General features: G+C 39.5%; 58 protein-coding genes (1 of these 58 only partly in view). 15 read left to right on the top strand and 43 right to left on the bottom strand.

All coding sequences use genetic code 11. The features are described 5' to 3' along the window. The 9 genes from H0185_RS17920 to H0185_RS17880 form a co-directional block, all read right to left on the bottom strand. Positions 1-287, bottom strand: partial view of a histidinol-phosphatase gene (locus tag H0185_RS17920; protein WP_221874856.1) — the start only. The gene continues 538 nt to the left of window position 1, outside the view; only the first 287 of its 825 coding nucleotides appear in the window; its start codon is at positions 285-287; its stop codon lies off the left edge, out of view. Between the two features lie 98 nt (positions 288-385). After that, positions 386-2,056 carry a formate--tetrahydrofolate ligase gene (locus tag H0185_RS17915; RefSeq protein WP_221874855.1) on the bottom strand — a complete coding sequence of 557 codons (1,671 nt, stop codon included), beginning with the start codon at positions 2,054-2,056 and terminating at the stop codon, positions 386-388. Positions 2,057-2,318: 262 nt separating this feature from the next. Continuing rightward, positions 2,319-4,004 (bottom strand): glycoside hydrolase family 13 protein, encoded by a 1,686-nt coding sequence (locus H0185_RS17910; RefSeq protein ID WP_221874854.1) that lies wholly within the window; start codon positions 4,002-4,004, stop codon positions 2,319-2,321. A gap of 105 nt (positions 4,005-4,109) precedes the next feature. Next, positions 4,110-5,516, bottom strand: coding sequence for a PTS system trehalose-specific EIIBC component (gene treP / locus H0185_RS17905; RefSeq protein WP_221874853.1), 1,407 nt, complete (start codon positions 5,514-5,516; stop codon positions 4,110-4,112). 306 nt (positions 5,517-5,822) lie between these two features. Beyond that, positions 5,823-7,478, bottom strand: a complete 1,656-nt coding sequence (locus H0185_RS17900) for an FAD-binding dehydrogenase (RefSeq protein ID WP_221874852.1) — start codon at positions 7,476-7,478, stop codon at positions 5,823-5,825. Between the two features lie 214 nt (positions 7,479-7,692). Next, positions 7,693-8,007 carry a DUF3892 domain-containing protein gene (locus tag H0185_RS17895; RefSeq protein WP_221874851.1) on the bottom strand — a complete coding sequence of 105 codons (315 nt, stop codon included), beginning with the start codon at positions 8,005-8,007 and terminating at the stop codon, positions 7,693-7,695. 76 nt (positions 8,008-8,083) lie between these two features. After that, on the bottom strand, positions 8,084-8,896 hold the full coding sequence (locus tag H0185_RS17890; protein WP_221874850.1) for an HNH endonuclease: 813 nt from the start codon (positions 8,894-8,896) through the stop codon (positions 8,084-8,086). 204 nt (positions 8,897-9,100) lie between these two features. After that, positions 9,101-10,009 (bottom strand): superoxide dismutase, encoded by a 909-nt coding sequence (locus H0185_RS17885; RefSeq protein WP_246629269.1) that lies wholly within the window; start codon positions 10,007-10,009, stop codon positions 9,101-9,103. Between the two features lie 135 nt (positions 10,010-10,144). Then, complete coding sequence (locus tag H0185_RS17880) at positions 10,145-10,981, bottom strand: formate/nitrite transporter family protein (protein ID WP_221874849.1); 837 nt, start codon at positions 10,979-10,981, stop codon at positions 10,145-10,147. 274 nt (positions 10,982-11,255) lie between these two features. Between H0185_RS17880 and H0185_RS17875 the strand changes: the two genes are divergently transcribed. Together H0185_RS17875 and pabB are read left to right on the top strand one after the other, a co-directional pair. Next, on the top strand, positions 11,256-11,876 hold the full coding sequence (locus H0185_RS17875) for an anthranilate synthase component II (protein ID WP_221874848.1): 621 nt from the start codon (positions 11,256-11,258) through the stop codon (positions 11,874-11,876). Next, positions 11,845-13,587, top strand: a complete 1,743-nt coding sequence (gene pabB / locus H0185_RS17870; protein WP_221874847.1) for an aminodeoxychorismate synthase component I — start codon at positions 11,845-11,847, stop codon at positions 13,585-13,587. Before H0185_RS17875 ends, pabB begins: the two co-directional genes overlap by 32 nt. Before the next feature lie 62 nt (positions 13,588-13,649). On the opposite strand, the gene H0185_RS17865 is transcribed toward pabB, so the two are convergent. The 6 genes from H0185_RS17865 to H0185_RS17840 form a co-directional block, all read right to left on the bottom strand. Further along, positions 13,650-13,907, bottom strand: coding sequence for an alpha/beta hydrolase (locus tag H0185_RS17865; protein ID WP_221874846.1), 258 nt, complete (start codon positions 13,905-13,907; stop codon positions 13,650-13,652). 179 nt (positions 13,908-14,086) lie between these two features. Next, positions 14,087-15,061, bottom strand: coding sequence for a carbohydrate kinase family protein (locus H0185_RS17860; protein ID WP_221874845.1), 975 nt, complete (start codon positions 15,059-15,061; stop codon positions 14,087-14,089). A gap of 12 nt (positions 15,062-15,073) precedes the next feature. After that, positions 15,074-16,561 carry a glycoside hydrolase family 32 protein gene (locus H0185_RS17855; RefSeq protein WP_221874844.1) on the bottom strand — a complete coding sequence of 496 codons (1,488 nt, stop codon included), beginning with the start codon at positions 16,559-16,561 and terminating at the stop codon, positions 15,074-15,076. A gap of 214 nt (positions 16,562-16,775) precedes the next feature. Further along, positions 16,776-18,227, bottom strand: coding sequence for a sucrose-specific PTS transporter subunit IIBC (locus H0185_RS17850; protein ID WP_221874843.1), 1,452 nt, complete (start codon positions 18,225-18,227; stop codon positions 16,776-16,778). 181 nt (positions 18,228-18,408) lie between these two features. Next, a complete protein-coding gene (locus tag H0185_RS17845) occupies positions 18,409-19,407 on the bottom strand; it encodes a LacI family DNA-binding transcriptional regulator (RefSeq protein WP_221874842.1) in 999 nt (332 codons plus the stop codon). A 107-nt stretch (positions 19,408-19,514) separates the two neighbouring features. After that, on the bottom strand, positions 19,515-20,405 hold the full coding sequence (locus H0185_RS17840; protein WP_221874841.1) for an alpha/beta hydrolase: 891 nt from the start codon (positions 20,403-20,405) through the stop codon (positions 19,515-19,517). Positions 20,406-20,562: 157 nt separating this feature from the next. Here H0185_RS17840 and H0185_RS17835 point away from each other — a divergent pair, with 157 nt between their 5' ends. Then, a complete protein-coding gene (locus tag H0185_RS17835) occupies positions 20,563-20,964 on the top strand; it encodes a cbb3-type cytochrome c oxidase subunit I (protein WP_246629268.1) in 402 nt (133 codons plus the stop codon). A gap of 53 nt (positions 20,965-21,017) precedes the next feature. On the opposite strand, the gene H0185_RS17830 is transcribed toward H0185_RS17835, so the two are convergent. The 4 genes from H0185_RS17830 to H0185_RS17815 form a co-directional block, all read right to left on the bottom strand. Beyond that, entirely contained in the window at positions 21,018-23,792 is a 2,775-nt protein-coding gene (locus tag H0185_RS17830; protein ID WP_221874840.1) for a bifunctional diguanylate cyclase/phosphodiesterase, read from the bottom strand. A gap of 256 nt (positions 23,793-24,048) precedes the next feature. Further along, positions 24,049-24,771, bottom strand: coding sequence for an amino acid ABC transporter ATP-binding protein (locus H0185_RS17825; RefSeq protein WP_221874839.1), 723 nt, complete (start codon positions 24,769-24,771; stop codon positions 24,049-24,051). Continuing rightward, positions 24,771-25,427: an amino acid ABC transporter permease gene (locus H0185_RS17820; protein ID WP_221874838.1), complete on the bottom strand. Its 657-nt coding sequence runs from the start codon at positions 25,425-25,427 to the stop codon at positions 24,771-24,773. The genes H0185_RS17825 and H0185_RS17820 overlap by 1 nt, the downstream gene beginning before the upstream one ends. 90 nt (positions 25,428-25,517) lie before the next feature. Beyond that, the gene (locus H0185_RS17815; RefSeq protein ID WP_221874837.1) at positions 25,518-26,333 is read right to left on the bottom strand and encodes a glutamine ABC transporter substrate-binding protein; all 816 of its coding nucleotides are present in this window, start codon (positions 26,331-26,333) and stop codon (positions 25,518-25,520) included. Between the two features lie 290 nt (positions 26,334-26,623). Between H0185_RS17815 and H0185_RS17810 the strand changes: the two genes are divergently transcribed. After that, the gene (locus H0185_RS17810) at positions 26,624-27,292 is read left to right on the top strand and encodes an SIMPL domain-containing protein (protein ID WP_221874836.1); all 669 of its coding nucleotides are present in this window, start codon (positions 26,624-26,626) and stop codon (positions 27,290-27,292) included. Positions 27,293-27,360: 68 nt separating this feature from the next. On the opposite strand, the gene H0185_RS17805 is transcribed toward H0185_RS17810, so the two are convergent. Continuing rightward, complete coding sequence (locus tag H0185_RS17805; protein ID WP_221874868.1) at positions 27,361-27,783, bottom strand: DUF1801 domain-containing protein; 423 nt, start codon at positions 27,781-27,783, stop codon at positions 27,361-27,363. A 72-nt stretch (positions 27,784-27,855) separates the two neighbouring features. Next, positions 27,856-28,563 (bottom strand): HAD family hydrolase, encoded by a 708-nt coding sequence (locus tag H0185_RS17800; RefSeq protein WP_221874835.1) that lies wholly within the window; start codon positions 28,561-28,563, stop codon positions 27,856-27,858. Between the two features lie 244 nt (positions 28,564-28,807). Here H0185_RS17800 and H0185_RS17795 point away from each other — a divergent pair, with 244 nt between their 5' ends. Then, positions 28,808-29,092: an ArsR/SmtB family transcription factor gene (locus H0185_RS17795; protein WP_221874867.1), complete on the top strand. Its 285-nt coding sequence runs from the start codon at positions 28,808-28,810 to the stop codon at positions 29,090-29,092. A 27-nt stretch (positions 29,093-29,119) separates the two neighbouring features. Here H0185_RS17795 and H0185_RS17790 read toward each other — a convergent pair whose 3' ends face one another. Both H0185_RS17790 and H0185_RS17785 read right to left on the bottom strand, forming a co-directional pair. Then, a complete protein-coding gene (locus H0185_RS17790; RefSeq protein ID WP_221874834.1) occupies positions 29,120-30,067 on the bottom strand; it encodes a cation diffusion facilitator family transporter in 948 nt (315 codons plus the stop codon). A 158-nt stretch (positions 30,068-30,225) separates the two neighbouring features. Next, entirely contained in the window at positions 30,226-30,450 is a 225-nt protein-coding gene (locus tag H0185_RS17785) for a YdbC family protein (protein WP_221874833.1), read from the bottom strand. A 260-nt stretch (positions 30,451-30,710) separates the two neighbouring features. Between H0185_RS17785 and H0185_RS17780 the strand changes: the two genes are divergently transcribed. After that, positions 30,711-31,478, top strand: coding sequence for a DUF3891 family protein (locus H0185_RS17780; protein ID WP_221874832.1), 768 nt, complete (start codon positions 30,711-30,713; stop codon positions 31,476-31,478). A gap of 66 nt (positions 31,479-31,544) precedes the next feature. Here the strand turns inward: H0185_RS17780 and H0185_RS17775 are convergent, their stop codons facing one another. The 4 genes from H0185_RS17775 to H0185_RS17760 form a co-directional block, all read right to left on the bottom strand. Further along, complete coding sequence (locus H0185_RS17775; RefSeq protein WP_221874831.1) at positions 31,545-32,468, bottom strand: LysM peptidoglycan-binding domain-containing protein; 924 nt, start codon at positions 32,466-32,468, stop codon at positions 31,545-31,547. 213 nt (positions 32,469-32,681) lie between these two features. Next, a complete protein-coding gene (locus H0185_RS17770) occupies positions 32,682-32,903 on the bottom strand; it encodes a hypothetical protein (protein WP_221874830.1) in 222 nt (73 codons plus the stop codon). Between the two features lie 169 nt (positions 32,904-33,072). Beyond that, positions 33,073-34,851, bottom strand: a complete 1,779-nt coding sequence (locus tag H0185_RS17765) for an acyl-CoA dehydrogenase family protein (RefSeq protein WP_221874829.1) — start codon at positions 34,849-34,851, stop codon at positions 33,073-33,075. Positions 34,852-35,339: 488 nt separating this feature from the next. After that, the gene (locus H0185_RS17760; protein WP_221874828.1) at positions 35,340-35,531 is read right to left on the bottom strand and encodes a DUF2281 domain-containing protein; all 192 of its coding nucleotides are present in this window, start codon (positions 35,529-35,531) and stop codon (positions 35,340-35,342) included. 296 nt (positions 35,532-35,827) lie between these two features. Here H0185_RS17760 and H0185_RS17755 point away from each other — a divergent pair, with 296 nt between their 5' ends. Further along, positions 35,828-36,631 (top strand): alpha/beta fold hydrolase, encoded by an 804-nt coding sequence (locus H0185_RS17755; RefSeq protein ID WP_221874827.1) that lies wholly within the window; start codon positions 35,828-35,830, stop codon positions 36,629-36,631. A gap of 475 nt (positions 36,632-37,106) precedes the next feature. After that, positions 37,107-37,697: a guanylate kinase gene (locus H0185_RS17750; RefSeq protein WP_221874826.1), complete on the top strand. Its 591-nt coding sequence runs from the start codon at positions 37,107-37,109 to the stop codon at positions 37,695-37,697. A gap of 136 nt (positions 37,698-37,833) precedes the next feature. Here the strand turns inward: H0185_RS17750 and H0185_RS17745 are convergent, their stop codons facing one another. From H0185_RS17745 to H0185_RS17735, 3 genes are all read right to left on the bottom strand, one after another. Further along, positions 37,834-39,102, bottom strand: coding sequence for a cytosine deaminase (locus H0185_RS17745; protein WP_221874825.1), 1,269 nt, complete (start codon positions 39,100-39,102; stop codon positions 37,834-37,836). Further along, complete coding sequence (gene codB, locus H0185_RS17740) at positions 39,103-40,371, bottom strand: cytosine permease (RefSeq protein ID WP_221874824.1); 1,269 nt, start codon at positions 40,369-40,371, stop codon at positions 39,103-39,105. A gap of 435 nt (positions 40,372-40,806) precedes the next feature. Then, a complete protein-coding gene (locus H0185_RS17735; protein ID WP_221874823.1) occupies positions 40,807-42,591 on the bottom strand; it encodes a bifunctional metallophosphatase/5'-nucleotidase in 1,785 nt (594 codons plus the stop codon). 417 nt (positions 42,592-43,008) lie between these two features. On the opposite strand from H0185_RS17735, the gene H0185_RS17730 reads away from it, so the two are divergent. Then, positions 43,009-43,146 (top strand): FbpB family small basic protein, encoded by a 138-nt coding sequence (locus tag H0185_RS17730; protein ID WP_221874822.1) that lies wholly within the window; start codon positions 43,009-43,011, stop codon positions 43,144-43,146. Between the two features lie 49 nt (positions 43,147-43,195). Here the strand turns inward: H0185_RS17730 and H0185_RS17725 are convergent, their stop codons facing one another. The 3 genes from H0185_RS17725 to H0185_RS17715 form a co-directional block, all read right to left on the bottom strand. After that, complete coding sequence (locus tag H0185_RS17725; RefSeq protein WP_221874821.1) at positions 43,196-44,392, bottom strand: MFS transporter; 1,197 nt, start codon at positions 44,390-44,392, stop codon at positions 43,196-43,198. Between the two features lie 179 nt (positions 44,393-44,571). Further along, a complete protein-coding gene (locus H0185_RS17720) occupies positions 44,572-45,084 on the bottom strand; it encodes an endolytic transglycosylase MltG (RefSeq protein WP_221874820.1) in 513 nt (170 codons plus the stop codon). After that, entirely contained in the window at positions 45,074-45,457 is a 384-nt protein-coding gene (locus H0185_RS17715) for a hypothetical protein (protein ID WP_221874819.1), read from the bottom strand. The genes H0185_RS17720 and H0185_RS17715 overlap by 11 nt, the downstream gene beginning before the upstream one ends. Positions 45,458-45,737: 280 nt before the next feature. Between H0185_RS17715 and H0185_RS17710 the strand changes: the two genes are divergently transcribed. The 3 genes from H0185_RS17710 (at position 45,738) to H0185_RS17700 (ending at position 46,487) form a co-directional block, all read left to right on the top strand. Next, positions 45,738-45,974 carry a hypothetical protein gene (locus H0185_RS17710; protein WP_221874818.1) on the top strand — a complete coding sequence of 79 codons (237 nt, stop codon included), beginning with the start codon at positions 45,738-45,740 and terminating at the stop codon, positions 45,972-45,974. Positions 45,975-46,083: 109 nt separating this feature from the next. Continuing rightward, on the top strand, positions 46,084-46,287 hold the full coding sequence (locus H0185_RS17705) for a hypothetical protein (RefSeq protein WP_221874817.1): 204 nt from the start codon (positions 46,084-46,086) through the stop codon (positions 46,285-46,287). A gap of 2 nt (positions 46,288-46,289) precedes the next feature. Beyond that, positions 46,290-46,487, top strand: a complete 198-nt coding sequence (locus H0185_RS17700; RefSeq protein ID WP_221874816.1) for a YwbE family protein — start codon at positions 46,290-46,292, stop codon at positions 46,485-46,487. Positions 46,488-46,559: 72 nt separating this feature from the next. On the opposite strand, the gene H0185_RS17695 is transcribed toward H0185_RS17700, so the two are convergent. Then, positions 46,560-47,156, bottom strand: coding sequence for a hypothetical protein (locus tag H0185_RS17695; RefSeq protein WP_221874815.1), 597 nt, complete (start codon positions 47,154-47,156; stop codon positions 46,560-46,562). Further along, the gene (locus H0185_RS17690; protein ID WP_221874814.1) at positions 47,156-48,103 is read right to left on the bottom strand and encodes a hypothetical protein; all 948 of its coding nucleotides are present in this window, start codon (positions 48,101-48,103) and stop codon (positions 47,156-47,158) included. Before H0185_RS17690 ends, H0185_RS17695 begins: the two co-directional genes overlap by 1 nt. Before the next feature lie 207 nt (positions 48,104-48,310). On the opposite strand from H0185_RS17690, the gene H0185_RS17685 reads away from it, so the two are divergent. Then, positions 48,311-48,715 (top strand): SET domain-containing protein, encoded by a 405-nt coding sequence (locus H0185_RS17685; protein ID WP_221874813.1) that lies wholly within the window; start codon positions 48,311-48,313, stop codon positions 48,713-48,715. A gap of 94 nt (positions 48,716-48,809) precedes the next feature. On the opposite strand, the gene H0185_RS17680 is transcribed toward H0185_RS17685, so the two are convergent. After that, positions 48,810-49,469 (bottom strand): hypothetical protein, encoded by a 660-nt coding sequence (locus H0185_RS17680; RefSeq protein WP_221874812.1) that lies wholly within the window; start codon positions 49,467-49,469, stop codon positions 48,810-48,812. Positions 49,470-49,507: 38 nt separating this feature from the next. Beyond that, entirely contained in the window at positions 49,508-50,074 is a 567-nt protein-coding gene (locus H0185_RS17675; RefSeq protein WP_221874811.1) for a class I SAM-dependent methyltransferase, read from the bottom strand. Between the two features lie 299 nt (positions 50,075-50,373). Here H0185_RS17675 and H0185_RS17670 point away from each other — a divergent pair, with 299 nt between their 5' ends. After that, on the top strand, positions 50,374-50,709 hold the full coding sequence (locus H0185_RS17670; protein WP_221874810.1) for a hypothetical protein: 336 nt from the start codon (positions 50,374-50,376) through the stop codon (positions 50,707-50,709). A gap of 136 nt (positions 50,710-50,845) precedes the next feature. Here the strand turns inward: H0185_RS17670 and H0185_RS17665 are convergent, their stop codons facing one another. The 5 genes from H0185_RS17665 to H0185_RS17645 form a co-directional block, all read right to left on the bottom strand. Then, on the bottom strand, positions 50,846-51,142 hold the full coding sequence (locus H0185_RS17665) for a ferredoxin family protein (protein WP_221874809.1): 297 nt from the start codon (positions 51,140-51,142) through the stop codon (positions 50,846-50,848). Then, a complete protein-coding gene (locus H0185_RS17660) occupies positions 51,142-52,437 on the bottom strand; it encodes an FAD-dependent oxidoreductase (RefSeq protein WP_221874808.1) in 1,296 nt (431 codons plus the stop codon). Before H0185_RS17660 ends, H0185_RS17665 begins: the two co-directional genes overlap by 1 nt. Further along, positions 52,421-53,455, bottom strand: coding sequence for an electron transfer flavoprotein subunit alpha/FixB family protein (locus H0185_RS17655; protein ID WP_221874807.1), 1,035 nt, complete (start codon positions 53,453-53,455; stop codon positions 52,421-52,423). Before H0185_RS17655 ends, H0185_RS17660 begins: the two co-directional genes overlap by 17 nt. After that, positions 53,455-54,282 (bottom strand): electron transfer flavoprotein subunit beta/FixA family protein, encoded by an 828-nt coding sequence (locus tag H0185_RS17650; protein ID WP_221874806.1) that lies wholly within the window; start codon positions 54,280-54,282, stop codon positions 53,455-53,457. Before H0185_RS17650 ends, H0185_RS17655 begins: the two co-directional genes overlap by 1 nt. Before the next feature lie 470 nt (positions 54,283-54,752). After that, complete coding sequence (locus tag H0185_RS17645) at positions 54,753-55,799, bottom strand: M14 family zinc carboxypeptidase (protein ID WP_221874866.1); 1,047 nt, start codon at positions 55,797-55,799, stop codon at positions 54,753-54,755. A gap of 439 nt (positions 55,800-56,238) precedes the next feature. Here H0185_RS17645 and H0185_RS17640 point away from each other — a divergent pair, with 439 nt between their 5' ends. Next, positions 56,239-57,288, top strand: a complete 1,050-nt coding sequence (locus tag H0185_RS17640) for a M42 family metallopeptidase (protein ID WP_221874805.1) — start codon at positions 56,239-56,241, stop codon at positions 57,286-57,288. A gap of 118 nt (positions 57,289-57,406) precedes the next feature. Here H0185_RS17640 and H0185_RS17635 read toward each other — a convergent pair. Then, the coding region (locus H0185_RS17635; RefSeq protein ID WP_221874804.1) for a hypothetical protein at positions 57,407-57,671 on the bottom strand (265 nt) is incomplete at its 5' end.

Below are 57,671 nucleotides of genomic sequence, written 5' to 3'. Positions count from 1 at the left end.
AAGAAGTCTGCTTCAATCCCAAGCAGAACTTCTATTTTTCCTTCGTATTCTTGCTTTAAGGCTTGTACTTCTTTTACATACCTAGGAAATTCACTTACGGCCATCGCAATCTTTGGAAAGGCCTGGTCCTCTTTGTAGGAGAAAAACGGCGAATGATCCGCAATTCCGATGACGTGCAAGCCCCTTTCGATGGCTGCTTCAATATAATCCCTAATTTCTCCCCTCGCATGGCCACAGCGCACATGATGCGTATGCAAATCAAATTTAGAACTATCTTGATGTGTCATCACACACCTCCAATTGGTCTATCGTCCCTCTAAGATTATTTCCTTCGTTCCTTGGTTACATTCACAATAGGAAAAAACTGGATGGTGCCTGTCACCTGTTAAGAAAGCCCAATTATTTCACCGGTTTCTGTTATGTCCATTCCATTTGCGGCGGGTACTTTTGGTAAGCCCGGCATGGTCATGATATCGCCGGTTAGGGCTACGATAAATCCTGCTCCTGCAGATACCTTCACTTCTCTCACTGTGAGCGTGAATCCAGTTGGGGCTCCAAGCAACGTTGGGTTATCGGAAAAGGAATATTGTGTTTTCGCCATGCAGATAGCGAGGTTTTCAAAGCCTAGAGAAGATAGCTGTGAGATTTGCTTTTGAGCTGCTGAGGTAAACTCTACTCTTTCAGCACGGTAAATTTCTGTTGCTATCTTCGTGATTTTCTCTTCAATACTTCCATCCATCTCATATAACGGAGCATAATTAGATGGAGTTGTTTCACAAATCTCCACAACCTTGTTCGCAAGTTTTATGGCCCCTTCTCCACCTTTTGTAAACACCTCAGCAACCACAACCTCTACGCCTTTAGCGGCACATTTTTCTTTTAATAACGCAATTTCTGCCTCGGTATCGGTTGGGAACTTGTTAATGGCTACCACACTTGGGACACCAAATTTATGAATATTCTCGATATGTCTTTCAAGGTTTACAATCCCAGCTTCTAGTGCAGATAGATTTTCATTGCCTAGATCACTTTTCGCAACCCCGCCATTCATTTTCAGGGCACGGATGGTCGCAACAATCACAGCAGCGTCTGGCTTAAGTTCAGCGTCTCGACACTTAATATTAAAAAACTTTTCGGCACCAAGATCGGCACCAAAGCCTGCTTCTGTCACAACATAATCCGCTAATTTAAGAGATATTTTTGTTGCCATAACAGAGTTGCATCCATGGGCAATATTTGCAAACGGTCCCCCATGGATAAATGCCGGAGTATTTTCAACCGTTTGAACTAAGTTTGGCATAATCGCGTCTTTCAGTAACAAAGCCATCGCACCAGTTGCTTCTAGATCCCCCGCGGTAACAGCTTGTCCTGCTTGATCATAAGCAATGACCATTCTTGAAAGGCGCATTTTCAAATCTGAAAGGCTAGTTGCTAGGCATAAGATAGCCATTATTTCTGAAGCAACTGTAATATCGAAGCCGCTTTGGCGAACAAACCCATCCATTCTGCCACCTAGCCCGATGATTACATTTCTTAAAGCTCGGTCATTGGTATCAAGGACTCTTTTCCAAACAATTCTTTTAGGATCAATTTGAAGCTTATTTCCTTGATGAATATGGTTATCTAGCATTGCAGCTAGCAGATTATGTGCAGAAGTGATGGCATGGAAATCCCCTGTAAAATGAAGATTAATATCTTCCATTGGAACAACTTGAGCGTATCCACCTCCAGCCGCGCCACCCTTAATTCCAAATACTGGTCCCAATGAAGGCTCCCGTAATGCCGTGACTGTTTTCTTGCCAATTCTATTTAAGCCCATTGAGAGACCAACATTGACGGTCGTTTTTCCCTCTCCTGCAGGAGTTGGGTTGATTGCCGTTACAAGAATGAGTTTCCCGTCCGGCCTTTCTTCAAGTCGTTCAAGAACGTCTAATGAAACTTTTGCTTTATAGCGACCATATGACTCTAATTCATGTTCGGCTATTCCAAGATAATCCGCAATCTCAGTAATTGGAACCATTTTTGCTTCTTGTGCAATTTGAACATCTGTTTTCATCTGGACCTCTCCCCGTATGTATACTCTATTTCCATATAAATTCTACCAGTTTATACGGATTTAAGGGATGAAATTTCCCTAAAAGGCTTATTTTTAACCTGTTTGTTGATAAAATCTTACCGCCAATGATATTAACAAAACGCTGCTAAAATTTAAATCAAAGTTTTGGAGCCTTCTAACAGCTGCTGGAACAGCCTGTTCAAAGGTTGATATTGTCTGATGCTTTGTAATTAGAAGTTTCATTTCGTACAGAAAGGACAAGTTAAGCTCCAGTTAACAAGTAAACCCGTGCTTCATAGGGTTTCAATTTTAGTTGTTCTCCTAGAGAACCATCGCTTTGTTGATAATTACTAATCAATACATGTGCTGACTTGTATAGAATCGTGGCTGGCAATGTAAAGACAGGCTCATTTGCGTAGAAATTACAAATCACAAGCAACGTTTGGTTGTGCAACGTGCGCTTGTAAGAGAATATTTCCGGATGGTCTTCATCCACTAAATCGTATCCACCGTTCACAATGATTTCATGGTTTTTCCTAAGTTGAATAAGCGCACGATAATAATGGTAAATCGAGTCTGGATTGGACACCTCTTTCTCAGCATTTATTTCTGTATAATTCGGATTTACTTTTATCCAAGGTGTTCCGGTTGAAAACCCAGCGTTATTTGTCGAATTCCACTGCATTGGCGTTCTAGAGTTGTCTCGTCCTTTTACATAGATACTTTTCATTATTTTTTCTTGCGAGATTCCTTCTTCTTTTTGCTCATGATAAAAATTGTGGATTTCGATATCACGGTAATCGTCTATCGACTCAAATTGTATATTGGTCATGCCTATTTCTTCGCCTTGATAAACATAAGGGGTTCCCTTCATCATATGAAGGAGGGTCGCAAGCATTTTTGCCGATTCAACACGATATTCCTTATCATTGCCAAAGCGTGACACAGACCGGGGTTGATCATGATTATTAAAATACAGACTGTTCCACCCTATCTCTTCAAGCGCTTTTTGCCACTTTGTTAGGTTCTGTTTAAATTCAACTAAATTTAGCGGCTTTAAATCCCACTTTCCATACGGACCATTGTCTAACCCCATATGTTCAAACTGGAACACCATATTCAGTTCTTTCCGTGATTCTTCTGTATAAAGACGGGCGAGCTCTGGAGTGACACCTGGCATTTCCCCTACCGTCATAACATCATAAGCAGAGAGAACTTGTTGATTCATTTCGTGTAAATAATCGTGAATGTGTGGACCATTTCGATAAAACTTACTTCCTGACGCATACTTCTTGCCTGGTTTAGGATCGCCTTCAGGAAAGATTTCAGGTTTGGAAATAAAATTAATCACGTCCATTCTAAATCCATCAACCCCCTTATCTAACCACCATTTCATCATGTTGTACACTTCTTCGCGAAGCTTTGCGTTTCTCCAGTTTAAATCAGGCTGTTTCTTAGAAAATAAATGCAAATAATATTCATCTGTTGTTTCATCATATTCCCATGCAGATCCTCCGAAGTTCGAGTACCAATTTGTTGGTTCTCGCCCATCCTTCCCGGGCCTCCAAATATAATAATCTCGATAAGGATTATCCTTCGATTTCCTTGCCTCCACAAACCATGGATGTTCATCAGAGCTATGATTTACAACCAAATCCATGATCAATTTCATTCCGCGTTCGTGAACATTTGCAAGTAACTCTTCCCAATCTTTCATCGTTCCAAATTCATCCATAATATCCTGATAATCACTAATATCGTATCCATTATCATCATTGGGAGATTTGTATACCGGTGACAACCAAATAACATCAATCCCTAAGTTTTTTATGTAATCAAGTTTTGAGATGATTCCTTGTAAGTCACCGATTCCATCTCCATTGCTGTCCATAAAACTTCTAGGGTATATTTGATAGACCACACTTTGTTTCCACCATGCTAGATTCATCCAACATTCAACTCCTAATTTCCGAAGTAGTTCAATGATTGAAGCACATTTCACCTAACCTATTTTATGTAAAAAGAGCCTGCCCTAATCAGGCAGACTCCATATTCAGCTTGCTTGAGTCTTACGAGTTTTCCCAAGCAAGAGAGTCAAAATGAATGGGACAATAATGGCTATCGCCATCCCGATAAAGAAAGACCCCCAGTTTTTTGGAAAAATGGATAAAAAGGCAGGGAGGCCACCAACCCCAATCGATGGAGCCTGTACGCTAGCCATTGCGATAAAGGCGCCAGCCAGTGCAGATCCTATTATCGCTGAGATAAAAGCAAATCGGAATCGCAAGTTGACCCCAAACATGGCTGGCTCGGTTATCCCTAGATAAGCTGAAACAGCTGAGGTGGCGCTTAAACTTTTTAACTTTTCATCTTTAAGGACAAAGAACATTGCTAATGCAGCTGTTCCTTGTGCAATATTGGAAAGAGCAACCATAGGCCATAAGAAGGTCCCGCCCGTACTTCCGATTAGTTGGAGGTCAACAGCTAAGAATGTATGGTGCATTCCCGTAATAACAAGGGGTGCATAAAGTCCACCATAAATTAATCCGCCTAATAACGGTGCAACATCAAATATCCCTACAACTGCATTGGTAATTGCATTCCCAATTGCAAAGGTAATTGGTCCAATGGCAATAAAGGAGATGAATCCAGTTACCAAGAGGGCAATAGGTGCCACAAGTAATAGTTGAAAAGCATCTGGAATTTTATTACGTAGCCCTGTCTCCAGTTTAGCTAACACATAAGACGCGAGTAAGACAGGCAAAACTTGTCCTTGGTAGCCCACTTTTTGGATTTCTAATCCAAAAAGATTCCAAGTGGGAATTTCGTCGGTCGCTCCATAGCCCCATGCATTTAATAGATCCGGGTGAACAAGCATTAAACCAAGAACAATCCCTAGTAATGGGCTCCCACCGAAACGGTTCACCGCGGACCAACCAATCAATCCAGGCAAGAAAGTAAAAGCCGTGTTCGCAATAAGATTGATGATGCTTGCAACATCAGCCCATTGTGGGTAAACATCCACGATTGCTTCGTCAAAGAAAATTCCAGGGCCAGTGAGGATATTGTTAATCCCCATCAATAATCCGGCTGTTACAATCGCAGGTAGGATTGGGATGAAAATATCAGCTAGTGTTTTAATCGCACGCTGCAATGGATTTAAATTTTTTGCAGCCTCATCCTTTATCTGTTGCTTAGATGACTCACCGATTCCTGTCATTGCCACCATTTCTTTATATACCTTATCAACGGTCCCTTGTCCAATCACGACTTGGAACTGTCCATTGGTTGAAAAAGACCCTTTTACTAAATCCACATTTTCCAACGCTTCTTTATCAACTTTGCCTTCATCCTTTAATGCAAAACGTAGGCGTGTAACGCAGTGGGTGGCTGCTGAAATATTTTCTTTCCCACCTACCGCTTGGACGATTTTCTCAACTGATTCTTTATTCACACTCATGGTCTATCCTCCTATTGCCGACTTTAAAAGCATCAAAACTTTAAGGATTCTAAGATGTCTCTTTTACCTTTTGTTTACAACTCAATTATTATTCTTCCTCTTTTATCGGCTTCGGGCACCTATCGTGTTGCGATTTTAGCGGCTAAGCACATGAAAAAACCACGCCTTTTTTATCGGTGTGGTTGTTTTGATTGAGTAATTAAACTTTTATTACCTTTAGGTGATTCTAAAGTGAGGCGGTATAACTTTTTTTCTCAGATATTCGAAAAATCCGCTCGTGCCGTCGGCTCCGAATACCCAAATAAACTAACTCAATTCTTTCGCCACTGCGCGTCCTGCTTCTCTTCCAGAAAAAAGGCATCCCCCTAGAAACGTACCTTCTAATGCACGGTAGCCGTGTACCCCGCCACCACCAAAACCTGAGACTTCCCCTGCTGCATAAAGACCAGGAATTGCATCTCCAGAAGTATTTAGAACTCGTCCAGACAAATCTGTTTGCAGTCCTCCTAAAGTTTTGCGACTTACGAGATTCAAGCGAACTGCAATCAGTGGTCCGTTTTTCGGATCTAGTAGTTTATGGGGTGGTGCAACTCTAATTAATTTGTCTCCAATATACTGCCTTGCCCCACGTAGTGCCGTTATCTGTAAATCCTTCGTAAACTTATTGTCTATTTCCCGATCTCTGGCTTTTATTTGTCTCTCAATGTCTGCTAGATCCAACAAATTGTCACCTGTTAACTTGTTCATCCTTGATACGAGCTCAGGTAATTGTGTGGCGACTACAAAGTCTTCTCCTTGTTCCATAAAGGCTTTTACTGGCCTAGGAGCACCAGGCAAGGCTCTGGACAATACTTGTACAATGCTTTTCCCTGTTAAATCTGGATTTTGTTCGGACCCTGACAGGGCAAATTCTTTTTCAATGATTTTTTGAGTTAAGATAAACCAAGAATAGTCATAACCAGTCTTTTGAATGGCTTCTAGCGTACCTAATGTATCGAACCCAGGAAAATTAGGCGCTGGAAATCTTCGCCCATGGGCATCTAGCCAAAGAGAGGACGGACCTGGAAGAATGCGGATTCCGTGATTGCTCCAAATTGGGTTATAATTTTTTATTCCTTCCGTGTAGTGCCACATGCGATCACGATTTACAATGCGCCCGCCAGCGCTTTCAGTAATAGTTAACATTCTTCCATCAACATGGGCAGGCACGCCAGAGATCATTTTCTTTGGTGGCGTACCTAGTCGGGAAGGCCAATTCTTTTGGATTGCTTCAAGGTTTCCACCAATTCCCCCACTAGAAACCAAAACAGCCTGAGCTTGGTATGTAAAGTCCCCAATTACGTTTCTCGAACTATCCTCCCCACGAAGAACAGAACTGTGTTCAAGAACTGACCCTTCCACGCCAACAATTCCCCCATTTTGTTGAATTAGCTTATCAACTCGATGGCGAGGCTGGTACACAACCAACCCATTATTCATATGCTCTCTGACTCTTCGTTCAAAAGGGGCGACAATTCCAGGGCCTGTTCCCCATACAATATGAAATCTAGGAACTGAGTTCCCATGTCCCTCAGCAAGGTACCCCCCTCGCTCGGCCCAGCCAACGACGGGAAAGAATCGAACACCCATTTCATATAACCAAGACCGTTTTTCTCCTGCAGCAAAGTCCACATACGCCTCAGCCCATTTCCGACCCCAGCTATCTTCATCTTCCATTCTGTCAAATCCAGCTGATCCTAACCAATCTTGCCATGCTAACTCTTTTGAATCCTTAATCCCTAATCGGCGCTGTTCGGGTAAATCAACTAGAAACAATCCACCAAAGGACCACCAAGCTTGTCCCCCCAAAGAGGCCTCGGATTCTTGATCTAAAAGCAACACTTTCCTTCCTGCATCTGCTATTTCTGCTGTTGCCACCAAGCCCGCTAGCCCAGCGCCCACTACGATAACATCATAACCCATCCCCCTCATCCCCCTCCTAAACTACCACTCTATCTTATCTACATATTAGCTACTGTATTCAGAATTATCAAATATATATTGAGAATTTTGATCCTTGGATCTTGCGATTTTTAGTGATGCAAATATCTTACAGACCAATAAAAAAAGGGTTATTAGCTCAAATTGAGTAATAACGCTTTTTTTGAGGTCTAGTATAGAAAAAATGCCATCTACTCTAGAAAGATGGGAGTTGATCCAAGTTGTTTTCTTTAATGCCGTCCGGCTCACTGCGGATAATATCTCTTCCATACTTATGAAAGACGTCAACATGAGCCAGCATTCCTGCTTTTGCTTGGTCAAGTGCAGTAAGATAATCCAATTCTTGCCCACTCTCAGTTTTAAAGGCAATGATATCTCCGTCTTCATTTTTCCGAACAGCGACAATTTTTTCTTTTCCAGGATTGCTGTCTGTTCCTGATTCCGCAGATGCTTGTTGTTCCCCTTGTTGTTTATACTCGTTGAAAATTTGGTTAAAGTCTTTTGATTCCATAAAAACACCTCCCGAACATATGTTTAATTTGTGCATCGAGAGGTTTATTATGTATAGTCTCAGTTTATTATTATTTCTATCTGTTCTCAAATCCTCCTCCCCATAACTCTCTTCCACCGGTATGACCATTGTGTTGATGAAAATCCTTATCTACTAATTGCAACTTCCCTGCTTCTTCATGATGGTGCCACGCATAACCATCCGGGGTTTTCCCTTTTACTAGTTCCTCGATATCCTTTGCATCTAAGCCCAATTCATGGATAAGGTCTGGATTGGATTTAATGGCATGGAATAACTCAACATTCGCATAAGAAAAATGAACCAGATCGGATTGAAGATATAACGCTTCAGGGAGCTGTACTTCGAACCCCACAACAAATACGGGAAAAGTGCCCGTTACTTCTCCGATTGGCAATTCAATTTTCTTTTCCACAAAAGGAACTTTATTATTACTTAGTTGTTCCGCTTTGGTTGACTTTTTTTCCACATCAATTTCCTTAAAAGGATTAATGCCGCCAACCGCCATAACAGCTACAAAGCCTTCTGCCAATTTCTCATTATCCCCTTTTTGCCCACCATAAGCAGCACCTACAGTTTTAATGGAATACGAACCAGGATTTTCTCCCCCGGTAAGGGCATTAAAAGCTAAACCCTTTAAATCGTCCTTACCATCTACCTTGACTGTCTCGTTCTTTGAAAAAACTTCATATGGACCTTTAACCACTCCGTCGATAATTTGGCCTAGTGTGCCAATAGGCCTGTTTGATTCTTTCGTTGTCCCGGCAATTAAAACCGACTTAACTGTTCTACCTGCTAGCTTTACACTCCCTCTAATAAGAGAGCCCGCTACCTTCCCCACACCTTTACCGATTATTCGAAAGAAAGCCATCATTACCTCCTATATTTATGGACTAAAATTTATTAAAATAAATTGTCTAATGAATGTACAATATTATTCATGATAGCCAACTTACAAAAATCCATAATGAAGAAAGCATAAAAAAACAGCATAGGATGTAACGGACTAGTAATAGCTCCTATTAATAAATCCCCAAAGAATTTCCTTTGGGGACGTGTTCGACGCGGAAAAATCCTAATAAGGTGTCCAAGTTAGAGTTCTTGCTTTATTATATCGATCTTCTACCTCTCTCCAATTGACAACCTTCCACCAATTTTCCACATACTTAGCTCGCTCGTTTTTGTATTGAAGATAGTAAGCATGCTCCCATACATCTAGTACGAGCAAAGGAATCGTATCCCATTGAGTTAAATTTTGATGCTTCTCCGCAGTTAAAATCTCTAATCGATGTGATCGTGGTGCCCAGACTAGTATCGCCCAGCCAACTGCTTCAACATTTTTGGCTGCTTCTGAAAAATGTTTTTTAAACTGATTGAAACTACCAAACGTGGCGTTGATAGCTGTCATTAGTTCACCAGTAGGTTTGCCACCACCCTTAGGGCTCATAACATTCCAAAAAATGGTGTGTAAATAATGTCCTGATCCGTTAAAAGCTGCCTCACGTTCCCAATGCTTAATTAAACTAAAGTCCCCTTTTTCGCGAGCCTTTTTCATTTCCTTTTCAGCTTTATTCAGTCCATCTACATAGCTTTGATGATGCTTTGTATGATGCAACCTCATAATCTCCTCAGCAATGACCGGTTCAAGTGCATTATATGCATATGGGAGCGGAGGTAATTTATGACCTCCTAGTGGAACAGACGTTATAGCGTCTGCTTCCTGTCTATCCCGTTCCGTTTCCGATCTTTGAAGCAAAGATTGAAGCTCTTCATGTATACTCATTGCTTGTTTATATAATGTCTCTTCATCTATGAGACTTTCTTCTGTATTCACTTCATTAATTAAGGATGCTAGTTTGTTTTCCCATTCCTCTAATACAGGTTCATCAATTCGCTCTGTTAGCTGTTCGAAAGATGCAGTAAAAGTCTCTTCAATTTCTTCACACCAATTAGCCAATCTCTCCCTATACGGCTGTTCTATCAATGGCTTCGCCTCCCTAGGTTAAACATCTTTAACAAAATATGAGATGAAACCGGAAAAGGTTACCAACCAACGAGTATGCGGTAGCTAAATGGTAAAGCAACAACCTCTTCTTTTTTCGAGGAGTACGAAGATTTTTTATTGTTCCCCAGTTTTTGCTAGCGGCTGAGGGTAGCTAGTGGCAGACTGTTTCTTTTTAAGGTGAATGTCGTTTTTCTTATATGCATGCCAATAAGCTCCTGCGATAAATACTGATCCCCCCACAGCGTTTCCTAGGAGGACTGGGAAAAAGTTTCCGATATACTCGATCCAAGTAAAGTGCCCAGCGAAAATAGCTGCTGGAATCACGAACATATTAGCGACAACGTGCTGGAATCCTAGGGCGACAAACGCCATCGTTGGAAACCAAATTCCAACCATCTTTCCAATCAAGTCATCTGAGGAATAGCAAAGCCAAACTGCTGCCGCAACCAGCCAGTTGCATCCTATCCCTGAGATGAATGCCTGTAAAAACGTCGCTTCTAATTTATGCTCGGCAATCGAAACTGTTTCAGCCATATAAGGAGCAGTTTCTGTTAAACCAACAATATGTCCAAAAAAATAGGCGATAAAAATGGCGCCCATAAAGTTACTCATCGCTACCAATGCCCAGTTTGAAAAAACCTTTCGGAGTTGAACCCTGTGGGCAAGACGTGCAAACGGTACAGCCATCATATTTCCGGTTAGCAGTTCCCCTCCAACCAGTAAGGTGAGAATAAGTCCAATTGGAAATACAGAAGCCCCAACTAAACTACTTAATCCTGTTAAGCTTTCGGGTAATACCGCCGTCATTCGAATCGAGAGTAAATATCCTAAAGCGATAAATGCACCTGCCTGAAAACCAAGTATTAAGATTTTTAAAAAGGGGTAAGTGGTCTTGTAAACACCCGTTTCTACAATTTTCTCGATGTTTTTTTCTGAATTCCTGTAAGCCATAACGATAGCGCCTCTTTTTCTAAATATTTTTATTTATTGTGAAAAATTTCACATAAATGGATGTGAGTGAAATCCCATTCCATTCTCTTATCTCTCCCTCATTTTACTCCTTTCTATGGGTTAAACTCGCTTTAAATATTACAATTTAATAGAAATTACTAAAAATAAGGGTAAATGCAAAATCTTTTATGCTAGAATTCTTGTAAGCGCTTGGGTAGTAATTCGATATGACTCTTTATGCTAGAAGAATTTTGTAGAGGAGCAAGTGTTGATTATGATCCTTTTAATAGACAACTATGATTCCTTCACATTCAATTTGGTCCAATACCTTCGTGAACTAGGTGAACAAGTTATTGTGAAACGGAATAATCAAATTTCATTAGTAGAGATAGAAAACATGCAGCCGTCTCATATTCTTCTTTCCCCAGGACCTGGAAATCCTGATGCTGCAGGAATTTGTTTAGATATTGTAAAAACATTTCACCCCCGTATTCCAATACTCGGGGTTTGTCTTGGACAACAAATCATTGCGCAGGCTTTTGGAGGAAATGTCAAGAAGGCATTCCAGCCAATGCATGGAAAAACGGCCATGATTGATCATGACCAAAAAGGACTATTTAAAGACCTCCCAATTCCATTACAGGTAGCAAGGTATCATTCCCTGATTGTTGATGAAGAATCATTCCCAAGTTGCCTCGAAGTTAGCGCGAGAACGAAGGATGGAGAAATAATGGGTATACGCCACCGGGAATTACAAGTAGAAGGAGTTCAGTTCCACCCCGAAGCCATTCTTACGGAAAAAGGGTTGGAGATGTTAGCAAACTTCTTTTTAACACAACAAAAAACACAAAAGGAAGAATCTAATGAAACAACGAGACCCACTCTTATCCTTTGAGTTTGCTACCTCAGAAGGAACAATAAAGCCCCTTACGTTCAAAAACCCAATAAAAATTTATAAAGCGGATAAAATTAGTGATGTACTCCCCAGTTTAGAACTTGTACAAGCTGAAATTCAAAATGGATTCTATGCAGCTGGATTTTTATCATACGAAAGTGCCCCTGCCTTCGACCCTGCTTTTAAAGTCAGAACTGGGGGAACCATGCCACTTCTATGGTTTGGGATTTTTACAGAGCCTCTGGAAGAATCCATTTCTAGCACTGGCGCATACCACCTGTCAGAATGGATTCCTTCGATTGATCGATTACAATTTGATTCTGCCATTCAATCAATCAAACACTCTATTGAAAAGGGCGATACTTATCAGACAAATTATACCCTGCGGATGAATTCTCAATTTGGTGGCGATGAGATCGCTTATTTTGAAACATTAAAAAGAGCTCAATCCTCTAATTATTGTGCTTATGTTCAAACGGGAGAGCATAGCATTATATCTGCTTCGCCTGAATTGTTTTTTCGACTAGAAGGAACAGAACTGACAACAAGACCGATGAAGGGTACCATTAAAAGAGGAAACAGTTTGGCTGAGGATCAGGAAAATGCGAGTTGGCTCTATCATTCTGAAAAAGACCGCGCAGAAAATGTGATGATTGTCGACTTGCTTCGAAATGATTTAGGAATCATTGCAGAAACTGGATCTGTTAGAGTTGATAAACTGTTTGAGATAGAACAATACCCAACCGTTCACCAAATGACTTCAACTATTAAAGCAAAAGTACCGGAGACCACCCAACTCAGCGATATTTTCAAAGCTCTATTTCCTTGTGGGTCGATTACAGGAGCACCAAAGATAAGCACAATGGAGATTATTGCCGATATAGAAACAATGCCGCGAGAAGTTTACTGTGGCGCAATCGGCTATATGACTCCAAATAAAGAGGCTGTTTTTAATGTCCCCATTCGAACAGTTTTGATTGAACACGAAACCGGGAAAGCGACTTATGGTGTCGGCGGAGGTGTCACATGGGATTCAACCAGTGAGGGAGAATATCATGAGGTCCTCGCAAAGGCAAGCCTACTAAAAGCAACCAATCTTAAGTTTCAGTTGCTTGAGAGCCTTTTATTAAATGAGGGGCACTACTTTTTACTTGATGAACATCTGCAGCGACTCGAAAATACAGCGAACTACTTTGGTTATCCTTTTAGTCGCGAAAAAATAGAGAGACAGCTCAAAAAACTTGCGTGTTCCACTCCCAATGATAAAGTAAAGGTTCGCCTCTTAATTGCTCTGGATGGAAAAATCACGTTCGATACTCAACTTCTTTCACCATTAGAAGAATCGCCAACGATAATCCTGGCTGATGAACCAATTGATAAAAATAATCCCTTCCTGTACCACAAGACAACAAACCGAGAAATTTATTCCTTTTTTCAAAGCAAGAAACCTTCTGGAGTTTTTGATGTCCTTCTATGGAACAAAGAAGGCGAATTGACAGAGTTTACAAACGGGAATGTTGTTTTGGAGATGGATGATGGCAAATGGACTCCTCCCATTGACAGTGGGTTACTAGCTGGTACCTATCGTGAGAGACTGATAAAAAATGGAGATATTCAGGAGCGAACAATAACACGTGCAGACTTGTATAAGAGCAAAAGGATTTGGTTTATTAATAGTGTTCGAAAGTGGATTGAAGTGAAACTTACTTAATTAAGCAGGAGCATTCTCCTAATGGAGGCTCCTGTTTATTTATATTTATAGAATTCTATAGCCTACATTGTAAGGAATGATATCACTTTAGGGATGCGCTTTTTAAAGGTATTATAGGTATGCTCGCCTCCATTAATTTTGTGAAACTTTGTTTCTGTCACTTTATCTTTTACGATTTTATGGACAGCTTGATTCGATGTTAAAAACAACTCACTGACTTTTGCACCCTCTCCTGCTTCATTTGTCCCACAATCTAGATAAACTCGATAAAGCCTTGACAAGCCAGTGTTTTTTATAGACTCGAATTTTTCTCTCTTCATTGAATAAGGGCACTTTAAACGTTTCTAGCATGACAAGTCTCCCTTTTTCGCAATCTGTGTTCTTTTGATAATTATTACACATCCGATCCTGTTTTTCCTTCTAATTAGGAAGAACGCAAAAAGAGCATAAGGCCTTTTTCTAAAAGGGGGCTTATGCTCTAATCTCCGGGCTTGTCTATTTATTTATTCTGAGCAATCAACAATTCAATCTCTTCTTTTGTTGGGAGAGCCGATATGGCACCCTTTTCGGTTGTGGTCAAAGCTCCACTAGCATTTGCAAAGCGAAGGATCTCTGCCTGATGGTGTTGTAATATTCCCTCAACTTTCTCGGGGGTTGCTTGTAATTCAAGTAGATTGTATAAAAATCCCCCAATAAAAGCATCCCCAGCACCAGTTGTGTCTTTTACCTCAACTGAATAGCCGCTTGATGTATAATGGTTTCCAGGTAAAATCAGAGAAGCTCCTGAGGCACCCTTCGTGAAAACGACTGCTTTCACATTACCAATGAACAAAGATTGTAATGCCTTTTCCTCATTTTCAATGCCAGTTATGAACTCAAGTTCTTCATCAGAAACCTTTACAATATCCGCGAATGGTATAAATTCAAGAATTGCCTGACGGCAGTCTGCTTTTCTTTTCCAAAGTGGGAGCCTGACATTTGGATCAAAGCTGACAATTCCACCCGCGTTTGACACAGATTTGATGGCTTTCTTATGTGCGTGTTTCATTGGGCTCTCCACTAAATCTACCGAACAAAAATGGAGGATATCACCCGCTTGAAACCATTGTGGATCAATTTCCTCTTCGCCCAAGAGCATATCAGCAGATGGATTTCGATAAAAGGAAAAGTCACGTTCCCCATTATTCTGTAGAGAGACAAAGGCTAAAGCAGTATTTGCTTCACTTGTCCGAAGTATTTTATTCGTTTGTACTCCTACCTTTGTTAGTTGTTCTACTAAAAAATCTCCAAACGCATCTGTTCCTAACATAGATATCATTTCAGCTTCTTGTCCGTACTTGGCAACAGCTGCTGCCACATTCGCAGGTGCCCCTCCAGGAGCTCTTTCAAAAGCGAAAACTTCCTTTAATGCAACCCCTTTTTGAAGGGGAATGAAATCAATTAATACCTCACCTATCGAAAATAGTTTTCCCATAATGTCACCTCATCACTTTTCATTATCACTACTTATCTCCCATTTAACGGCCTTCACACTCGTTTGCCCTCCATGAGCAAATAAGCGAATTCCTTGGCTATTTTTATTAGGAAAAATTCTACCTGTGAATACTTCTTCTCCATCATTGACAAACACTTCTACAGAAGAGCTGTCAACAAAGATACGGAATGAAATGATTTCAGCATCCAACTTACATTTTCGAACTGTACCAAAATTTTCAGCGAAAGGTTGCCCTGAATAGGTCCGGTCAAAGACCACTTTTCTCTCAGCAGCATCATACTTGATAATAGTCTTTTCGTTTTCCCCAACGCGAAGTTCGAGACCGAATTCTGCTGCAGTGTTAGCGGAGAATTCTACAATAAGTTCGTATGCCTCACCCTCAAAGCCATCAAGAGTGATTGTTTCATGATTCATTATTTTTTTAGCTTCCATGCTTTTACCACGAAGCAATGTTAATTCGTCGACTGGTTGTTGAATCAACTTCCCGTCTTTTATTGACAATTCCCTTGGAAGAGTCAAACAGTGCGCCCAGCCATTTTTATCAGTCGGATAATCGATTTCTGGTAAACCCATCCACCCTACTAAAATTCGACGACCATTAGCATCTAATGTTGTTTGCGGAGCATAAAAGTCAAATCCTCGATCAAGCTCTTGAAAACGACCATGAGTAAGTTCGCTTTTCTCTAAATCTAGCTGCTGGCCAATCACATAACCAGACTGATAAATATTATGATAAGCATCCCCTTCTGCCTCTAGACCTTGTGGTGAAAAGATTAGAACTCCTTGTTCATCCATCTCAAAATAGTCTGGGCACTCCCACATATAACCAAAATATTCTAGGTCGGTTTTCACTTCGCCAACAAACTGCCAGTCTTGTAAATTAGGAGATTGGTATAAAACCACACATCCTGATTCATTTTCTCTTTGCGCACCAATTACTGTGTAAAACATTTCTCCTTGTTGCCACACCTTTGGATCACGAAAATGATCGGTGTATCCTTTTGGAACATCACCAATTACCGGGTTATCACTTTTGGTGATAGCACCGTTTTCATTCATCACTGCCAAACATTGATATGGATGTCGATTCCAGTTTTCATCACGGGTGTTGCCTGTATATAGAAGGTAAAGCTTTCCTTCATGTTCAAGGGCACTTCCTGAGTAAACCCCATGACTGTCATAGTCATTTGATGGCTCAATCGCCATTCCAACATTTTCCCAATGAACAAAATCATTTGATTTCGTATGGTACCAATGCTTCAATCCGTGAACAGGACCAAGCGGAAACCACTGATAGAATAAATGATATTCTCCGTTATAATAAGCAAAGCCATTTGGGTCGTTTAAGAGTCCTGTTACTGGTTGAATATGAAAAGACTGTCGCCATGGACATTGATTGACTAGCTGTGCTAGCGCTTGGATTTCTTTCTCCGTAACATCGTCTATTTTTCTGTATCGCTGTTCTTTTGTCCATTCCATGCTGTTCACTCCTATTTTGAAAAGCGGAAGCGCCTGATTAGCCCCCGACAGCCCTATGACGAGCCCGCGAAAAGGTTGTTATTTAACCTTCTTGGCGGATCGGCTTATGACCCGAGGAGTTAGGCGCTGTAGCTAGACAATTCTATAAGTCCAAACTTACTAATTAAAATAAATGAAGGAGAATCTCAGGATTCTCCTAGTCATTTTTTTGTCATTATGCTGCTGCTTGTTCAGAAGCCTGATTTGCTGTTTTTTTTGCATCTCTTTTAGCCAAAATAATGGTGACCACAAAGGATACTGCGAACGAAATGGCCATCCCGATGATGTAAGAAATGATTGTATCCGGACGAATCGAGATGATTCCTGGAAGGCCAGCTGCCCCTAATGCTGTTGCTTTTACCTGGAATAAAGTAACAAAGCCTGATGAGACGCCGGCACCGATAAGCGCACCGATAAATGGATAGCGTAATTTTAAATTAACCCCAAACAAAGCTGGCTCGGTAATGCCTAACAACGCAGAGATTCCAGCAGCAGAGGCTGTCCCTTTGATTTTCGCATTTTTCGTTGTCTTTAAGACAGCAAGTGTTGCTCCACCTTGCGCGATATTTGACATCGCTGCGATAACGAAAATAAATGAACCACCTGTTTTTACAACATCCGCCAATAATTGTGTTTCAACTGCAATAAAACTATGGTGCATTCCGGTAATGACAATCGGTGCATAAAACAGACCGAAAATAATACCACCAATTGCCCCTGTTGTGTCATACATCCAGACGATTCCATCTGTAAGTAAGTTCCCCGCCGAACGGGTAAGTGGACCTACTAATGTAAATGTCAAAAGACCTGTAATAAAAATGGAGAATAAAGGCGTTAACAAATTATCTAGAGCTGATGGAACAAACTTCCGTAAGAAGGTTTCTGTCTTTGCTAAAATAAAAGAGGAGGCAAGGACAGGTAGCACGGTTCCCTGATAGCCAACCTTTTCGATTTCCAAGCCAAAAAGATTCCACACAGGAACATCGTTATCAAGTAAAGCTGCTCCGTAGTTGTATCCATTTAATAAGTCTGGGTGAACCATTAACATTCCAAGAGTCGCACCAAGGAATGGATTCCCTCCAAATCTCTTTGTTGCCGAAAAACCGATTAATATCGGTAAAAAGACAAAGGCCGCATTTGCAAATGTATTAATGAGTGCTGCTAAATCCGCCATTTCAGGATTTGCATCCACTAATGATTTTCCTTCGATAAATAAGTCCGGAGCTGTTAGGATATTATTGATTCCCATTAGCAATCCACCAGCCACAATGGCCGGAATAATTGGAACAAAGATGTCTGAGAGCATTTTTACAAATTGTTGAATTGGATTCAGTTTCTTCGTTGCCGCCTCTTTTACATCACTCGTCGACATTTCATTTTGACCAGATAACTTCGCTAAGTGCTTATATACCTCATTTACCGTTCCGGATCCTAAAATTATTTGATATTGACCCCCAGTTGAAAAGGTCCCTTTTACTTCATCCATTTGGTCAAGCTTTGACTGATCGACGATAGATTCGTCATTTAATACTAAACGTAATCGTGTTGCACAATGGGCCGCTGCTGATAGGTTCTCTTGCCCACCAATTGCGTCTAATACTTCTTGTGCTATTTTTTTATGATCCATTTTAATCCCCTCCTATTGTTTCAAGCGGAACCGGTTCCGTTTTTGTTCAAAAAAATAACATTCCATTGATAGGAACCGGTTCCATCTCTATCTAAAAAAATATAATTCGAAAGAAAAACCGATTTCATTGGCCATACCTATTCGGTATAACCGTTTAGTGGAACCGGTTCCTTTGTCTGTATTATAAAATATGTTTTGAGTTAGTGTCAACGCTTTCTCTCTCGATAATTTCATATTTTGAAATGGTTAATTTTTCTATTGGCCGTTCATTGACAAGGTCAACCATATGCTTAGCGGCCGTTTGTCCTGCTTCTTTGTAAAAAAACTTAGCGGTCGTTAAGCTAGGATGGATGATTTCTGTGACCTCATACCCTCCAAAACCCGTAATAGCTAGATCCTTGGGGATTGTCAACCCTTCTGAATAGGTTGCCTTTAGCACACCTAGGGCAATATTATCTGTAGCGCAAACAAAAATGGAAGGCTTTGATTCTTTTATAATCTTATATGCACTTGCTTGGGCAGCGGGGATATTGAACTCAGTCTCGTAGTAGTGGACTTGACATTCAGGTCCTTCTGAGATTGCCTGTTTAAATCCTTGCTTTCGTTTCACTCCTACCGCAATATCCTTTTCGGTTACTCCCAAATAAGCAATGTTCCGATAGCCTTTCTCCAGAACATACTGCCCCATTTCATAACCAGCATGGTAATCATCGTGGATAAGACTATGAAATTCTTTATGCTCCTGTCCGATTAGGAGTACTGGAATGTTAACTGCCTCAAATGCTTGGATATGTTTGTCCGTAATTTCGGTGGCCAATAAGATAATGCCCGCCAGCTTTTGGTTAGCAAAGCTATAAATACTCTCAATCTCGCGTTCCAAACTTTGGCTTGTATTGGAGATGAGCATCTGATAATTCATTTCTTTTAATTGCTCATCAATCCCAATTAATGTTTGTGAAGCAGCGTAGGAGTCAAGCCGCGGAACAATCGTGCCAATAATATTTGTTTTCTTCGCTTTCAGACTTTGGGCAAACGGGTTAGGTGTATACCCGGTTTCCTTAATCGCCTTTTCAATTTTCTTTCGGGTAGCTTCTCCAACGGAACCCCCATTTAAAAAGCGAGAAACGGTGCTCTTTGCAACCCCAGCAAGTTTGGCTATATCTGAAATGGTGCTACTCATCTTTTTATACCTCACAACATTTATTATTCTTTATCATCATTATAGTATACTTTCTAATCCCATTTCGAACAGAAGCATCCAATCTGCCTAATAACAGGTCCGGCCAATTATTCTATCAAGTACTCATGAATATAAAATAATGACTTGGCAAGCAAGCTTGGATTCTCGTTTAGAAGTTGATGGTCTCCTCCATGAACAAGACGAACTTGACAGTTAGGAAATTTCTTTTGAATGAAAGTCAGGTTGTAGTTCCAGTCAACGGTTTGGTCTACATCACCTTGTAGGACGAAAATCTTCTCATCAGACTTTTTGTAGTTTTTTAATTTCCTATTCCATTCCCTTAAAGCCACAAACCAAACAAGTGGTATTTTATGGTGTTGAAGAGGATCTTGTTTAACAAACTTCAAATAGGCCGCGTCGGAGGAATTTTTTTTATACACACGGGTCAATTGTTTTACAAAAGGGAAAATCAGCCTAATCCCTAGTTTTGAAAGATGCCATTTATAGGAGCGAACTAGTGGAGAAACAAGAATCACCTTTTTAAAGGTTCCTTGTTTCCTTAATAAATAGTCTAGGATTATCGCTCCGCCTGTACTGTGAGCCACCACATGAAGTGGTAAGTTCGTTTTCCTCCTTACCCACTGGTTTACTTCATGAAAAACCGCTACATAATCATGAAAGTCATTGATTTCTGCTCGGGCTCCACTAGACAAGCCATGTCCTTGCAAATCATATGTAATCACGAGGTACTGCTTATGGAGCAAACTGTTTATTAAATTTCGTATGGAGCCACTGTGATCTAAGTACCCATGGACCACGAGAACACATCCTATTGGGTTTGAAGGCGTGAAGGATTGAATAAAGATCTTCTCCGCGCCATACTGGAAAAATTCAAAATGGTGTTCAATTCCTTGAGTATAGATTTCATAAAACGATAAATAGTGATTTATATCTTCAATTGAAGGATGCTTTGAAACCGACTCTTTCCCTCGCTTCACTTTCCACACGTCCTTTTATCTCTTAAGCTATCCTAATTGTACTACCATCCCATTTACATAGTCCTTTCATCATAACAAAATCCAGCTAATTTGGTTATATTTACCTACTTTACCCAATAAAATTGTAAAGGCTTTAACTTTATAGGAGGTGTTATCATTGAGGGTTGGGGTCCTTTTTCTTAAAATGGCAGCCTTGTATTTCTTAATAGGTGTAGGGATGGGTCTTACAATGGAGATTATTGGAGACCATAGACTAGGCGGCGCTCATGCTCACATTAACTTAGTTGGTTGGGCTTCTATGGGTTTGTTCGGGATCATTTATGTTCTATTCCCAAAGGCTGGAGGGTCTGTTTTAGCGAAGCTACACTTTTGGCTTTATAACATTTCACTTCCTTTATTTATGCTCGGATTATGTTTAGTTCTTTTAGGTAATACATCCTTCATGTTTCTGTTAATGATTTTCCCTAATATTTTGGTTCTAAGTGTGTTGCTGTTTGTCATCAATGTTTTCAGAAACGTTAAAGCAGCAGATGTGGCACAATTATTAAATAAAGGCTAAATAACTACACATGTCCCCTTTCTCATCTTGAGTAGGGGACTTTTTTATTCTGTTTAAAATTGGTGCCAGGTCTTCTCTAGCTCTTTAGCTGGCACTGGCTTCCCAAAGTAAAATCCTTGTGCTTCGTTACAATTGAGACTTGTTAGCAAGTCGACATGTTTCTTTGTTTCCACTCCTTCAGCGATGACCTGGAGGTTTAAAGTATGTGCCATGATAATAATCGTCTTTACTAGCGTTTCATCATTGGAATGGACAATATCGCGAATAAAGGATTGATCGATTTTCAACTTATCGATTGGAAATTTCTTCAGATAATAAAGTGAACTATACCCTGTACCAAAGTCATCAATACTAACTTTTACCCCTAGCATCTTCAATTCCTTAAGCGTCGAAATCGATTTATCCACTTCCATCATTATACTCTCGGTAATTTCTAGCACTAAATACTTTGCGTCGAGCTCTGAGTCCAATAAAACACTCTGAATGGTTTCTACGATATTTGATTGAAACTGTCTTGGCGATAAGTTAACCGAAACGGCAATTGCGGGATATCCGCTTTGCTGCCAGGTTTTGTTTTGTGAACAAGCTTCACGGATTGCCCATTCTCCGATTGGAATGATGAGCCCTGATTCTTCAGCGAAGGGAATAAACTCAAGTGGAGAAATTATTCCCTTTTTGGGATGGTTCCAGCGAATTAAGGCTTCTACCCCAACCATTTCTTGTGTTTTTAAATGATATTGAGGTTGGTAGTATAACATAAATTCGCCTCGCTCTAATGCCTTACGAAGATCCATTTCCAACTCCACTTTATTTTGGGAATGAACCAAAAACTCTTTCGTAAAGAGTTTATAGTTATTTGCTCCTGTATTTTTGGCAAAGTACATCGCTAAATCAGCATTTTTTATGAGCTCCATAGGACTGTTGCCATGGTGAGGATAAACAACAATCCCAATACTTGGTGAGATGATAAGTTCGTACTGATCAATCAATATGGGGACTGATAATTCATCGACTATCTTTTTCGAAATGGCTTTTGCCTTACTGATACTCGAGTGAGGAAGAAGAATGGTAAATTCATCCCCACCATGTCTAAAGATTATTTCGTCACCTTGGACACATCTGTTCATGTTTTCGGCAATTTTTATTAACAACTGATCCCCAATCTCATGTCCCATCGTATCATTGACTTCTTTAAATCGGTCTAGGTCAATAAAGAGTAAGGAAAATTCACTATTTTGATTCTTAGATGTCTCAATGAACTCATTGAGTTTTTCATAAAATCGATTTCGATTAGGCAGATTCGTTAATTGGTCATGATAGGCCATATGTTTAATCATTTGTTCGTTCTTTTCCCTATCGGTAACATCAATCACAACTCCGATAACCGCAGTTTCCCCCTCAAAAACAATTCTCGATCCATATACCTGTACCGTGAGAATTTTTTTATCCTTTCGAACAACTCTATATGTATAGGTAAGGTTTGCTTGTTCATTTAAGATTCTCTTTCTGATATTTGCTCGTACGTAGGCCAAGTCTTCTGAATAAATATATTCTGAAAGATTCATGCCAAAGAGTTCCTCACAACTGTAACCAAGCATCTCGCATAAATAGGGATTAATATAAACAATTCTTTCCTCTTGCATGATGTAAACCCCGACAAGAGAATTTTCCACAAGAGTTCTGTATTTGGACTCCGCCTCGACCAAATCCTGTTGTGCCTTAATAAACTCAGTGATATCTTTTACAATGCAATAGACACCAGTAACTGTTTGATTAACAGTAATGGGGATGCTCGTGATATTTATCTTACGTTGGTTTCCAGTCGCATCGATGATGGTACAGTCTATATTAGATGGAATCCCCTCTTTAGCTCTAAAAAAGTGATGAACCGTCCTATCAACATCCTCCGGGATGATTAGGGGTGTAAAAGGCTTATTCACCAACTCTTTTATCGAATAACCAAACAAGGAAGTTAATGCTTGGTTCGCTGTGAGAAAATTGCCATCTAAATCAAAAGTTAAAATCGTGTCCGGATTTTGTTCATATAAGGACTTGTAATATTGTTCATTCAGGTGAATTAATTCTTCTTGGTCAGAAATCTTCTGGTCGACCTTAGCGAAAAACATTAAAATGAAGACTATTGTAATAATGGCTATTTCTAGTCCAATCCCTAAAATTGTTGAACTAATCACTGGATGATGCACATTATTGTCCCCGTTTTGATCATAAACCGTCGTCGCTGCCATCATGGCAAGATAATGAAACCCACTAATGGCAAGACCTAGGTAAATGGCACTTTTCATTGTTGTTGAAAAGATTATTTTCTCACTTGACCCAAAGAGCCTAAAAGATAGGTAGGAAACCATACAGGCGAACAGAGTTGCACATCCATAAATAAATGGCGAATAGGACACCGTATAATGTGCACTGATTGAAGTCATGCCAATATAATGGGTAATTGCAATACCAATGCCTAGTAAAATGCTACTAAGCACCCATGGATTAGAAATCGATTTATTCACAACAAGAATAAATAAAGAAGCAAAGGAAAAAAAGACCGCAATGGCCAGAGTCAAAAGAACCTGTACAAGCTTGAATTCACCATTATGGGACAGGTTCATGGCTAACATCCCAATATAGTGCATCGACCATATTCCTAGCCCTAAAACAAATGCACTGCTAAAATGCCAAATCTTCCTTGTCTTCCCTTTTAATCCAGATACTCTTGTTAACAATATTAGCGCTGTATATGATGTGATAATTGATGTAATAATTGAAAAGATCACTAATAATAGATTATAGTGACCATGAACAGTAAGATCCTCCATGATAACGATGCACCCCAAGGTCAGTAATAGCAAAATCCCTAAAATAAGGAACGATAGAATATTTTCCCTCTTTATAGCTTTTCCCCCTTAGAACAAAGTATTTATCAAATGGATAAATACTTGGGTGTTGATGGGATTTAAAAAGGCTGTTTTCGTAAAGAGTGGTGAACGTACCTTTTACTAAGGCAATGAAAATGAAAAAAGCATTCCTGGGCTCCCCTATCCAGAAATGCTTTTGAATTCCTTCTATAAGAATTTACAAGACCTTACTCAAAAATGATTGTGTTCTGCTATTCTGTGGATTGTCAAAGATTTGCTGTGGTGAGCCTTCCTCCATGACAATGCCTTCATCCATAAACAAAACTCGGTTTCCAACTTCTTTTGCAAAACCCATTTCATGGGTCACGACGACCATTGTCATGCCTTCTTTAGCGAGGTCTTGCATAACTTCTAGTACATCGCCAACCAATTCAGGATCAAGTGCTGAAGTCGGTTCGTCAAATAACATAACTTTTGGCTCCATGGCCAGTGCTCTAGCAATGGCAACCCTTTGCTTTTGTCCACCTGATAAACTATCAGGGTATACAGATGCTTTGTCTGATAAACCAACCTTTTCTAATAAAGGCAATGCGGCGGCTTCTGCTTCACTTTTGCTCATTTTTTTAATTTTGCGAGGTCCAAGTGTGATATTATCGAGGACCGTCATATGTGGAAAAAGATTAAAATGCTGAAAGACCATGCCCACCCGTGATCGAATCGAGTTGATATCAATTTTAGGATCGGTTAAATTTTCTCCGTCTATGATTACTTCGCCACTAGTCACTTCTTCTAATAAATTCAAACAACGTAAGAACGTACTTTTCCCTGAACCAGAAGGTCCAATGACACAAACAACTTCCTTCTCCTCTATGTTGGCGTTGATTCCTTTTAATACTTCTAATTTCCCAAAGGATTTATGCAAATCTTTTACTTGTATCATTAAACATCCAGCCTCCTTTCAATCCGTCGCAAATAAAGCGATGTAGGGATTGTGATTACTAGATAAAGTAGGCAAACCATGCTTAAGGTTTCAAATGGTGTAAAGGTCGTTGCATAGTAGGTTTTTGCTTGATACACCATCTCCCCTACTGCGATAGCTGAAAAGAGCGAGGTATCTTTTAAACTAATCACAAATTGATTGCCTAGTGGTGGTATCATTCGTTTAAAGGCTTGTGGCCAGATAATGTAACGCATGGTCTGCGTTTTCGTTAAGCCGATTGATCTTCCCGCTTCCATCTGTCCTTTATCAACGGAATGCACGGCACCTCGGACGATTTCTGCAATATAGGCACCGGCATTAAGAGCAATCGCTAAGATAGCCGCAACGAGTTTGTGCATATTAATATCCAGTAGCTGAGATAATCCAAAATAGATAAAGAGAATTTGGGCTAGTAAGGGGGTTCCCCTTATGATTTCTACATAGATTGATGAAAGACCATAAATCAATTTGTTTTTAGATAATCGACCAAACCCCATAATTGCTCCGATGACAAATCCAAAAAACAACCCCACAAAAGTAATGAGCAATGTATAAAGAAGTCCTTCTAGTAAATACGGCATTGGTTTCATATAGTCTGAGTTTAATAAAGCTTCCATATTCTCACCTTCTTTTATGTAAAATAGTAATCTCAGTCTAAAAAAAGTGTAACAAGCTAAACTTGCTACACTTTTTTTAATCAGAGTTGTTTAGTTCTCCGTGCCAAATGGGCGTTCACCGAACCATTTTTCGTAAATATCATCATATGTTCCATCTTCTTTAAACTTTTCAAGGGCTTCGTTAAATGGAGAAACGAGCTCTGATCCTTGTTTAAAGGCAATGCCATATTGCTGAGCTTCGGCAATGTCTCCTACTACTTTCAGACTGCCTTCAGCTTTTTCATTTACGTAATAAAGTGCATTTGGAGAGTCATAGACGACCGCATCAATTCGACCACTGCGTAGCTCCATATACGCTTCTACGATTCCTTCAAATGGAACTACTTCTGCATCCGGATAATTCTCTGTTAAATAATCATAGCTAGTTGACCCTGTTCTTGTTGCAACCTTCTTCCCTGATAGGTCATCCATTGAGGTAATCTCTTCATTATCTGCCTCAACGACCGTGATGAGCCCTGCATCGTAATATGGATTAGAGAAGTCTATTTTTTCTTTTCGTTCGTCCGTAATGGTAATCCCGGCAATCCCGATTTCAAAACGACCCGTTTCCATTCCGGCGATTAACCCACTGAACTCCAGTGTTTCAAATTCAATTTCAACGCCTGACTCGTCAGCAAGTGCCTGAATTAAATCGATATCGAACCCTTCCATTTCTCCTGTATCAGGATTCTGAAACTCAAAAGGAACAAAATTGCTATCTGTTGCAACTGTATAAACAGTTCCTTCTTTTGAGCCTCCTGTTGAATCATCCGTTTGTTCACCTGAAGATTCTTCGCTGCTCCCACATGCTGTTATGATAAGCGTGGTAAGGATGAGCATCACAAAGTATAAGTATCCTTTTTTCATATATCTCTCCCCCTTCGCACCTAATTATTACAAAGTTTACATAATTGTTAAACTTCGGTATTTCTTATATATTCAGAGTATTCTAGCAAATAAGCCTAAGAGACTACCTCACTCTTCGTATCCTTACAATTCCTATCGATAACTAGAGAATCCTCTAGATGCTTGCTATAAGGCGACAAAACTCCCCACAAAATAAGATTTCTCAATCTGAAAAGAGTAACATAAAACGCTAGCAATGCTCATGAACTATAACGTACATCATTTTTTTAACATGATTGGAGGAAATTTTGATGAGTATGTCTTTCCCTCCTTATAGGCAAGCTAATGCTCCTAAACGAAGGTTTATGAAGGTGACTGGGGAAAGCACCCTCTCCATAAAACCAGATAGGGCAACCGTACAATTAGGAGTAGAGGTTCGAAATCTCGATCTCGGACTAGCGCAACAGGAAAGTTCGAAGGTCATCCAACTGGTTACTCAAGCTCTGTTCAGACTTGGTTTTTCATCGTCTACTATTCAAACTTCCGACTATACAATCCTACCAATATACGAATATGTTGATGGGAATCAACAGTTTAAAGGGTATCAGGTTACACATATGCTCTCACTTACCGTTGAAAACATTGAACAAATAGGTGTAGTCCTTGATACTGCCGTTCGAAATGGAGCGAATAGGGTTTTGAATATCCAGTTCTCGGTTAAACACATCGAAGCCTACTATCAGCATTCTTTAAAAAAAGCATTAGAAAATGCGCTAACAAAAGCCCATGTTATCGCACAGACCATGAGGCTAACGCTAGATCCTATTCCTGCTCAAATTACCGAACAAACCCTGCCCCCACCTGTAATGCCTTTTCACACATTATTAGGAACAGAAATCGCACAGGCACAATCAACTCCAGTGCAACCAGGAAACATCGAAATTGATGCTAAGGTGGAAGTTAAGTTTTATTTTTCATAAAATGTTCGTTTCACGCACACGAAAAAGGGAGTAAGCGTACTGAACTACGCCTACTCCCTTCCTTATCCTCATTCCTCAGGATAGGTTTCCCTCAGGAATTTTATCGATTGCTTAATTAATTTTTTCAAGACCTCAACATCAATGTCCGCCATTTTATTAATATACACACAGGCTTTACCAGTGGTATGCTTTCCAAATTCCTTTAACAGTTCTTCTCTCTCTGTATCTCCTGGGGCAAAATACAAACTAATTTTCGCTTTCCGAGGAGAAAACCCGACTAGCGGCGCATCTCCTTCATGGCCGGAAGCGTATTTATAATGATACGATCCAAAACCGATGATACTCGGCCCCCACATTTTTGCTTCATATCCGGAGGTTTCAGAAAAGAGATCTAATAATTTGAATGAATCCTCGCGTTTTTTGGGGCTGTCCACATTTTCGATAAAATGTATGACACTATTATCTGTTTCTTTTGTTTTTAATTCATATATCCCCGGGTCACTCCTTCTTACACTTTTTACTATTCATTATGTGCTCTCAGCAAAAACCCTTCTAAGAGAAGATTAGTTATCATATTTTACAAGTGCTAATAAAGTAGATAACGTATTAATTTCCGCAATTGGCTTGTGGTCTGTTAATGGGTGTTTTCCTCGATGGTTGAACCAAACTGCATTCCACCCTGCCTTCATTGGTCCCACAACATCGTTTTCCCAGGAGTCACCAACATAGAGAAGGTTTTCTGATGGAAGTTTTATCTCTCGAGCTGCTACTTCAAATATGTAAGGATCCGGTTTTGCCTTTCCCACTTGATCTGAGATAAAAATGTGGTTTTCCAAAAAATACTCGTCCAATCCTAATTGCTGAATTTTCATACGCTGATGCTGTATCGGACCGTTTGTGATGAGGCCAACCTCTACTCCAACCTTTTTTAATTCTTTTATAAGCATTGGTACTTCGGGAAATAAAGTTAAAGTGTTTAATTCATTTTCATAGCTTTGTTGAAATCGAATTGCCTTTTCATTTGATACCTCTACCTCGTAGTCTTTTAAGGTACGGACAATCCGTTCAATTCTTAATTGGTCGAGTGGAATTTCCCCACCATCGTACTCTTTCCATAACACATCACTGTAATATCGGAAAGTCTTGTACATATCTACCGTATTTAGTTGACTTTCTGAACTCGTTATTAAAGGAATAATCGCCCTTGCGAAAGGAGCGTGATGGTCATGTAAGGTATCATCTAAGTCAAAAAATATCGCTTTAATGTTCATTAATATCCTATCTCCTCAATTATCTACATTCCTAATTCTATACTAGGTTTATTAGTGTTCTACGTAAGATACTCTCCCCTACCATCATCCACTATAGCACACTTGAATATTTTGCTTTACAATTTAATATGTAGATAAAAAAAATCGTGGGAAAGATGGAACTCCCACAATTTTATTTTAGCTTAACAAAGAATAATTTTATATAAAGGAGGCTGATCTTTTGGATAAGAAAGAATTTCAGGTGATGGATGAGGAGACATTATTTATCGTTTCTCAAACATTTAAAGCGTTGTCCGACCCGACACGATTAAGAATACTACATCTCCTGTTTCAAGGCGAGCACTCTGTCAATGACATTGCTGAGTGTTTATCTCTCCTTCAATCAACAGTCTCACATCAGTTACGTTTCCTAAAAAATCTTCGATTGGTTAAATTCAGAAAAGAAGGAACGACTGTTTATTATAGCTGTGATGATGAACATGTTAAAAGCATTCTTAAACAAACCATCGATCATGCCAATCATCATTGATAAAGCTCTGTTGACTCATTTCACACTTTAATTACACGGTCCATGTTTACTTGGACAGCCGGCATCTTCAGATTCTACTTGAATGGTACTATGGTCAATTCCGAACTGATCATGAAGAAGGGTTTGTGCATGATGCAACACTTGATCATGCTGACCTTCTTCAGAGATGGCCAGATGACAACTCAACATAGGAACTCCAGATGTAATAGACCAAACATGGAGGTCATGTACAGATTGGACGGTCGTTACGCCGAGGAGTGCTTTTTTAAGCTCATCGATGTTTAAATGTTCTGGCGAGCCTTCCATCAATACATGAAGAGAATCCTTGGTTACTCTCCAACCACTGAATAAAATAAGTGCTGCAACAATGACACTCGCAATTGGGTCGGCAATTCCCCATCCGAAAAAGTAAATGACAAGAGCTGCAGCTATGGCCCCCACAGAGCCTAACATATCTCCTAGGACATGAAGAAAAGCACTCCGAACATTGAGGTTTTCGTCCTTGTCTCCTCTCATTAACATCCATGCTGCCAAAATATTTACTAAGAGTCCAATGACCGCAATACTCAACATCCCTAGACTTTGAACTTCTGGTGGATGGAAGAAGCGCTCAATCGCCTCATAGAAAATAAAAATAGAAATAATAATCAAAGTTGCTCCGTTTATGGCTGCCGCAATAATTTCAAACCGCTTAAATCCAAATGTCTTTTTCTTTGTTGCCAACCGTTCGCCTAATTTAATGGCAAATAAGCTTAGCCCAAGCGCAGCTGCATCACTTAACATATGGCCTGCATCTGACAACAAGGCCAAGCTATTGGTCATGAACCCACCAATTACCTCAACAACCATATAAGTGGCGATTAAGATAAAAGCCCCTAGTAGCGCTTTTTTATTATTTGAGTGGTGGTGATGGTGACCGTGCCCATGATGATCTCCGTGGCCATGGTGATGGCCATGAGAATGACCGTGCCCCATACTTAGTTTCCCCCTTGTTTTAAATATGAATATATGCTCATATATACATTATGTATTGTCCTTATAAAGTGTGTCAATCATTATTTATGTTTAAAAAGCCTCTAACCCTTGTCTAGAGGATTAAAGGCTTTTTAACAACAATCAAAACCATTTGAACCCTATAGGTCGAGCCTCTCTAGCAATTGTTTGAGTTCCTTTACTTCCTCTCTAGAAAGGGTAATCCCTTTGCCCATTTTATCGTGGGTGGAATCCCAATCCCGGATATCATATTTTGGCTCACGTTCATTCCAACTAATAAGATTTAATTCTTTTCTCCAACCTTTTGCACCTTCTGAAATGACCCCAATGGTTTCAGTGATTTCATATTTAATCGTAGCTGCCACTTCTTATCCCCTTTCACTTCTTTTAGCGTTTTCGTTTAACAGGAAACCTACAAGATTAACCCGACCGTTTTTAGTATTAGAAAATACACAAACAATCACTACATTATTTTGTCCTCAACATAATCTTTCGTTAAAATGATACCCATCAGATTCATTGAATGATAAACCTACAAAAAGAGTATACATAAATAAAATTTATTACTTTCAACTTCCTACTTTTTTGAACGGAGTTTTGAGTAAAGAGAAAGGGTTTCTTCGACATGATCATACTCGAGCAAGAACAAAGTTATCTTATGTTTACTCAACATGACCATGCTAGGGTTTCTGGGCACATTGCGGAAAGCTGGAAAGAAGAATATTTTCCAGGGCTTGACCGAAAAAAGGACGTTGTCCTGGCATGCTACGAGCACGACCGTGGTTGGATTGAACTTGATAAGGCCCCTAAAGGCTATCCTACCAAACAACAACCGTATTCTTTCATGGATTATCCTACGAAACCTAAAATACATTATTATCAAAAAGGCATTAATGAGGTATTTACCCTTAACAAATACGCTTCCTTATTATGCAGTTTACATTACACTTCTTTTCTAGAAGCTTCAACGGATCAAGTGAGTAAACAATTTGTGAGTGAAGAAAAAAACAGGCAAAAGCAACTAGTCAACCAGTTCGGCATCGATAAGGATAGCGAAAAAGAAAAAAATTTGATGTTTCACTTAGACATTTTGAAATTTTGTGATAATCTCTCGCTATATTTGTGCCTTAATAAACCCGGCACAACGAAAAAACAGGAATATCCATTTTTTCGAAACGGATTCCCTCAGATATTCCCTTTTGCTCACAATCTACCAATCACAGCAGACTGGAGCGTAAAAGAGTATATAAACCTTTCGACCTCTCCCTTGAACGGACAACTTCAGGTCACGCTCCCCTATAAGGAAGTTCAAAAAGCTACGATTGAAAGACATGGTTTAACTTATGCTTACAAGGAAACCCCCATCCTTTACAGAGAAGTAATTTTTATGTAACTGATTAAAAAAGTGGTAGTTAGCAAAAGCTTTATGCTTTTGCTAACTACCTCCATAAGCTTAAAATCAACGTATTTCTTTCAATTCTAAATATTGGACTGTTTTCCCATCGCGATCAATTTGCACATTTAATTGAAGACCGTTGAGCTGGTAAGTCATTTTTTCACATACCGCTGATTCATAGCACGACACTTTTTCTACTATATTTGGATGATCATAATTTTCAATCACTTGCGCTTTCTCCCGTGGGATATTCAGTAGTGGCAAGTACTCCGGGTAAACGTGCAATTGTTTCACACTGCCATTTTCGCTACTTAGTTGCATCCGTAGCCCTGCCCCTTCATCCACATAAAAATGAGAGATGGTATTCTGTTGTTCTTCTGAGAAGTTAGGGACTCCATATTTTTCAACGACTTGGTTATAGCTGCTCCCAACAGTGATCCCATTTAACTGCAGTGGTTTTGAAGTTAAAATATAGGCATCTCCTATCCCCGCAGTATTCAACATCTTTAACTGTTTTTCTGCATTCTCTTTTTTCGAAAAAGCTCCTGCTTGGATTCGATAATAGGTCTTATTATCGATAAATTTCGAAACAACAACTGCATCAACCTTATGCTGTTTTAATAGGGCCACTCGCTTATCTGCATTGCTTTTTTTACTAAACGACCCAGCCATGACCACATACAACGTTTCAACTTGTGGTTGACCTGGCACTTGAAGTTTCTGCCCAACATAAATTAAATCACTTGCTAGATGATTGTCTTCTTTTAACTTTTGAACAGTTGTGCCGTACCGTTTGGCAATGCTATAAAGAGTATCACCCTTTTGAATCACAATAACATCCTCTTCTGCCTGAACCTTAGCGTTATGAGTAAATCCCATTCCAAAGGTAAAGGCACCCATCAAAAACATCGAACTAAGAACTACTTGAATCTTCCTTTTTATCTTTTTTATATTAAACACCCCCGTTGTTACAGAGTACGTAACCAACAGGAAATATTCTCCATCTTTACAAGCCTATTTCAGGAAACCTTTTTAACATAATAGGCTGGTTTCCTAAGGAATGTTGCTAATGCATAAGCTGATTACTAGCATAAAGAACCACTAGTTATGAAAAGTATTTTCTCAATCTAAAAGAACCAAAAAAGGCCGACTTCCTGTTGAAAAGTCGGGCGTTTACGTTTATTAACTTGGATAGGTTATTTAAGAAGTTTTCTTGTGCTGGTCATCCATTTTTACTAGTAAGCCTTTCTTAATCCAATACTGAAGATTTTCAGATGGGAAAACGCCTCTTCCATTGGACTTATTCATCTGAATGACGACACTGTTTTGTGTCACTTCAAGGATGGTTAACGAATCAGACATGCTGAGATTTGGCATAAAGCCACTTTTTATTTCAAACTGCATGTTTTTATCTAGTTCCATCAGGAAACCCCCTTTCATAAAATCTTCCTCTTATGATTAGGGTTCCCAATTTTTCTTTTTATATCCAAACTCTGGAAGAAGTTGAAAACAGCACAATTCAATTGAAGGAACATTCCTCATTAAAAAGGCCTACTAAATCAATTAGTAGGTCTTTTCATCCTCGATCCTATTAACAGGTATACTGCTTGGCATCATTGATTACAGCTGCCAACTCTCGAATCCTGCTTACTCGATTTTCCACATGATAAGAGGCTAGTTCTTGTTTAATCAATGGAGCAATCTTTAAGATACTTGCTTTATCGGTTTCTAGACCCCCGATGATTTCTTGAGCAAGAACCTGTACCTTTAATACGCTCTGTTCGACAACCATTTCAGCCAAAAGCTTCTTTACTCGTTCTTTTTCAAGGCCATTTTTCATGATTTGTTTTTCAGAACGTAACACAGCAGATTCGGCCGCAAACAATTCGATGGCAATTTCGGAAAGCTTCATCACGGTTTCTTGTTCTTCACTAATTTCAGGCCCAAATAGCTCATAGACAATGCCGGCAGATGCTAGGAACACTCTTCGAATGGACGCAACACCTGCTTTTTCTTTCGCTAAAGGACCACTCTGCTGCACGGTGTTTCCATCATGTAACTCCCGAACCGCATTCCAAATCGCTTCTTTTCCTGGAAGCTCTCCCTTAGCAACCTTTTTAAAGAAGTTTCCAGTTACAAGTAAGCGATTAATTTCATTCGTACCTTCAAAAATACGATTGATTCGTGAATCACGGTAGGCTTGTTCAATTGGATATTCCTGAATAAAACCAGAACCACCATGAAGCTGTAGGGAATCGTCCACGACTTGGTCAAGGGTTTCTGAACCATAAACCTTGCAGATGGCACATTCTAACGCATACTCCATTAATCTTGAACCTACCAATTTTCTATCTTCGCAATCATAGATATCGCCTAATGCATCTTCAAGTAAAGAGGCTGTCCGATATTGTAACGATTCTGCCGCATAGATTCGTGCTGCCATTCTTGCAATCTTTTCTTTGCTTGCTCCAAAGGTTGCCAGAGTTTTGCCAAATTGCTCCCGCTCATTCGTATATTCAACGGCCAATTTTAAAGCTTCTTTTGCTCCGCCCATGCATGCCGCCCCTAAATTAAATCGTCCTAGATTTAATACATTCAAGGCAATCACATGACCTTTCCCAATATCCCCAAGTACATTTTCAACAGGAACTAGGCAGTCCTCCATAATCACGGACCTAGTTGATGATCCCTTTATTCCCATTTTCTTTTCTTCAGGACCAAGAGACAAACCTGGAAAGTTCTTTTCAACAATAAAAGCGGTAAACTTTTGTCCATCTACCTTTGCGTAAACAATAAAGGTGTCAGAGAATACAGCATTTGTGATAAATATTTTTGTTCCATTTAACACATAATGTGTACCTTCTTTATTTAAAACGGCCGTTGTTTTTGCCGCCAATGCGTCTGAACCTGCTGATGGTTCTGTTAAACAATAGGCACCTAAATATTCTCCGGAAGCTAACTTTGGTAAATATTTTTTCTTTTGTTCCTTTGTCCCAAAATACGTAATCGGGAGTGTCGCAATGCAAGTATGATTGGATTGGGCAACTCCATAACCACCTGTACTTCCGACAATTTCCCCAACAAGGATTTTACTCACTTTATCTAAACCTAGACCATCATAGGCTTCAGGGATACTATGAGCGAGTAACCCAAGCGAGCCAGCTTCACGCAGTAATGCCACCACTTTTTCAAAATCTTGTTGCTCAATTGCCTCACGATGTGATCGTACTTCTTTTTCAACAAACTGCCTCGCAGTTCTCGCAATCATCTTATGCTCATCTGTAAAATCTTCTGGGCTAAAAACAGCATCTGGATTGCTCTCTGAAACGAGATAATGTCCACCGGAGATTAGCTTTTTTAACTTTTCCATAGAGTACCTTCCTTTCATCCTATAGCAAACTTAAGCAAGCATTCCTTGTCCTAGCATTAAGATTTGCTCTTAAAAATGGCTTCATCTCCTAAAAATCTATGCATCTACCAACTTGAACATTCACAACTTGTACTGTTTCTAGATGCATTTTGTAACGAGCACTCCCTATTTTGGGTAGAACATGCAACAATTAATATATAAAATGTGAACCTAAAAAAAACACTGCAATAAACGGAGGGACTGAACAAGGCGCTTCCGCTTTTCTTTCTCTCCGGTGCCTGGGGACATGTGGGGTCTCCCTGCCCCGGACTCTCGAAGGAGTCTTCGCCACACTCCACTCCACTCAATAGAGTCCTAAACTTAGGCTAAATTCAAAAAGGCATAACCCCTTATCATAAAGGGAGTTATGCCTTTTTGCTGTATAATTAAAGTTTAATTTTTAATCGATGGGTACTGATTTCGCAGCTTTAAATACGGTAAATACGGTTTCAACAAACATACTTCCATACTTCATCATCTACCCCGGGGTCCCATTCAACTTTACTGGTGCTTGAGGTTGATACATTCATTGCTTTATCTTTATGATCTTTTATGCTTTCAATTATTTCTAGGATTTTAGCTGCATCGTCATCTTGGATCTCATCTATTATATGATGTAAACGCTCCTTTACCGCTGTCATCGGTGACCCTCCCTGTTTCTTTTTTAAATAAATTATAACATTAAGAAAGGATGCCTTAGCGCTGTTCAAGAAACATTCAAATAATCTTAACATTTGAATGGACGTTTAGGAATAAATTAGAGTTGGAATACACACTTATAATTATTCAGAAAATTTAAAAAACTGAGAGAAATATAGATATTGGAAGAAAATTATCGAAAACAAGTGTTAAACTCAATAAATGGCGTTTTTTGGTGATTTGCACTTTTAATAGTATGATAATAAACTTATCTAAAATAATCAATAAGGTGGTATTTATGACAACATCAAAATTAAGCAAAGCAGGCATTCCTTTTTTGCATTTTGGTTATGGTGAACCACTGGTGTTGATACATGGTCTCGGTGAAGTAAAAGAAGGTTGGATTAATCAATTTGAGCTCCAGGATGAATTTGAACTCATTATTCCTGACTTGCGAGGTCATGGGGAAAATGAAAGGACGGAAGCAATATCGATTCAAAATTTTGCAAGTGACATTATTGATTTATTAAAAGAGTGCAATATTGAAAGCGCTAACATTCTAGGCTTGTCAATGGGTGGCGCTGTAGCACAAGAGATTTACCGTCAGGCACCTGAAATGTGCCGGTCCTTAATTTTAGCTAGCACATTCCATTTCTTCCCCAAAAAACTTGCGCCACTTTTCATTAATTATCGAAAGAAGAGGTTTGTTCATTTAACTACTGGTCGAAAAAAGAAACCTGCTGCAGCACTAGCCCTTTATTCATGGGAAGAGGAGTACCTTGAGGAGTTTGACAACCATTTTGCCCCTAACCAAAAAGCCTTTTTTGATTCCCTTCAGTCTTGTTTAAAAGTAAATAATATTAATCTCCTTCGTAGAATAAACGTCCCAACACTCGTGATTGGTGGCCAATATGATTCTGTTATCCCTGTTTGGATGCAGGTTTGGATGCATAAACTTATGCCTCATTCGGAATTTGTGATTATGAGGAAAACTGGCCATGTAGCGAAATTAGAAGCGAAGGATCGTTTTAACCAGCTTATCCGAAGTTTCTTAGCAAAACATCAACATAGAACAGAGAATAATAAAAGAACAGCCATATAGTCAATTGATGACAAGTTAAAGAAAAGGTCACATAGCGCTCCTATGTGACCATCTAATCGAAAAGCTTCCCCTTCTCTATGCTTTATCGCTGCTAGCAATCATACCCTTTCAGAGTTCCCTTATAAGCAGCTTGACTCCTACAAACCGAAGGTGATTTGCTATCACACTCTTTCTTTCAGGTTATCATTTAACCAGAAATGCCCTACTAACTTAGTGTCCAAACCTGTCTTCCTATTCCCTTTGTCACGTAATCCCAAAGCTCATAGGAAAATCAGTAGCAAACGACTTCTTATCTCGATATGGATGAATGATAAATAAAATAAAATCTGAAAAGTCAAACATTTACTCTTTAAAATTTGTTATAATAATACTATCCGAAAATTTTAAGATTAAAAGGAGTACCCACCGAGACTATTACACTCTTGTTTATTCCTTTTTTTATATATCACTACAATTTTATAAAGGAGGCTATTCCATGTATAAAATTAAGGAAAAAGAAAAGCTCTTCATCTACACAGGTCCAGATGGTTCCGGAAGAAAAACGGTTGCCAAGATGGTTGCGACCGCGTTTGATATGGAGACTGTTCTTTCGTACACGACTCGCGCCCCTCGACATTATGAACAAAATGGAGAGGACTATCACTTTGTCAGTGAAGAAACTTTTAAAAACATGCAAGACCGTGAAGAATTCCTAGAGAGTGTTGAAATCGACGGAATCTACTATGGAATTCGTGAACAGGATATTGTGAAAGCGTTCGAATCTCATAATCTTGTCTATTTAACGCTAAATCCTGAAGGAACTGAGAAATTAAAAAAGATGTACGAAGATCGTGTCATGCGTTTCTTTATTTACGCTGACCGTGAAACAGTCATCAACAGGCAGAAAGAGCGGGAAGATAACGAAGCTGATATCGAGCGTCATATGAAGCACTATGATGAAATCATGCAATATAAAAACTACTGTGAGCATTCCTTTGAGAACTATGATTTGCCACAAGTATCATTCCAAATTAGTGAAGTTATTGAAAAGTTCCTAGACCGCGACGTGATTGTAACAGATTACTAATCTACACAAGAGAAGACCCTTATTAAACATGGGTCTTCTTAGTGTTAATTTTTGTAGGGAACAAGCCCCTTTTTCAGTTTAGTGATAGATTTCAAACAACTCTAGTAGAAATGAAAGTGTAATCTATTTATCTTAATTATTTATTAAAATTGATCTGTTCAGATGCTTCTCCTAAGCTAATCTTTGTTTCTCTTGGTTGTGTTTCAGCAATGACCTTCCCATATCGAATAGAATAGCGAACTGTCGCCTGTTTGCGAATGGCTTCGTATTCGTTTTCTGCATCCAGGACAATAAGATTCGCTGGTTTTCCTATTTCTATACCGTAGTTTTCCTCGATGTTCAGGGTCTTCGCACTATTGGTTGTAATTAGATCAAACGAATTCACGATTTGTTCGTACCCCATCAATTGACTCACATGGATGCCCATATGTAAAACTTGAAGCATGTTTCCAGTACCTAGTGGATACCATGGATCAAAAATATCATCATGCCCAAAGGAAACATTTAATCCTGCCTCAAGCAATTCTTTTACTCTCGTCATTCCTCTCCGCTTCGGATACGTATCAAATCTTCCTTGAAGATGAATATTCACAAGTGGATTTGCAACAAAGTTTATATTCGATAATTTTAATACTCTAAACAGCTTGTACGTGTATGCATCATTATAAGACCCCATTGCGGTTGTATGGCTAGCGGTTACCTTACTTCCTAACCCACGTTCGAAGGCTTCAGTTGCGACCACCTCCACAAACCGAGATTGTTCATCATCAATTTCATCACAATGGATATCAACAAGACGGTCATATTTCTCTGCGAGGTCAAAAGCCGTTTTCAATGAAGAAACTCCATGTTCTCTTGTGAACTCAAAATGAGGGATGGCTCCGACAACATCAGCCCCCATTTTCAGTGCTTCTTCTAAAAGCTCTGCTCCATTTGGGTAAGAAGGAATCCCTTCTTGTGGGAAAGCGACAAGCTGGAGGTCCACATAAGGAGACAGTTCTTCCTTTACTTCAAGCAAAGCTTTTAAAGCAATTAAAGATGGATCTGTCACATCCACATGCGTCCGAACATGTTGAATTCCTTGCGCAATCTGCCACTTCAAGGCCTTCTTTGCTCTTGTTTTTACATCTTCCAATGTTAGGCTTTCTTTTCGTTGCGACCACCTTTGAATTCCTTCAAATAATGTGCCACTTTGATTCCACTCTGGCTCCCCTGCTGTTAATGTAGTATCTAAATGGATATGAGGTTCAATAAAAGGTGGAGCCACTAACGAGCCATTTACATCTAATACCTGTTGGTCAAACTCCTCGATTTTCCCTTGAGTAATATTTTTTATTTTTCCATCTTCTATGACGATATTCCATAGCTCATTTTTTCCTCTAAGCTTTGCATTTTGAATAATCATTTATGAACTCACCTTTTCTAATTTAGTTAGAACACTCTTTTTCACTTCAAGTTGTGCTGATAGTTTTGAAACCAATACAAATGTGATTGCCGAACCTAATAGCGCATTGATTGGGGGAATACCCGGTAAAAGGTTTGCAGTGGCAACCCCTGCACCCCAGGCTAGTAACGCGACCCAATTGACTGCTTTAAACTTCATATTGGCGAACTCTCTATATTTCCCACGATTCACGATGAAATAGTCCGCTAATATAATGGCACCAATTGGTGGCAAAGTTGCTCCTAAAATGGTTAACCAGCCAACAAAGTTATTGTATAACCACATGGCAGCGAGCGTCCCGACAATTCCGTTGAAAATGACGACTTTGCCCTTTGTGATCTTCGTGATGCTTGAGAAACCTAAGCCTGAAGCATAAAGCGCGTTATCATTTGTTGTCCAAATATTTAACCCAAGAACAAGAATAGCTGGTAGGATCAATTTTTGAAGGAACATTACTTCCGAAATATCAGATTGCCCTGTGGCGATTGCTCCTACTGCACCAAAGACAAACATTAAGGAATTTCCGATGAAGAAAGCAATCACCGTTGTTATAACAGCTGTACGGTTGGTCTTTGAAAAGCGCGCAAAGTCCGGAGTGAGTGTCCCAGCGCTAATAAATGAACCAACACAGATGGTTAGCGCTGCGGCTAGTCCAAGCGTTGTAGTTGGTTCGAACTGCATTAACCCCTCAAATCCTCCTACTGTTTCTGTCGCTTTGAAAACGGAAAAACTTCCTAAAACAGTGATTAATGGGACAGCGATAAAACTTAAGATTGCGAGTGCTTTCATCCCGAAGAATGCCGTTACGGTCATTAACATTCCTGATACGATGATTAATACATTCGTATCTAGCCCTGTTACTTTCTGAACTGGTACTGCAAACATCGCTACGCCTACGCCAAACCACCCAACTTGTGTAGCTCCTAATAGAAATGAAGATAAGTAGGATCCTTTTTCACCAAAGGCATAACGAGTAAGCAAATGTGTGGATAAGCCTGTTTTCGCGGCAATAAACGCAAGTGCACCTGTGTAAGCTCCAAGAATAAGATTCCCCGCTAACACGATCAAAATAAATTGTGTAAAAGTTAACCCTAAACCCAATGTTCCCCCAGACATCATGCTCGCCGAAAAGAAAGTAAGTCCCAGCATAACGACGAGCATCTTCCAAAACCCATTCCGGTTACTCTGTGGTACCGCCTCTAACGAAAAATCTAAATCTACTTTTTTCATTCCAATTCCTCCAATTTCATGTTGTGTTTGAAACTGGTACCGAAGGATCCTTCGAGAGTTTATGACGATACGGATACGAAAAAAGGCTTCCTGCCGATTTCCGACAAGAAGCCTTTTTCGCATAATAAGCCAAAGAGCAGGTTACACCTCACCCAATGATTATCATACATTCCGCTGTCCTTGTCAGCCTCACGGGACTGAATTAAAGGTACCAGTATTTAATTGACCTAATTATTGCAAAATAGCTACAAGTTGTCAACACATAATTAGCTCATACTCAAACTTTGTTTCTTTTAGATACAAAACAAAGGATGGATTATGCTTTTGTTTCACTGTAATAAGCCCATTAATAAAGAGAAGAAAGCTTACAAATAACTTATCCATTGTTCATTTTTAAAAATAACGATCTTTGGTCAAAAAGTAGGAATCCGTCATTTAATATTCAACTTTTTTGATGCGGCCATCTAAACTAAAAGAGATAGGTTGAGGTTGGTCCTTGATATAATCAACGAGGGCATCCAAATCAACAGAACCTACTTCTTTATCCTGTGCTTTTGTAAAAGTTGTAAAACCATCTCCTCCACCTGCAAGGAAAGAGTTTGCGGTTACCGTATACGTTTTTTTATCATCGATCTCTGTACCATTTGGAAGCAGAATACTAATCACTTTTCGATTATCTGGCTTCCTCCCATCCCAAGTATAGGAAAAACCTGAAATCTGTAGCATTGTTGAATTTGATTCCCATTGCTGATTGAGTACTTCCCGAATTTGTTGCCCTGTCATCTTCATTTTCACAAGGTCATTATTGAACGGTTGTACGATATAGACTTGCTCCCAAGTAATTTTCCCCTTATCAATGTCCGCTCGAATTCCCCCTGGATTCATGAAGGCAAAGTCTGTTCCCATCGCTTGTCTTTGTGCATCCGCAACGATATTTCCCATTACCGATTCACCACTATCGTTTCTTAAAGAGGTTAAATTCATCGAGGTTGACCCTATCACCTCGGTGACAATAGGTTCGACTACTGCTTCATAGTTCTTGAGCATTTGCGAAATTTCTGGGTCTGGGTCTATCTCATCTTGAAAAGTAGTAATAATCTCCGCCCTTTTCGTAACGATATCTTTTGTTTTAGGATCAATCTCTATGTCAACATCAGAAAATGCGGTTCCATATGAGTACGATTGAACCAATAGCTTATTATCAACAATAGCGTTCATATAGGAATGGTTATGGGCTCCAAAAATGATATCAACTTCATCATCCACACCATTTGCTATGTCCACTACTTCTCCTGTCGCATTCTCCCCTCCAACTCCTGAGGAGCCCGGATTGTGAGCTAGGACAATAATGGAACGCACACCCTGTTTTTTTATCTCAGGAATATACTGATTGATTGCCTCGACTTCATCGATAAATCTTAGCCCTTCTACCCCATTCGGTTCAACAATATTAGGGGTTTCAGAATAGACCACGCCAATAAAAGCAATCGGCATTTCATTTATCGTTACGATTTCATAGGGAGCAAGAACCGGTTTTCCACTTTTGTCTACAACATTTGCTGCCACCCAAGGGAAATTTGCTCCTCGGAAATCCCCAGTCTGCTTATGAGCCCCACCTTTAATTATGCGCTGTAATTCATTTATCCCTTCATCAAATTCGTGATTCCCAACCGTTCCAATATCAAACTTCAATTGATTTAGGATTTCTATTGTTGGCTCATCCTGTAGTAATGCTGAAACCGGAGGACTAGCCCCTACCATATCTCCTGTATGGAGCAAAAGGGTATGTTTCTCATTTTCTTTCCGTTGTTTCAGGTAAGCTGCTAAATAGTCGACTCGGCCCACCGGTCTTCCGTCTACCCTGCGTGTCACATTCAGTTGGCCATGTAAATCATGGATAGTTAATAGCTGAATCTGTTTGTACGCTGGATTAGATGCCTGTGTCTTTTTATTGGTTTCCTTCACTTCTGGTCGTCTAGAAATATGACCGTGGTATTCCTCAGATGACCCTTCAATTCCTACTGCGTCCTGTTTCAGGAGACTAATATTACCGTCTAGACTTTGAGTTTTTTCATTGATGTAGCGTTGGTCGATTCCATTTGAATCTGTTACTAACTTCTCAAGCCTCTGACTGTCTGGTTTCGTTTCAGTTTGGGCCCCCGCAAATCCAAGAAGAATGATGATAGCAAGGGTAAGAAGGATACGATACAACCCCTTCATTCCATTCCTCCTTAGCTAAAAATAACGATAACGATATGTTTTGCTAAGAACACTGAAGTATACATAAATTTATTGAGGCTGGAGACAGAATTGGAGTCTACTACTATAAAGTGGCAAAGAACCTACATTATCTTACTATAATTGATTCCTATTCATTCTTATAAGTTTGGTTTATCCTCGAATTATCATGTTTCGTCTCATTTTTTGCTTAACTATCAAAAATCCGCTTTTCCATGACCTCATTGCTCACGATTAAAGATAAAACAGCATAAATGAACGCTAATTTTTTATGATAGAGCATATGAATGAAGATAAAATTTAATTTAAAGTCTTTCTCTTGATTATTATCTGAAAATTTGTTATATTTATGTATATTAAAATATTCACATAAAACTATTATAGAAAAGGAAAATCAAAATGAGAAAACAAACATTAAGTATGCAAGCACTCATCAACAACAATAAAAAGGAAATTTTATTAGACGAAAAAGAGCTAGAAAGAATTGAAAAGCAGATTGACGAAAAGCATATGAAGGAATTAGAAAAGAGTATTTAATCTAAATGAGAAAAGCATCGGTCCATGTGACCGATGCTTTTCAATTATTCTATTCTACTTTTACTTTGAGTTTTTTATTTAAAGATTGTTTCTGCCACATAACCGTTGTAAATAGTGTTACAACTAACAAAATTAACCCTAAGATAAACGGATAAATAATGTTTACATCATATAGCATTCCTGCGAGCGTTGGTCCAAGTACATTTCCGATACTCATATAGGCATTATTCATCCCCATTGCAAAGCCTTGTTCATCTCCAGCTAATTTTGAAATAAGGGTATTAAGAACAGGGCGTAAGATGGACGTTGCAAGGAAGATTAATAGTGTTGTTCCGAAAAAGAACAGGTAACTTGGAGACAATAATGACAGCAAAAATCCTAAAGCGGCGACTGCCAAAAAGATATTTAACACCATTCTTTCCCCATAACGATGTACTAGGCGATCAACCATAAAAAGTTGAACTATGACACTGACAATCCCTGTAGAGGTTATCATTATCGCAATTTCTTTAGGTGTTGCCTCAAACTGATTATCTACAAAGAGACCAAGAACTGATTCATACGCCATGAGTCCAAAACTCATCACAAGTGTAATGATAAGAGGGATGAAATATGGCATTTTCACTGAACGTACCATCTTCTTTGCCATAGATTCATCTTGATTATTCATCGAGGCAGATGGTTGCTCGATTCTGCTTTCTTTTAACACAATGACCGAAAAAATCACGGCAACAAGTGAAACAATTGCTGATATTAAAAAGGGCATTTTCAAGCCATAGTCAGCTAAAAACCCACCAATTCCTGGTCCAATCACAATCCCCAATGACATCGCTGCAGAGACTAAACTATTTCCACGTGCACGTTGCGCCATTGTTGTAATATCGGCGACATAAGCAAAAATAGCAGGAATTAATAACGCTGCTCCTACACCTCCGATGACCCGTGAAGCATATAACCACCAGATAGAATTGGAACCATAGAAAATAAACATCGACAATGTTAGCCCGCTTAATCCTATGATAATCATCTTTCTACGGCCATATTGATCTGTCCACTTTCCAGCAATCGGAGACATAATCAGCTGCGCTCCCGCAAAAATGGCAATCATCAGCCCTGCTGCTGTTCCGCCTTCCCCAATTGATTCTAAGTATGCAGGCAAAATCGGAATAATGATTCCAAAACTACCTATCGCAATAAACATATTCACCATCAAAATGCCAAGTTTTTTTCTCTGCTCAGTTGACATACAGACAGCACCCCTTCTCCCATTTCTCTCATAAAACCTTCAAGTTGAATTTCTTGTAAAAAGAAATAATCATACCACCAGGGAGGAAGTACGTCAATATAAAAAAAAAGGGTGACAGGCACCATCCAGAAACTGGATGGTGCCTGTCACCCTAGTGAGGTCACCTAGTGAACTTGAACTTAGAAAATTGTATTGATAACCTGATCCATGCTCATTTTACTGTCTAATTCGAAGGTACCTGGACGTAGTTCGTTTGCTAAGCCTCTTTTTTCTACTTCATCAAAAAATGCTTTGGCATTATCAATGATTTTTCCTTTTACAAGGGCATTTCCAACATCGATGCTGGTCATTCCTGAGGCAACGTTTAGAACAGTGCGGTAAACAACCACTTCTTTAACTTCTTCCGACTGTTCCTTCTGTTCTTCCTTTTTATCTGTTTCTTGCTCTGCTTGCTTTGCTTCCTCTTGCTTAGCCGCTTCAACCGCAGCTAATTCCGCCACCCATTCATCTTCCGTCAAAACGATATAGCCATCAGATGTAAGTCTTTCTTTCATCTCTTCGTCAGTGGGTTGGGCAATCTTGGTCTTCTGAGAATCTTCACCTTTACTTGGACCAAAGAAATACACGGCACCGGAAACAGCTGAGGCAAGCATGATTCCTGCTGCAAAGCTACGGATAATCTTAGCTTTCATTTGCCACTTTTCTCCTTTCTATCTTTGAAGCCTTGTAAGGAGCTAGCAAGTATTCAATTTCTTTCTCATTTAATTGTGTTTGTGCAGCCATTCCTTCTAGTGTATAGCCTCGCTTATATAAGTCTAGTAGCTCGCGAAGGAGAATTCTTTCTTTTGAATTTATTCCTAGGATTCTAGCTTCTTGAGCTGTAATTTCTGCATCAAGCTCAACAACCCTTAGTTGTTCTTGGAGCTTATTCATTTCCTCCATTAGCGAAACATAAACTGCATCAATTTCACGCTGCTCGACCTTTTTTGCTTGTCCCGTTTTTATAAATGATACAATCAGCAGAATGACTGCTGTTCCAAATAAAATTCCTAATGCCCATTCCATGCGTTTTTAGATCCTCCTTATTAATCTAGCTTCTTGCAAAATCCTACCCTATTATACATCCAAAAGAGAGCTTTTTCGATTCATTTCGATAAAATACTCCAAAAGTCGTATTTTCTTAATAAAAATTAGGAAGAATTAGACCAAAATAGAAAAAAATGTTTTGGCATCGGTCTCCCCATTGTTTTACTAATCACGCCTCGACTTACTTTAGAGGGCAAATACAATAACCTATCCCCCTATGCCTGCATATGTATATCATAAACGAATGTAGGTGTTATCGATGGTAAGAGAAATTCAACCTATAATTGGGCAGGCTTGGACAGGGAAACATGTGGTCTTACTTCAGTGCACCTTTCAAAATCAACTAGTTGCCTTCTATACAAGTAAGCATGCACCGATAGAACCTCCCCAACCTACCTGTGCTGAGACATTATCTCAATTTCTAAGCATCGGCTATCAGATTCAGGCGATAACCCCGCTATCAGAGAATATGATCCAGTACGTATTGGTGCTTTAACTAACCTAGTAAAAACAAGAGGATTTTGAAACTCTAATTAATAAATTGAATATCCCGTAAAGAATCAGTATACTTAATTTACCCATTAGGGGTAAGGAGGACAAAATCCATGGAAAACAAACATGATGCACAAGCATCTGAACAACAAGGAAAGAAAATGACTCTACAAGAAGCGATTCAAAAGCAATTAGCCAATAAAAAGAACAAAAACACTTCAGGGAATGCGAACCTAAACCAATCCCAAACCACGAAGAAAATGAAAAGTCAGCAAACAAAAAAAGTGAGTAATTCCCGCAGAAAAATGGGTGTCTAATCATGAATGGTCAGAATAGAAAAGATATTACCCCTGGTATTGAAGTCGAGATCGTTTTAAAGGCCGATCAAAGATCCGGGAAGCTAACAAGCGGTGTCGTCAAAGACATTTTAACAAACTCAAGCACCCATCCACATGGAATCAAAGTAAGGCTCACCGATGGACAAGTTGGCAGAGTAAAAGTGATTAAATCTAAATAAGCAAAGACCCCCTTTCATTTACAAAAGAGGGGGTTTTTCTATATAAACTTATCTTCTCACTACACCACAACATTAATTGTTTGACCTAATTGGTGGTTCGCTTTCCGCAGAGTCACCCCTACCAGATGGACCATCAGAAAGTTTACTATACTTCAACAGCAACGCAAGGAAGAAAATATTTATGACTAAACCGAAAATGGCTGAAAAAACAATAAACCACATCATCGTACCTTCTGTCATATTAATGGAAAAAGCCTCAAGAAACGTTAAGAAAAACATCGTAACCATATAGATTATAAACGTAGTTGTCGTGCGCTGATGCAAAGGATTATCTTCTCTTTGCTTTGAAATAGAAACCATAAGTTGAAACAGGTAAAATGCCAAAACAAGATTTAAAATACCGATTAGACTTAGATAAATGCTAGATGCAGACATTTGAATGACAGATTGGTTTTGGATAAAAAGAGTAGGGAGCGAGAGAAATACAAGGCCGAGGGCAACATGTTTCCCTTTATTGTTAAACCCAAAATAATTGTTAACTAGATGAACTCCTGAAAAGATAAGATAATAGCCAATCGGATCAGGAAGGATATCGATGACCATCAAATGAATCTCGACAAAAACAAGGATAAATCCCCAGAAGATTTTACGGAACCCTTCATACAACATTACTGTCCACCTTCTTTCTCAGCAATGATATCATCAATATCCTGCTGTCCTAAGTAAGGGTGATCAATAATGGGTGCAATTTGTTCAAAGGTATGACCAGATGCACTTTTTCCTTTTATATGTATACCAAACTCAAAGTAACTTGTACGATCAGGATTATAATACATAGATAAATGCATCCATTCATTCTCATTAAGGTTTACTGGAAAGAGCTCATTTTCCTCAATTGGTACACCAGGGACTGCTTCCCACTCCCACTCGAGGTTTTCGTCGAACCATGCAGGGATTTCTCCACCATATCTAACCGATTCGAGTTCCTTTAGCCTATCCTGCTCAAAATCTACTTTGACCGCAACCTCGCCTGCTAACTTTTCTGGAAAAGGAATCGAAATCTCATCAATTGAAATAGCCTCTCTCGTCACCAGCGCTTCTTCACTCCGATGTTGATTGTTGCTTGAAGACACTTGAGAATCCAATACATGAAGTTGCATATCTTCGCGGTATAAATTCACAATTCCCACATCGGCGATGATGGAAGATTGATTGTTAAAAAACACTTCCATCGTCTCAAAGGATAGAATAGGTTCTGTCTGATTAAGCTGTATGTATTCTTTGTTAAACTCTAGGGTCACAGACTTTAAATAATGATGACGGTATTCCTGAACAAAACTATCTTCCGAAGAATTTTGCCATTCCCCAAATCCATGACCGTCATTTAAAACATTCACGATTTCAACCCCATCAATCTGAACATGGGTGACCTCAGCAGGTTCTCGTTTGTTGGTCAAATAATAAAAAGTAAAGGATTTCCCCTCCCAAAGTATATCTTCATAAAAATGATCTAAAAAGATAGGTTGATCCAATTGTTTTGATTGAAAATAAGCATAGTTACCAAGCCAACTAAGAACAATCATCAGAATCCCAGCCCATAAAAAACGTTCCTTCACTCTTTCCCCTCCTTCATTTACTTTTTGATTTTATCATAGAATAACAAAGAACTATCTTACTATTTAGATTTATCTTTACAACTCCAAAAACAATCCTGTGTTTGAACAAGGTCTGATGATATTCAAAATAAGAGTTGCTTTCGTGGAAAACTCCTGTCAAACTGTACGAAGGATAGATTTCATTTATAGATTGAGTAGGTGACGCACATGATTGAAGTAAAATCTTCAAAACTTAGCGATGGAGAATTCAATAGAGGCGTGTTCGCAACACGTGATATCAAAAAAGGAGAACTGATTCACGCAGCTCCCGTCATTGCATACCCCAATGACGAACATGTTCACATAGAAAAAACGCTACTAGCTGATTACGCCTTTGAATATGGCATCAACCATACCGCAATTCTTTTAGGGTATGGCATGTTATTTAATCATTCATACGAGCCGAACGCGACTTACGACATTAATTTTGGGGCCCATACCTTTGACTTTTTTGCCTACAGAGATATAAAGGCTGGCGAAGAGATTCTGATCAATTACAATGGCGATGTCGATGATAATGAACCACTTTGGTTTAACAAAGAAGATAATAAAGACGAAAACACAGTAGACTAATCTAACTAGCTAAAGTAGATTCATTTTTGAACTCATGTTCATCAGACAAAAAGCACCCATGATCTCTTTCATGGGTGCTTTCCACTTATTCCATTTAATCGCTCAAGTTCGTTAAATCCTCTAAGTCATCTGGGTAAACCATTTCTTCAAAAACTTCTTGGGTGGCCTCATCTACAACAAAAATGGTTATTTTATTTTCATCAGGGTCAACTCCATTAAGAATTCCATAAAACATCCCTGATATTCCTAACCCAAGGGCCGCAAATCCATCAAAACCATTATTATAAGCTTCTTTGTTTACAATCAAGGTAAACTCTGAAAAGGACTGATTATGGGTAATATCCTGCACAGAAAATAGATTGGCATTGTCTTTCATTTCCTCTATTGAACGGATCAGGTCCTTTTCCATCTGCATCATCATTTCTTCATGCTTTGCTTTAGACATTTTATATGTGATGGAACCATCACTGTTTTCGCTTACTTCCCCTATACCAGCTGCCTTCGCCTCAGCGATGACTCTGTCTAATTCCTCTCCCTGAAACAAGGAAGCCGGCAAGGTGACTTCTACATTCATTAGACCTTTATCCACTTCAATAGGTTTCTCTTCTTCTTGGCCTTGCCCTTCTTTATCTTGGTTCTCTTCCTTCTTAACAGGTCCATTTTCATTTTGAGTTGTTTGTGTTTGCTCAGTAGAGGAACAGGCTGTTAGCAATATAAGCAACATGACGATGAGAAAACCACCAAGTTTCTTCATAATCACTCTCCCTAATCATCTTCTCTCTTACTGATGATTTAGCTGTTTTTTTGACAAAAGATTGTTTGTCTACCTTCTTCTTCATTTTCCTCATAAAAAAGTACCTTCCACTCCCGAAACTCATTTAACAATTCCTGAGACGCTAATTTGTATTGATTCGACACTCCTTCGTTCTCCCACTTTGAAGACCGATAAAAGGTTTCCATAAAGAAATATCCATCATCGTTCACAATACTTTTTACAAACGGGAAAATGAATCGGTCCAAATAATAAGTGATAACAACGAAATCAAAAGAGCTCCTGTCCATAGGAATGTTGGTCAAGTCAGTAAGGTCACAAACAACCGGCTTAATTGGAAGTTGTTGATGAATCGCTCTTTCACGAATAAAATCAACTGCCACATCGGACACATCTAACGCTTGCACCTCATAACCTAGATCTGCCAACAAAAAACTATTCCCACCTAGCCCACAAGCAAGATCGAGGGCGTTCCCTCCTTTTAGTGAAGCAGACAGACTCTTTAATCGAGCATTCGCCTTTGGCTCCTCTTCTTTAATAGTTATACGCTCCAGATATTTCCTATTCCACTTAGTTTTCGAATTCATGGGGTACTCCTTGTCTATGTATACTTTTTTCCATAAATACACTTTACGGTTGTTATTATCATTATAATCCAGATTATATCGTGACTCTATCTCAACGAGAAAAGGGTTTGGATTGTTCCCACTTCATTATAGACCGAAATATCGCACCTATTTATCTAAATTTTCAAAAAACTAAAACTCTTTTCTTCTCCTTCTGCATATAATAAAAGAAGCAACTCTATACTTACATTCAAAAAAATTACCCCTGCACAGTCTCCCCGCCGCTTGCCGATTCAAATAAAACATAAGGAGCGATGTGTATGACAGAAACTTTAAACTACCGAGAGTTTTATCAAAAACTACCGTTTCACATTTGCAAAAATGATCGCGTTTCCATGCAAAAAGAAGCTAAATATGCGAATGTGCGTGATTGCACCCATTGGTTAATTGGCTTAGAAGGCTGCGAAAAGAACGTAGAAACCTTTCACTGGAGAGTCGTTGTTTTCCCGTCCAATGAAAATGGTCATTTTAATTGCAAGCTAGCATTCTTTAAATCCCCCTTTGTTCGAACCTTTAATGAAGCCTGCGATCTACTGCGGAATGTAGAAGCGTTAGCAAGGCAAGACCAGCTATTTACCATTTTTGAACACAAATAAAAAAAAGGAATATAAGACCTTTCCTTCCTTTTTAGCCTCATATGTGAAAAATGTACATAATCCATTCCATCATCCTGCTCCGTTTGAATATAAAAGAAGGACCGCTATATCAGCTAGCCCTCCCTCTCTCCTATCATTATCCTAATCTAAAAACAATACCGTGACCGCCCTTTGGATACTCCCATTTAATATTTTGGTGTGGACAACCAATCCGACAGCTTCCACACTCATGACACCCTTCATAGCCAACATGCATTCTGATGTCTTCCCATTTATAAATTTCTGCTGGACAAAAGATGGTACAAATTTTATCTGGACAACTTGTCATACAAATATCAGGATCTTTTACATGAAGATGAGATTTCGTATCAGCGTTAAAGCGAACAAGGTATTGCTTTTCTTCGATAGACTGACCTTTTTTCTGTTCACTCATTATTTAATCACCTTCCAGGCTCGATACATATCTCGAGCGAGTTTCATTTTTTCTTTCCCAGTACCTAAATCACTCCATATTTTTTTTTGTTTCTCCCATTTTGACATCCCGTCAACGGTAAACATTTGACTAGCCGCTTTGTTCAACATCGGAATATACTCGTCAAAGTATTGTGGGAATTTATTAAAGTGATGTGTAGAATCCTTGTATTTCTGCATATCCTGACCAACAAACCCAGACATCAATCTCATCCGATACGTATCCAACATGTTTTCAGAGAAATCACCTGCTTGCTTTGCTAACAGGATTGTTTCTGCTGCGTACCGACCCGATGTCATCGCCAGATTGGAGCCTTCACGATGGATGGCATTGACCAATTGTGAGGCATCTCCGATGACAATAACTCCGTTGCCGACAATCTTTCCCATCGACTTGAATCCGCCCTCAGGAATTAAATGTGCCAAATATTCTTGGGATTCACTTCCCTGGATATAAGGCCGAATCATCGGGTGGTTTTTAACGTATTCTAGGAGTTCATATGGCTTAATTTTATGCTTAATTAACCCAGAGAGAAGGGTTCCGACACCGATGCTCAGCGAGTCTTTGTTTGTATAGAGGAATCCTGTCCCTAAGATTCCTTTGGTGGCATCGCCAAATAATTCAATTGTACATCCTTGGTTTTCTTCAAGATTAAAACGGTCTTCAATGATTTTTTTATCAAGCTTTAACACTTCCATGGTCGCTAAGGCCACTTCATCTGGCTGGTATTCTTTATGGAAGCCAAGCGATTGGGCCAATAGTGAGTTGACACCATCCGCTAACACGACGACATCTGCATAAACCTCCCCATTCGGTCGATCTGTTTTAACCCCAACAACCTTGCCATCTTCCACGATACATTCTAGAACAACCGTTTCATTGACTAGCACGGCCCCTTGTTCCACGGCTTTACTGGCAAACCACTGGTCAAATTTTGCACGCAACACCGTAAAATTATTGTAAGGCTCCTTCGCCCACTCCATCCCTTTATACCCAAAGGTTACCGCTGATTCTTTATCCATCATCATGAACCGCTGCTCGACAACGGGACGCTCTAGTGGAGCTTCTTTATAAAATTCCGGAACGATATCTTCCATCATTTTTCGATAAAGGACACCCCCCATGACATTTTTTGACCCTGGATACTCCCCCCTTTCAAGAAGTAACACTTTCGCTCCGCCTTTTGCTAATTCATGCGCACAAGAAATCCCCGCAGGTCCTGCCCCGACGACAATACAATCAAACTTCTCTGACATGACTAACCTCCTCTCTGGTTAAAGCCTTTTTAAATTGTTCTATTAAAATTGGGACAATTTCAAATGCATCGCCAACAATGCCATAGTGACAGGCATCAAAAATAGGTGCTTCGCTGTCTTTATTAATTGCAATAATTAAACCGGAATTCTTCATGCCGACAATATGTTGAATGGCACCAGAAATGCCAATCGCAATATAAATTTTCGGGGTAACCGTAACCCCCGTTTGACCAACCTGATGAGGATGTTCAATCCAACCTGCTTCAACGACATCACGGCTGGCACCAACAGCGCCACCAAGCGTATTGGCTAATTCGTGAACAAGCTGAAAGCCTTCAGGACTTCCCAATCCTTTTCCACCAGCAACAATAATATCTGCCTCATCGATTCTTACCTTCTTTGTCGTTTCCTTCACAATTTCAAGTACTTTTGTTCGAATGTCTTCTTCTTGTAACGAAATGCTTTCCTCAATGATTTTTCCACTTCGACCAAGTTGTGGAGGCAACGCTTTCATAACTTTCGCACGGACGGTAGCCATTTGTGGTCGGTATTTTTTACATAAGATCGTGGCCATGATATTGCCCCCAAATGCAGGACGACTGGCCAATAACAATCCGGTTTCTTCTTCAACATCTAACTCTGTCGTATCAGCAGTTAACCCTGTTGGTAAATCGGTCGCAACCGCACTTGCCAAGTCCTTTCCTGTTGAAGTCGCTCCGAACAAGATAATTTCAGGCTTATGTTTATTTGAACAATCAAGTAATGCTTTCATAAACGATTCAGTGCGGTAATGCTTAAAAATAGGCTGATCATAGATGTAGACCGTATCTGCGCCATACTCGAACACCGTTTGTGCTAATGGCTTAATGTTCTCCCCAATCAAAATCCCAGCCAATTCGACTCCACGTTTGTCCGCAAGTTTCCTCCCAGCACCTAGTAGCTCCAATGAAACGGAGGGAATTTCACCATCCTTTTCTTCAATAAAGACCCAAACTCCCTGATAATCTTTAAAATCCATTACACACCCTCCTTTGCTTGAAACAATTCTTTCTTTTCGAGAAGAACAGCTAGTAATTTTTCTACCTGGTCTTGTGAACTACCTTCTAGAATCTCCCCTCCTTCTGGTTTTGGCGGAGCCCATACCTTCGAAACAATCGTTGGAGATCCCTTTAATCCTAGCTGCTTAATATCAACATCCTCCAAATCATCGACAGACCAAATATGAGGCTGATATCGGGCTGCTTTTAACATGTTTGGAAATGGTGAATATGGCACTTCATTAATGGTTTTTTCAACCGAAAGCAAACAAGGTAAACTAGATTGGACGACTTCATAGCCGTCTTCAAGCTTACGATGAACGATCGCCTTGCCTTCTTCTCGATTCACCTCGACGACTTTGTTTACGGATGTAAGCGGTGGGATATCCAGTCTTCTTGCAATTCCTGGTCCTACCTGTCCGGTATCTCCATCAATCGTCATTTTCCCGCAGATAATCAGGTCGACCGGTTTAATTTTAGAAATTTTTTCGATGGCTTTGGTAACTGCGTAACTAGTGGCTAATGTGTCAGCTCCGGCAAAACGACGGTCCGTGATTAGATAGCCCTCGTCGGCTCCGATTTCAATACATTTCTTAATGGCTTTAACAGCTGGGGGTGGCCCCATTGTGACAACGGAAACGGTACCCCCGTATTTATCTCTTAACCTGACAGCTTCTTCAACAGCATGAGCATCATAAGGATTCAAGATGGCTGGTGCTGTTCTGCGATCCATTGTGTTGGTTTTTGGGTTCATTTTAATGATTTTCGTGTCTGGTACCTGTTTGATACAGGCAACAATATGCAGCATGTGATTCCCTCCTTATTAGGCTCTTCTCCCGGCATTCGGTATTTATCACTGCAAAGGAATTGAATAAACCACTCCTTATAAAAACCTAAAAATCCTGAAAAAGAGCTAGCAAACCTATTTAGGACCTACTAACTTGCTTGTTTCCATTAAACTCGGCATTTGGATTTTTAAAACAAATGTTATGAAAACAACCTCCCTCTAAAGCTATATGATTGAATTCCTTGGTGGATTATGATGTTGGTACAAACTACAGCAATTATCGTTCTTCCTAGTAAATGTCCCTTTATGCTTGTTTACTTTAGATATATATTAGTGGGCCCTTATAAAAATGTGAATTTTCTGACAAACAATTTCAAAATAATTTTACGTATATCCTTCACATAAGAAACAAACATGCAAGATTACTAGAATATAAAAAATATCCCGTTTTAACCATAGGTCAAAACGGGATTTTCTCTTTGTTTCTTATTTTATTCTTCTGCTGGTAAGTTCCTTTGCTCTGGTAGGGTATCCCAGAAGCTTGTATCTGCTGTTTCAATTGACCCATCTGCAATGGCCCTTACTGTTGAATCTAATGTTTTGATGGTTTGTTTAATCAAATAGCCATTGCTCTTTTGTCCAAGAGCATAGGACTCATAAGAGTGATCAGACATCCCGCGCATTTCAAATAGAAGCGTAGAAATGTCATAGCGGAGAGCTGCACCGTTACGGCCGATATTGGCGCCAGTTCCTCCAACATATTTTCCAATATGTCCCCATCCAGTTGGTTCAAGGGTATTATAGACGATGGATCCTAACTTTTTTGAACCTTCTAGAACGTCTGGGTCAACATTTGAATTTGTTGGATAAAGAATCGAGCCGGATACTAGCTCCCCATCTGTTGCACTTCGCGTTCCTTGGTGATGCAGGTCGATCATGTAATCGATATCATATTTTTGGAACACATTTTCATGTAACACTCTTGCTTCAGGTACCATATTTTCGGTTGCTTTATCATGCTCACGGTTAATATCAACACCATCTGCATTATAACGTGTTAGATGGCGGTCTCCGTCTGCAAGATAGTCGTCAAGTGAGAAGTTCACATCCCCCATCGCACCATCGGCGTTTAACATAGGAATCACGAGTATGTTTACATTATCTAGAACCCCTTTTGTTTTACCGGTACCAAGGTGTTTAATAAATTCAAGCGCCCCTTCAGTGGTTAACTGCTCGTTGCCATGTTGTTGGGTTAAAAATAAAATCGTTGGGTTTTCAGGGTTGGAGATGTATTTCGCCATATAAATATCGCGGCCCTTCACCGTTTGACCGATGACTTCTAACTCCAACGCCTTCTGCTTCGCCTCTTGAACTTTAAGGTAATCTACCATGCTCTCATATGTATGTAAGATTGATGTCTGGATAGATCCTCCAACATTCGGGCCATTTCCAACCGCACCAACAGGAAGCCCCACCGCTGTCACTGCCCCAAACGCCATTAAACCAGATAAAGAAATTGATAGAACCTTCTTTTTCATACTCATCCACATAACCTCCAGCTTATATTGATTTCTAGTAAAAGAAATCTCTTATCTATTATTCTATAGAGAATATTCGGATAATATAAATAGAGGAAACTACCCATCCTTTAGACAAATTTCGATTTACGAAACAGGTAAAAAATAACTATTCGCGGTTCGATTTCAAAGGAAAATAAGTCTTATATAGCTATTTCGCTTTTAAACCATTGAAAATCACCCTTTCTATATAATCATAAGGTAGGGAAAAAGGTGCATACGCAACCACCCAATTGTAGAAATATGGGGAAATACACTTAATACTTATAATATGATGAACATCATCCCGAGCTCTGCTTTAATTTTCACTTCTAAAATGAAGTCGTTTTGATTATCTTCTGTGCCAGGAAAGCATTATAATAATAAGGAATTTGTTTTTTACATAGAAAGGAGCTTTGCTTTGACTTATCCAGATACAAAAGAGACACTTCAGTTATTAAAGGAATTGGTCAGCATCCCGAGTCCTTCTGGGAACACCAATGAAGTCATTACATTTGTTGAAAACTTCTTTAAGGAACTTAATGTTGGTACCCGTAGGAACCGCAAAGGGGCGTTAATTGCAACCTTACCGGGGAAGGATGAAAAGAACCATCGAATGCTGACAGCGCATGTTGATACTCTTGGGGCAATTGTAAAAGAGATTAAATCTAGTGGTCGCTTGAAGTTAGATTTAATCGGTGGCTTTAAATATAACTCCATTGAAGGCGAATATTGCGAAATCGAGACTTCTGCAGGGAAGAAATTTACCGGGACGATATTAATGCACCAAACCTCTGTCCATGTTTATAAGGATGCCGGGAAAGCTGAACGCAATCAAGATAATATGGAAATTCGCTTAGATGAAAAAGTACATAATGCTGAAGATGTAAGGGCACTAGGGATTGAGGTTGGCGATTTTATCTCCTTTGATCCACGAGTTCAACTCACACCGTCTGGCTTTATTAAATCCCGTCATTTAGATGATAAAGCAAGTGTCGCAATTTTACTTCAACTCATTAAGCAAGTTAAAACAGAGAATATTGAGTTACCGTATACCACTCACTTTTTGATTTCGAATAATGAAGAAATTGGTTATGGTGGAAATTCAAATATCCCTCCTGAAACGGTTGAATATTTAGCTGTGGATATGGGAGCAATGGGTGATGGTCAATCGACAGATGAATACACGGTTTCCATTTGTGTAAAAGATGCGAGTGGCCCTTACCATTATGAACTAAGAAAAAGACTTGTTCAGCTTGCAAAGGAAAATGACATTGGATACAAACTAGATGTTTACCCTTTCTACGGATCAGATGCTTCTGCAGCGATACGAGCTGGGCATGATATCGTTCACGGCCTAGTCGGTCCAGGAATCGATTCTTCTCACGCCTTTGAAAGAACTCATCAAGATTCAATCGAAAACACAGCAAAGCTGTTGTACCATTACGTGCAATCAGAAATGCTCTTGTAAGTGGAGGAATCTTTACTTAATTTGAAATTATAAATAGAAAGACTTAGTTCGAGTTTTTTGGACTAAGTTTTTTTATTTTGCATTTTAGAGTCCTTCTAGTCTATCCGGTGTAAGTCTATCAGGTGTAGGTGCTTAGGGGGGAAACAAACATAAAACCCTTGAATACCTTTAAACGTATCCGAGAGAGTTTGTCATGGACAAAATCTTCTTGCTGGTTCTCATAATGTCCTTGAGAGCGCTTGTCATAGACAAAATCTTCTTGCTGGTTCTCATAATGTCTTTGAGAGCGCTTGTCATAGACAAAATCTTCTTGCTGGTTCTCATAATGTCTTTGAGAGGGCTTGTCATAGACATAGACAAAATCTCCTTGTTGTTTCTCATAA

The organism is Mesobacillus maritimus, from assembly GCF_019749255.1.
GTDB classification, from domain to species: Bacteria; Bacillota; Bacilli; order Bacillales; family Cytobacillaceae; genus Mesobacillus_B; species Mesobacillus_B maritimus_A.
Note: the sequence above shows the minus strand (reverse complement) of the source record. Positions and strands in the feature narration are given on the sequence as shown.

Bases quoted from the DNA above. Each gene is read 5' to 3' on its own strand.
- H0185_RS17915 (WP_221874855.1), bottom strand. From the start codon at position 2,056: ATGAAAACAGATGTTCAAATTGCACAAGAAGCAAAAATGGTTCCAATT.
- H0185_RS17910 (WP_221874854.1), bottom strand. From the start codon at position 4,004: ATGAATCTAGCATGGTGGAAACAAAGTGTGGTCTATCAAATATACCCT.
- treP (WP_221874853.1), bottom strand. From the start codon at position 5,516: ATGAGTGTGAATAAAGAATCAGTTGAGAAAATCGTCCAAGCGGTAGGT.
- H0185_RS17900 (WP_221874852.1), bottom strand. From the start codon at position 7,478: ATGGGTTATGATGTTATCGTAGTGGGCGCTGGGCTAGCGGGCTTGGTG.
- H0185_RS17895 (WP_221874851.1), bottom strand. From the start codon at position 8,007: ATGGAATCAAAAGACTTTAACCAAATTTTCAACGAGTATAAACAACAA.
- H0185_RS17890 (WP_221874850.1), bottom strand. From the start codon at position 8,896: ATGGCTTTCTTTCGAATAATCGGTAAAGGTGTGGGGAAGGTAGCGGGC.
- H0185_RS17880 (WP_221874849.1), bottom strand. From the start codon at position 10,981: ATGGCTTACAGGAATTCAGAAAAAAACATCGAGAAAATTGTAGAAACG.
- H0185_RS17875 (WP_221874848.1), top strand. From the start codon at position 11,256: ATGATCCTTTTAATAGACAACTATGATTCCTTCACATTCAATTTGGTC.
- pabB (WP_221874847.1), top strand. From the start codon at position 11,845: ATGAAACAACGAGACCCACTCTTATCCTTTGAGTTTGCTACCTCAGAA.
- H0185_RS17865 (WP_221874846.1), bottom strand. From the start codon at position 13,907: ATGAAGAGAGAAAAATTCGAGTCTATAAAAAACACTGGCTTGTCAAGG.
- H0185_RS17860 (WP_221874845.1), bottom strand. From the start codon at position 15,061: ATGGGAAAACTATTTTCGATAGGTGAGGTATTAATTGATTTCATTCCC.
- H0185_RS17855 (WP_221874844.1), bottom strand. From the start codon at position 16,561: ATGGAATGGACAAAAGAACAGCGATACAGAAAAATAGACGATGTTACG.
- H0185_RS17850 (WP_221874843.1), bottom strand. From the start codon at position 18,227: ATGGATCATAAAAAAATAGCACAAGAAGTATTAGACGCAATTGGTGGG.
- H0185_RS17845 (WP_221874842.1), bottom strand. From the start codon at position 19,407: ATGAGTAGCACCATTTCAGATATAGCCAAACTTGCTGGGGTTGCAAAG.
- H0185_RS17830 (WP_221874840.1), bottom strand. From the start codon at position 23,792: ATGGAGGATCTTACTGTTCATGGTCACTATAATCTATTATTAGTGATC.
- H0185_RS17825 (WP_221874839.1), bottom strand. From the start codon at position 24,771: ATGATACAAGTAAAAGATTTGCATAAATCCTTTGGGAAATTAGAAGTA.
- H0185_RS17820 (WP_221874838.1), bottom strand. From the start codon at position 25,427: ATGGAAGCTTTATTAAACTCAGACTATATGAAACCAATGCCGTATTTA.
- H0185_RS17815 (WP_221874837.1), bottom strand. From the start codon at position 26,333: ATGAAAAAAGGATACTTATACTTTGTGATGCTCATCCTTACCACGCTT.
- H0185_RS17810 (WP_221874836.1), top strand. From the start codon at position 26,624: ATGAGTATGTCTTTCCCTCCTTATAGGCAAGCTAATGCTCCTAAACGA.
- H0185_RS17800 (WP_221874835.1), bottom strand. From the start codon at position 28,563: ATGAACATTAAAGCGATATTTTTTGACTTAGATGATACCTTACATGAC.
- H0185_RS17795 (WP_221874867.1), top strand. From the start codon at position 28,808: ATGGATGAGGAGACATTATTTATCGTTTCTCAAACATTTAAAGCGTTG.
- H0185_RS17790 (WP_221874834.1), bottom strand. From the start codon at position 30,067: ATGGGGCACGGTCATTCTCATGGCCATCACCATGGCCACGGAGATCAT.
- H0185_RS17780 (WP_221874832.1), top strand. From the start codon at position 30,711: ATGATCATACTCGAGCAAGAACAAAGTTATCTTATGTTTACTCAACAT.
- H0185_RS17770 (WP_221874830.1), bottom strand. From the start codon at position 32,903: ATGGAACTAGATAAAAACATGCAGTTTGAAATAAAAAGTGGCTTTATG.
- H0185_RS17765 (WP_221874829.1), bottom strand. From the start codon at position 34,851: ATGGAAAAGTTAAAAAAGCTAATCTCCGGTGGACATTATCTCGTTTCA.
- H0185_RS17760 (WP_221874828.1), bottom strand. From the start codon at position 35,531: ATGACAGCGGTAAAGGAGCGTTTACATCATATAATAGATGAGATCCAA.
- H0185_RS17755 (WP_221874827.1), top strand. From the start codon at position 35,828: ATGACAACATCAAAATTAAGCAAAGCAGGCATTCCTTTTTTGCATTTT.
- H0185_RS17750 (WP_221874826.1), top strand. From the start codon at position 37,107: ATGTATAAAATTAAGGAAAAAGAAAAGCTCTTCATCTACACAGGTCCA.
- H0185_RS17745 (WP_221874825.1), bottom strand. From the start codon at position 39,102: ATGATTATTCAAAATGCAAAGCTTAGAGGAAAAAATGAGCTATGGAAT.
- codB (WP_221874824.1), bottom strand. From the start codon at position 40,371: ATGAAAAAAGTAGATTTAGATTTTTCGTTAGAGGCGGTACCACAGAGT.
- H0185_RS17735 (WP_221874823.1), bottom strand. From the start codon at position 42,591: ATGAAGGGGTTGTATCGTATCCTTCTTACCCTTGCTATCATCATTCTT.
- H0185_RS17730 (WP_221874822.1), top strand. From the start codon at position 43,009: ATGAGAAAACAAACATTAAGTATGCAAGCACTCATCAACAACAATAAA.
- H0185_RS17725 (WP_221874821.1), bottom strand. From the start codon at position 44,392: ATGTCAACTGAGCAGAGAAAAAAACTTGGCATTTTGATGGTGAATATG.
- H0185_RS17720 (WP_221874820.1), bottom strand. From the start codon at position 45,084: ATGAAAGCTAAGATTATCCGTAGCTTTGCAGCAGGAATCATGCTTGCC.
- H0185_RS17715 (WP_221874819.1), bottom strand. From the start codon at position 45,457: ATGGAATGGGCATTAGGAATTTTATTTGGAACAGCAGTCATTCTGCTG.
- H0185_RS17710 (WP_221874818.1), top strand. From the start codon at position 45,738: ATGGTAAGAGAAATTCAACCTATAATTGGGCAGGCTTGGACAGGGAAA.
- H0185_RS17705 (WP_221874817.1), top strand. From the start codon at position 46,084: ATGGAAAACAAACATGATGCACAAGCATCTGAACAACAAGGAAAGAAA.
- H0185_RS17700 (WP_221874816.1), top strand. From the start codon at position 46,290: ATGAATGGTCAGAATAGAAAAGATATTACCCCTGGTATTGAAGTCGAG.
- H0185_RS17695 (WP_221874815.1), bottom strand. From the start codon at position 47,156: ATGTTGTATGAAGGGTTCCGTAAAATCTTCTGGGGATTTATCCTTGTT.
- H0185_RS17685 (WP_221874813.1), top strand. From the start codon at position 48,311: ATGATTGAAGTAAAATCTTCAAAACTTAGCGATGGAGAATTCAATAGA.
- H0185_RS17680 (WP_221874812.1), bottom strand. From the start codon at position 49,469: ATGAAGAAACTTGGTGGTTTTCTCATCGTCATGTTGCTTATATTGCTA.
- H0185_RS17675 (WP_221874811.1), bottom strand. From the start codon at position 50,074: ATGAATTCGAAAACTAAGTGGAATAGGAAATATCTGGAGCGTATAACT.
- H0185_RS17670 (WP_221874810.1), top strand. From the start codon at position 50,374: ATGACAGAAACTTTAAACTACCGAGAGTTTTATCAAAAACTACCGTTT.
- H0185_RS17665 (WP_221874809.1), bottom strand. From the start codon at position 51,142: ATGAGTGAACAGAAAAAAGGTCAGTCTATCGAAGAAAAGCAATACCTT.
- H0185_RS17660 (WP_221874808.1), bottom strand. From the start codon at position 52,437: ATGTCAGAGAAGTTTGATTGTATTGTCGTCGGGGCAGGACCTGCGGGG.
- H0185_RS17655 (WP_221874807.1), bottom strand. From the start codon at position 53,455: ATGGATTTTAAAGATTATCAGGGAGTTTGGGTCTTTATTGAAGAAAAG.
- H0185_RS17650 (WP_221874806.1), bottom strand. From the start codon at position 54,282: ATGCTGCATATTGTTGCCTGTATCAAACAGGTACCAGACACGAAAATC.
- H0185_RS17645 (WP_221874866.1), bottom strand. From the start codon at position 55,799: ATGAAAAAGAAGGTTCTATCAATTTCTTTATCTGGTTTAATGGCGTTT.